Consider the following 57671-nt stretch of genomic DNA (forward strand, 5'->3'; position numbering starts at 1 on the left):
AGGGACGCAGCGGCAGCTGCGACGTGATCAACGTCGCCGTCAATAGCGATGCCGGCGGCTTGCAGGCGGCGATCGCGCAGTTGATGCCCGACGAACGGAACGTGCGCGTGACGAGCGCGGGCGGTGACCTGGTACTGGCCGGCCGTGTGTCGAACGCAGCGACCGCCCAGCAGGTGGTCGAGATCGCAAAGGCGTACGCCAAGCGCGGCAAGGTGGAAGGGCATGTACTGAACATGATGGCGGTCGATGCGCCGCAACAGGTCATGCTGGAAGTTAAGGTCGCGGAGGTCTCCAAGACCCTCATCAACCAGATGGGCTCGGCACTGAACCTCCAGGGCGGCTTCGGCAGCTGGACCGGCGGGATCGTGAGCAGTCTGCTGTCCGGCGCGGGGGCCGCCCTGTCGGCGGCCAAATCGAACCGGCTGCCGTTGAGCGCGACGCTGGACGCCCAGAAGACCGACAATCTCGTGAAGATTCTCGCGGAACCCAATCTGGTGACGCTCTCCGGACAGGAAGCCAGCTTCCTGTCCGGCGGAAAGATCTTCATCCCGGTGCCGCAGAGCAGTTCCAATGGCACCACCACGATCACGCTTCAGCAAGAAGAGTTCGGCGTGGCCCTGCGGTTCCTGCCGACGGTGCTCGACGGCGATCGTATCAACCTGAAGGTGGCGCCGGAAGTCTCCGAGCTGTCGCCGACCGGCGTGACGCTCACGTCCACGAACGTTAGCGGCGTGAACATCCTGCCGCTGATCACGACACGCCGTGCATCGACGACCGTGCAGATGCGTGACGGCGAGACGTTCGCCATCGGCGGTCTGCTGCAAAACAACGTGAGCGGCGCGCTCAAAGCGGTCCCGGGACTCGGGGAAGTGCCCGTGCTCGGCGCGTTGATGCGCAGCACGTCGTTCCAGAACGACCTGACCGAACTGGTGTTCATCATCACGCCGCATCTGGTGAAGCCGTTGCGCACGGCGACGGCCCCGCCGCTGCCGACGGACAGCTTCACGACGCCCAGCGCCCTTGACATCTACGCCACCGGCAATATGGAAGGACGTCGCAACGTGGCACCCGTCCAGGCACCGGCACCGGCGCAATCACCCACGCCGGACACCCCCGCCGCACCGCCGCCGCAACCGGGCGTACCGCCGTCGAGTTCGCAACAGACGCCCGTCACCCCGCCCGCCGACGGTGCACGTCCTTCGGTAGGCGCGGCGCCTGGCACGTCGTTGTCGAGTGCCCCAGCCGCGCCGGCGACGAACGGCGGGCGCCGCGATGTGAGCGTCGCGGCCGAGGCCGGCGCGACCCAGCGCACCGCATCGGTTGACATGCTGCAGCAGCTTTATATCCATTGAGAATCGTGATTCCGGGGAACCATCATGAAAACAGTCACCACGATGATGTTGCGCTGCGCCGCCTTCGGCGCGAGCGGTGCGGTTTGCCTGTCACTTGCCGGCTGCATGAGTTCGTCGCCGATCTGGGACGCGCATATGGGTGAGGCCGTGAGGAACGTCATGCACGCGCAGATCGTGCACCCCGGGCCGCCGACAGACGACGACACGCGCGGGACGGACGGACGTGCCGCAGTGGCCGCGATGAACAATTACGACAAGTCGCTGCGCACGCCAACGCCGACGGCCAGCCCGTTCGTCATCGGCGTGAGCAGTGGCGGCGCGGCCATGTCCCCCCCGTCTGGCGATACCGGTCAGTAACGCGGACATCGCGCACGGTCGCGCGACACTCAATCCCCATGACGCTCAAGCGAGGCATGCTCATCATGCGAACCCACCAGACTCGACACCGTGCCCGCGGCAGGATGCCGCGGCGCGAAGGCGGCGCCATCGCGATCGTCGTGGGGCTGATGCTGGCAGTCCTGATCGGTTTCGCCGGTCTCGCACTTGATCTCGGCAAGCTCTACGTCACGCGCAGCGAACTGCAAAACAGTGCCGATGCCTGTGCACTGTCGGCCGCCCGGGACCTGACCGGCGCAACACCGCTGTCGGTGTCCGAAGCGGCCGGCATCGCCGCAGGACATGTCAACAACGCGCTGTTCCAGTCGATTCCCGTGACGATGACGGTCGATAGCAGCGTGACGTACAGCACGACGGCGACCGGCAGTTATGTCGATAAGGGCAGCGTGACCGGGTCGGTGGCCAGTATCAAGTACGTTCAGTGCACCACCTCGATGACCGGCATTGCCAACTGGCTCATCGAGGTCCTCAATGTGCTGCCGGGTGTCAATATCGGTCCCAGTTCGGTGTCGGCGCGCGCCGTTGCGAGCACGACACCGGCACAGACGACATGCGCCATCCCCGTCTTTGTTTGCGATCCGTCGAAATTTTCGCCGGCGGCCACCTACAGCGTCGGCCAGTGGTTGATCGGCAAGGGTGACAGTAGCACCGGGACTTACGCGGGCGGCGATTTCGGTTGGGCGAACCTCACCGGCAGCGGAAACAGCGGCACGCCATCGCTTGCGGGCGAACTCACCGGGTCGGGGCAATGCGACCTGCCCGTAGTGGGTACCCAAGTCGGCACGGCAGGCAACAAGGCGTCGCTCGATACCGCCTACAACACGCGCTTCGGCATTTACCAGGGCGGGACACCGCCCAACGACGGCACGTCGGTCACGGACTTCACAGGCTTCGCCTATGACGCCACGACATGGACAGCGCAGGCGAACGCCTACAACGATTTCGTGACGCAGCGCAAAAACAACGTGGCGTATCAGGGCGATTCGGTTACCGGTCTGAAGACCAAAGGGACGGCCGCAGCGAAGTCGGTCTATCAGGCGGGTGCGGACCGGCGGTTGCCAATTGCGCCGATGGTCGACTGCTCGAACCCCGGGACAGGCAGCGGCGGTGCCATATTCCCCCTCACCGGCTGGGCCTGCGTACTGCTGCTGGATCCGATGCAGCAGGGTGGCGATATCGATTCGGTCCATCTCGAGTATCGCGGGAAGGCGGGCGACGTCGGCAGTCCGTGCGCGACACAAGGCACGCCGGGGTCGATCGGCGCCGTCGGGCCGCTGGTGCCGGTTCTCGTGCAATAGGAGACGACCATGACACGCCAACGTCATCGTCCGGGAAACCAGCGCGGGGTGGTCGCGGTGGAGTTCGGTCTCGTGCTGCCCGTGCTGCTTGTGCTGTTCGGCGGGATGGTCGAGCTGGGGCACGCCATCTACCAGTACGACGCCCTGACCAAATCGGTTCGCAACGCCACGCGCTATCTGTCCGAGTTTTCGCCGGAGGACCCGAACTACCCGCTCGCGGCGGCGAAGTGCCTGGCCGTCTACGGCAATACCGGCTGCACCGGAACACCCCTGATCGGCAATCTGACGACATCGAACGTGGTGGTCTGCGATCGCAGCAGTACCACCGCGCCCAGTTGCCAGGACCTGGTGTATGCGAATTACATGGTGTACGACGCCACCAACAATGGCAGCACCGGCACGTCGGTCGGCACCATCAACCTGGTATCGGTCAAGATCTCGGGATACCAGTACTCGCCGATCCAGGCGATTCTGAACTTCTCCGGGCTGACGTTCGGCGATATCAAGACCGTCATGAGGCAAGTGCTATGAAGCCCCCTCGCCTATCCCGCCGCCCCGGCGCGCAGCGCGGCGCCGCCGCGATCGAGTTCGCCCTCGTTTCCGCCTTGTTCATTACCTTGCTGATCGGCCTGATGGAGTTCGCGCGCATTCTCTTCTACTGGAATACCGCGTCGGAAGCGGCGCGCCTGGGGGCACGCGTGGCGGTCGTCTGCGATTTGGGCGCGAGCGCGGTCGAGACCAAGATGATCAGCCTGATGCCGCAACTCGCCACGGCGAATATCCAGGTGGCGTACACGCCGACGGGCTGCGATAGCAGCAGTTGCGCGCTTGTCACGGTCAGCTATACCGGACTGACCGTCAACACCTTTATCCCCTTTGTCCCGATTTCGGTCACGTTGCCGCCGTTCACCACGACATTGCCGCGCGAGAGCCTGAGCAGCGCAACCGGCGGGAACGTGTGCAGTTGAGCATCGCAAAAAAAAGATGAGGCCATCATGCTGAAAGTTTTGCTCGTTTCGCAAGCACCGGACCGATTGGCATTGATCGCCCGCCTCGCGCGCGACCGGCCCGAGTACGATTGCTCGACGCTGCTCGCCACGCCGGCCCAGTTGCTCACGTCAGTGCCCCGGTTGGGCGAACATGATGTCGCGGTGATCGACCTGCCGGGTATGCAACAGGGCGAACTGCACGACATCCAGATGCTGTGCCAGCAGATGCCGAAGCTGGTTTGCATCCTGGTGTCGGCCGAGACGTCGCCGGCCTTGCTGATTTCGGCAATGCGCGCCGGCGCCCGCGACGTGCTGCCGTGGCCGGTCGATCAACACGCGCTGGCGGATGCCCTCGCACGGGCCTCGTTGCAACACGGGCACGATGCGCCTCGCCCGTTGCGCGCCATCGCCTTCATGTCGTGCAAGGGCGGCGCCGGCACCAGTTTCGTGGCAGCCAACGCGTCCTATCAGTTTGCCGCGCAGACCGGCAGCCGCGTATTGCTGATCGATCTTGCCCAGGAGTTTGGCGACGCGGCCTTCCTGGTAAGCGACAAGGCGCCGCCGGCGACCTTGCCCGACGTTTGCGCCCAGGTCGATCGCATCGACGCCTCGTTCCTCGAAGCGTGCGTGACTCGGGTCGACGACGGCTTCGATGTCCTTGCCGGCGCCGGCGACCCGGTCGCCTCGGCCAGTGTGACGGAAGCCGCCCTCAAGCGCATTATCGCGGCGGCGGCGAGTCGTTACGACCTTGTCGTGTTCGACATCGGCCAGATCCTCAATCCTTTGTCGCTCTACGCATTGCGACGCAGCGATCACATTTACGTGGTCCTGCGGGCGAACATGCCGTTCCTGCGCGCGTGCCGTCGGCTGTTCGACTTGCTGCGCCGTCTCGGGATCGCCATGGACACGGTTCACTACGTGCTCAATCGGGCGGGTCGCCACGATGCCGTGGCGGCCAAGGAGGTGGCCGAGGTGATTGGCAAACCGGCGCTGGCAGTGTTGCCCGACGACAGCACGGTCGCGGACGCCGCCACCAGTCAAGGCGTGCCGGTGCTCAAGCTGTTCAGGCGCAGCGCCCTTGCCCGGGCGCTGGGCGGTCTGGCATCGATCATGGCGGACTCGCACACCAGCGCGGGCATCGTGCCGGCAAGCCACGCCTCGCTGATCGGCAAGCTCTTCCGCAAGGCGGCGCCCGGTCGGCCCACTCTCGTTTGATCATCGCAACTTTGCTTCACGGAGATCATCATGTCGCCAATCCTCGATGCACCGTCTTTGCTGAGTCCGGCCACGTCGTCGGAGCGTATGGCTGCACCGCTCCAGGTGGCTTCCGGCATCGGCCCACAATACGGTGAGCTCAAGCGCAAGATGCATGAGATGGTGCTGGCACGTGTCGAACTTGAAAAGCTCGCACGCCTGTCGGAGACGCAAGTCAAGTTCGAACTCGTGCAGTTGATCGATCGTGTCGTGGGCGAGCAGAACGTGCTCGTCAACGACGCGGAGCGCCGGCAGCTCGCCGGCGACATCTACGACGAAATGTTCGGTCTGGGGCCGCTCGAAGCCCTGCTGCGCGATCCGACCATTTCCGACATTCTCGTGAACACCCACAAGCGAACGTATGTCGAGCGCTTCGGCAAGCTCGAACCGACCGCCGTGACGTTCTACGACGACGCGCACCTGATGAAGATCATCGAGAAGATTGTCTCGCGCGTGGGGCGCCGCATCGACGAGTCGAGTCCGATGGTCGACGCCCGCCTGCCGGACGGCTCGCGCATCAACGCCATCATTCCCCCATCGGCAATTGACGGTCCGTTGCTGTCGATTCGCCGATTCGGCACCACGGCGTTGCAGTTGGCCGATCTCGTCCGGCTCGGCACGCTCACGGAGCCGATGGCCGAAGTGGTGTCGGCGCTGACGCACGCCAAGGTCAATCTGCTGATCTCCGGGGGTACGGGCAGCGGCAAGACTACGCTGCTCAACATTCTGTCGAGCTTCATCCCGGACAATGAGCGCATCGTGACCATCGAGGATGCTGCCGAACTGCAGTTGCACCAGCAGCATGTCCTGCGGCTCGAAACGCGTCCGCCGAACATCGAGGGCAAGGGAGAAATCACGCAGCGCACGCTGGTCCGCAACGCGTTGCGGATGCGGCCGGACCGCATCATTCTCGGCGAAGTGCGCGGCGCGGAAGCGCTCGACATGCTCAACGCCATGAATACCGGCCACGAAGGGTCGCTCGCCACGATTCACGCGAACACGCCGCGCGATGCCCTGACCCGCATGGAGAACATGATCAGTATGTCCGGCTTGCAGTTGCCGCCCAAGGCGATGCGTCAGCAGATCGCGTCGGCCATCACCGTGATCGTGCAGACGGCGCGCCTGACGGATGGACGTCGTCGGCTGGTCAGTCTGCAGGAAATCACCGGGATGGAGGGCGACATCATTTCCATGCAGGAGATCTTCATGTTCAAGCGTACCGGGGTCGGCCCCAACGGCGAGGTGAAAGGTTATTTCGCAGCAAGTGGGGTACGCCCGAAGTTCTCCGAGCGTCTCCAGGCATTCGGCGTCGCCTTGCCAGACGACATCTACGATCCGTCGCGCCGCATGGAAGTGTGACGACACCGGCGCGCGACGTCCAATGGCCGTCGCGCAGTGGGAGGAAACGATGAGTCCGTACTTCTATATCTTCGCGATTCTGCTCTTCGCGGCCGTGGTATTGGCCATCGAAGCCGTCTATCAATGGTGGAACAACCAGCACAGCGCGGCCGCCAAACGGATCGAGTCGCGGATTCGCTCGCTCTCGGCCGGCGGCCATGTCGACCGGGAGCACACGTCGATCCTGAAGTCACGGATGCTGAGCGAATCGCCGAGACTCGAACAGATCCTGATGCGCATGCCCCGCGTCCACAACCTGGATCTGTACATCATCCAGTCGGGACTGTCCTGGTCGGTGAGCCGTTTGTTGGTGTCCATGCTGCTACTGGCCGGCGGGGCTGTGATCCTGGTGCTGATCTTACCGGTGTCGTGGCGACTGGCGCTGATCGCGGGGCCGCTGGCGGGGTGCTTGCCAGTCCTGCACGTGATGCGTCGTCGCCGGCGTCGGCTTGCGCAGCTCGAACGCCAGTTGCCGGAAGCGGCCGACATGATCGCCCGGGCGTTGCGGGCGGGACATGCGTTCACCGGCGCGATCGAGATGGTCGGCGATGAGATGGCAGCCCCGATCGGTGGCGAGTTCCGCATCATGTTCGACGAAATCAACTACGGCGTCAGCCTCAACGACGCCCTGCTGAACCTCGCGACACGTGTGCCCGTCTCCGACCTGCGCTACTTCATCATCGCGGTGATGATCCAGCGCGAGAGCGGCGGCAACCTTGCCGAGATCATGGGCAACATCGCCGAACTCACGCGCGAGCGACTCAAGCTGTATGAGAAGGTGAAGGTGCTGTCGGCCGAGGGGCGTCTGTCCGCCAACATCCTGGAGGTGCTGCCGTTCGGCGCCGCCGGCATCATCATGGTGGTCAACCCGGCATTTCTTGAAATCCTCTGGCACGACCCGGCCGGCATCAAACTGGCCGTGGTGGCGCTGGTGCTGATGGCGTTGGGAATGGTGTGGATGCGAATGATCATTCGCATCCACGTGTGAACGGCAACCGCGGGGGAACTGTCATGCCACAGCTCAATCAAGGCCAAATGGTCCTGCTGGTGGGAGTCTTCGTGATCTCGTTCAGCATCGCGCTGGTTGCAGCGATCTGGTTCTGGCCTCAGAAAACGACGACGCGTACGCGCGTTGGGGCCCTGGGCGCTGGCGCGCCGGGCGATGTGCCCGGCGAGCAAAAGGGCGCACGGGAATGGATTGAACGCCTCGCCGAATGGTCGCAACCGATCTCGAAACTCTCGCTGCCCAAGCAGGGGTGGGAAAACTCCATGCTGCGGGTGCAGTTCATGAACGCCGGCTGGCGCGATGCGTCGGCCCCGGCGCTCTACTTCGCGGCCAAGACACTGCTCGCACTGGCGTTGCCGTTGATTGGCTATTACGTTGCGAGCACGCACTACGCGATGACCAACCGCACGCTCCTGCTGAGCATCCTGCTGTTGCTCGGCGCGATCGGCTACTACCTGCCGAACGGTATCCTGACGCGCCGGATCGCCTGGCGCCAACGTGTGATCTTCGAGGATTTTCCGGATGCCCTCGATCTGTTGACGGTGTGTGTCGAGGCGGGGTTGGGCCTGGATGCGGCACTGGCCCGTGTGGCGAAGGAAATCCACGTGCGCAGCAAGGTGCTCGCGCAAGAGTTCGACCTGATGTTGCTTGAACTCAGATCGGGTTATGCCAAGGAGCATGCCTTGCGCAATCTGAGCTTGCGAACGGGCGTCGAAGACATCGACGCGTTCGTGTCGATGCTGATCCAGGCCGAGCGCTTCGGGACGAGCATCGGGGCGTCGTTGCGCGTGTTGTCGGAGACCTTGCGCATGAAGCGGCGTCTGCGGGCCGAGGAGCAGGCCGCCAAGATCGCACTGAAGCTGCTGTTCCCGTTGATCTTCTTCATCTTTCCGACGTTGCTGCTGGTATTGCTTGGCCCGGCGTTCATCCAGATCTACCGGGTGCTGCTGCCGTCGCTTTCCGGCGCGATCAATTGACGGGGCGTGGCATGGCAACAGTGCGTCCTGCGCCGGAACGACATCGGCATCGCCTGACGGCACGACCCGGTGTCGTTTGCGTACTGGAGAAAAACTGAAGATGAACCGCACACGGGGTGCCGACCTGCCCCGCAGCGAGGACCTGAATCATGGACAGCAAAGATTACGTGGATCGCTCTCTGGAACGTGCCTTGTCCCAAGCAACGCCGCGCGCGCTGTCGCGCACCCAGTGGCGCGAAATGGCGGTGGAGGTATCGGTGCGCCTTTGTTGCGCACTGCTGTTGAGCATTTTTGCGTATGCGGCCATCCTGCAATGGCGCGTGGCCCCCGAGCGCCTGACGGTGCTGCTGCTGGCGCTCGCGTCGTCGCTGACCGTCGGTCTGTCGCTGTTTGCCCGCATTCCCGAGAAACGTGACTGGCGACCGTTGAGCATCGTCCTGTCGGTCGGCGGCACGTTCTACTTCCTGGCCATCGAGCTGGCGCCGGGGATCCGGCTCATCCCGGAACAGGTTGGCGCAAGCCTGTGTTGTGCCGGCATTCTGTGGCAATTGTTCGCCAAGGCGTCGTTGCGCCGGTCGTTCGGCATCCTGCCGGCGAACCGGGGCATCGTGACCCGCGGCGCCTATCGTCTTGTCCGGCATCCGATCTATCTGGGCTACTTCATCACGGACATCGGCTTTCTCTCGACCAACTTCGGTTGGCGGAACCTGCTCGTCTATGCAGGCTTGTTCGCCCTTCAGATTGGACGACTGCTTCGGGAAGAGCGGCTCTTGTCCCAAGACCCGGGATACCGGGGCTATCAGGCGATCGTGCGCTACCGCATCATTCCCGGCGTGTTCTGAGGCCACCTGTGTCGGCGCGGCGCATGTCGTCGGCGGATAACGCGCCATGTCCGAGCTGAAGTGTCGACGACATGACGAGCTTGGCGAACGCCTTCGCTGCGGCGGTTCTGTGCACTCGCTGCCGCTCCAGAATGGCAACGGTACGACGCGTGATCGGCTCCGGCAGATCAAGATGAGATAGTCCTATCGGCACATCTCCGCTGACTTGGGGGAGAACGGTTGCCATCCCCCCGAGCTGAACCACTTTCAGTACCGCACTGATCGAGTTGGCCTCGATCGCAATATTGGGCGTAATTTTGTGCGCTCGGAAATACGTGTCGGCATGCGTTCGAGCCGCAAACCCTTCCACAAGCATCACAAGCGGCACGGTCGCGAGTTGCTCTGGTGTGATCGCGACTCCCGCAGCCCGCCAGGGGTGTGTGGAGCTAACGATGAGCGTCGCCCGCTCTTCAAACAGAGGCGTTACCAGGATGTCGTCCGTTCGAACATCGGTGAATCCAACGCCAATGTCGCTTTCATCCGCGCACAACGCCGCCTCGATGGCGTCGAGCGACATCTCGGACATGTACACATGGACGTTCGGATAGCGCTCATGAAACGAATGCACCCACCTCGGCATCAGCGATTCCGAGAATGACGGCGTACACGCCACGCGAAGCACTCCGCGAGAGAGGTCCTCCACCTCCTGCAACGCTCGCCACCCGGCTTCCAGCTCGAACAGCGCCTTGCGCGCATGGGCGACATACGTTTCGCCGGCATCGGTGAGTCGTATCGACCGCCCCGTCCTGTCAAACAATGTCGTGCCGAGATAGTCCTCGAGCTGCTTGATCTGCTGCGATAGCCCGGGCTGGGAAACGCCTAACGCGTCTGCCGCACGTGTGAAGTTCTTGTGCTCTGCCACAGCGAGCAAATACCGTATCTGACGCGGAACCACGGCGCGGTTCTCCATAACTTGAACTTATCGGAACCATTGCAACCACGTCTTGGACACCATCGACGTGCAGATGCAGAATCATGGACTGCCAGCCCATCGAAGTCACTCGTGCGGCGAGGCGCTTATCCCTTTACACCATAACCATTGGAATAAGGCAAGTGCGATGTTCGACGAGGTCTTGGACGTCACCGTGCGTCGCTGGTCAGCGCGAATCCTCGAAGCACTCAATCTCCCCATTCAATGGTCGCTTCCGTCGGGAAAGGCATACGACCTGGGCGCCTTCTCCGTACCCAGGGTAGCGCTCCGGGGGAAACACTCAGACGCCCGGCAACATCTGCTGGATATCGGCGCGCTGGTGGTCCGTGCTGCCGAACGGTTCGGCATCAAGTGCATTGGCGTTACATCGCCGGCACTGGCGTTCGTGCCACTGGCAGTGGGAACGTCGGTGCCGCATTGTGGTTTAAAACATCGAAAGGTTATGTTGACTCAAAAGCAGATGCGGGCATGGCTCCAGGCGTTCCTGCCGAACGCCACAGGTCTGAGTCCGCGCGAACGCCTCCGGTCTGGCGTCGGGGCAGCAGTGGCGCTAACGATTGCGGGCCTGTCCCTGCATTGCTTCCCTGGATTCTCGAGCCGTTTCCCGTTGCTGATTGCCCCGATGGGCGCATCCTCGGTGCTTCTCTTCGCCGTTCCCGCCAGCCCGCTCGCGCAACCGTGGTCAGTGATCGGCGGCAACGTCATCGCGGCCATCGTCGGCGTCACATGCGGCATCGCCATCTCGAACGTGCCGATTGCCGGCGCCGTCGCCGTTTCCGTCGCCATTCTGGCGATGTTTGCGGCGCGATGCGTGCATCCTCCGGCCGGGGCCGTGGCGCTGACCGCCGTGTTCGGAGGGGCCGGCATACATGGCATGGGCTACGCCTTCGCCATCGCCCCCGTGGCAATGCAGTCGACGATGCTGGTGTCCCTGGCCATCGTCTATCACTCGCTTACCGGACATCGCTACCCTCATCGTGTTGTGAAGGTAGAGGCGACGGAACCGGCCGATGCTTCGATGACGACGGGAGGGGGCTTCACCCGCAAAGACCTCGAGGCGGTGCTGGCGCGCCGGAATGAGCTCATCGATGTCGACATTGACGATCTGGAGGTGCTGTTGCGAGAAACGCAGCTCGCCGCCTGCCGCCGCACATTCCAGAACCTGACGTGCGCGGACATCATGACGACATCGCCGTTGACGGTGCTCAAGGAGTCGGATTGCTCGGTGGCGCTCAAGCTGCTGGAGCGTCATGCCATCAAGGCGCTTCCGGTACGCGACGCCAATCACCAAATCGTCGGCATCGTGACGCGCTACGACATCCAACGGGCGTCTGGCACGGTGACCGGACCGCAAAGCATTGGCAACGCGCTCGGCTGGCTGCTACCCGGGAAGGACAACACCCGATCCGTCGGCTCGGTGATGACGACCCGGGTGTGCACCGCAAAGGGCTCCGATTCGATTCTAGACCTGCTGCCCACGTTCTCCACGACCGGGCATCACCATATTCCAGTGGTAGATGAAGGAAATCACGTCATCGGAATGATCACCGAGAGTGACTTGATTGCGGGACTTCATGCGGGAACGCAACTTCTCCAGCTTGAAGCCGCATAGGTCGCTCCGGCATTTTCCAGGAGGGCGCATGAATCTGAGAACCATCGAGACCTATCGATCCGTCCACATCGAGGCTGCGCTTGAGCACGAGCATCGCGGGTACGTCGCGTGGATTCGCTATCTGGACAGGCACAGGATCGTCGCGCACAGACAAGTGACTCCTCCGGTTGGGAAATGCTTTGCGGCAGTGGATGTTCTCGTCAAGCAGTTGCGGGCTGAGATTGACGAGATGATTCGACGCGGCGATGCCACTGAAGATCAAAGACGGGTTCACTGGGCGCCGAGACCGTCGCTGCGGATGCCGTAGGGCGAGCGGCAATCCGAGCGGGATCGTGCCGATGCTAGCCCGCGAAAGGCGCACCGCCGGGCCGTGTGCGCGTGCCAGGGGCAAGACGCGTCCAAGGCAAATCTGCGGGATCGGCCGTCATGGGACCCGGGGCCTTCGCCACCAGCACCGCCTCGGCAACGGGCTCGAAGTCCGCCCGGAAATGCACCGAACTCTTGTTCACGAGTATCCGCATCGCCTCCGGCTGGATTCCCGCCACGCGATACAGATTGCGGTCCAGCATCTGCGCCTTGCTGGAACTGATCGCAATCAACACGTCGTCGATGCGCAAGCACGCAACCGGACCCAGTTCGGCTTGCATACCGTTCATCATGGGGCCGTCATAGCGGCACCGGCCATCGGAGAGAAACATGACTTCGAACGTGCCGACGAAGGGTTGGTCGCCAGGCACGCCCGATTGCCCGCCCAGCGCTATCTCAAGCTGCGCACCCACGCCCGCGCGATGCGCCAACGCGGCAGCATCGGGATCAAATATCAGGCCGACCGCAGCCCGTTTCGCCCCATGACGAACGAGTGCGCGCAGCATCTCCATCGTGTTCGCGTCGCCGCCGGCGCCGGGGTTGTCCTGCGTATCGGCAATGACGACCGGACGACTCGCGCCTTCGGATAATCGCATCGCTTCGCGCACAGCGGCATCGGGTGACAAGAACGTGACGCTCCACGCGGACTCCTCAGCGATCATGCGTCGATACAGGGCGTCGACGGCGGCATTCGTCGCGTCGGCGGTATGTCCGTACGCCCAAATCACCGGGCCGCATTCAGGAAAATCAGCTGCCGGAAAACCCGGTGCGAACGATGCCGATACCACGTCACCCGCCTCGACCTCGCCGACGCGTTGGTACATCCCGCGCGATGGCTCCAGAAGCGTGCACATGCCGTTGATCGGAATGAGAAATGGCAATCGCCGCGACGCGCAATGCAGCACTTCCCCCGACATCAACCGTGCGAGCAAGGCGGCGGCGCGCGCGCCCGTCTCGGCCATATCCACGTGCGGATACGTGCGATAGGCGACGAGCGCATCCGCATTGTGCAACATGCGTTCAGTGACGTTCGCGTGCAGGTCGAGCGACGCGACGATGGGCACGTCCGGGCCGACGGCCTCGCGCACGCGCGCAAGCACCTCGCCCTCCCCGTCGTCGACATGTTCGGCAACCATTGCGCCATGCAGATCGAGATACACGGCATCGAATCTCTGCGCGCGCGCCGACGCCACAATTTCGCCCGTGATCCGTTCGAACGCATCGCGCGTCACGTGCGCCGACGGACTCGCCCCCGCCCAGATGACCGGCGAGAGCGCGTAGCCTGCCGCCTCTGCCGCTCGAATGAAGCCACCGGCAGGAATGTTGACGTCGCGCAGCGCAAGTACGTCGCTGCCGCGTGACATCAGCGGAAAGCCCTCGCCACGCTCGAAGTTCTCGTATGCGGCTTTCGACGGCGCAAAGGTATTGGTTTCATGCTGGAAACCTGCGATCAAAATGGTCGGGGGGGTACGGAACAAAATTAGACCTCTGGTGAGATTGTGGAACTGGAATCGGACGTCATTAGCGTCAGGCGGCGCGTGCCGGACGCATCGCGAGCAACGCGATCGCCCCGACGGCCAGCAGCGCAACCATCACGTACAGCCCGGCGTGCAGGCTACCCGTCGCGCCTTGTGCCCAGCCAATGATCGTCGGACTCAGGAAACCGCCCATCAGCCCGATGGTGTTGATGAGCGCGATGCCGCCCGATGCCGCGTCGCCCTTGAGGTATTCCGACGGCATCGCCCAGAACACGGTATAGGCGACCCACATCATCGCGGTGGAAATGGTCATGCAGGTCAGCGAGACAGCGAGGTCGCTGCTGAAGACGGTCGCGAGCGCCAGCGTCGCCGAACCGATGAGTGCGGGCACTGCGCTGTGAAAGCGACGCTCGCCGCGTCGGTCGGAACTGCGGCCGACGAGCAGCATCGCAACGGCTGCCGCGACGTAGGGAATCGCCGAGTAAAGGCCGATCTGCATGGTGTCTTTCACGCCAGCAGCCTTGATGATTGAAGGCAGCCAGAAGCTCACCGCGTAGATCCCGCAGATGAAGCAAAAGTATGGCAACGCAAGCCAATAGACGCGCGGATCCTTGGCGACTTGCGCGAACGAATGATGCGACCCGCCGCGGGCATCGAGTTCCGAGGCGAGCAGGCGCTTCTCTTCGGCGCTCAGCCAACGTGCATCGCCTGGACGGTCGTCGAGCACGAACAGCGCGAGCACGCCGAACACCACGCACGGCAGCCCCTCGATCAAGAACATCCACTGCCAGCCGCCGAGGCCGTGCGCGCCGGAGAACGACGTCATGATCCACGTCGACAGGGGGCCGCCGAACATGCCACCGATCGGACCGGCGAGCATGACGATTGCCATGACCTGCGCCATGCGCGCGCGTCCGTACCAATAGGTCAAATAGAAGATCATGCCGGGCGCGAAGCCTGCCTCGAAGACGCCGAGCAGGAATCTCATCGTGTAGAACATCGGCTCTGAACGCACGAACACCATCGACGCCGACGTCACGCCCCACAGCACCATGATCCGGCTAATGGTCTTGCGCGCGCCGACCTTCGGCAAGAGGAGATTGCTAGGGACTTCGAACAACACATAACCGAGGAAGAAAATACCCGCGCCGAGACCGTACACGGCGTCGGAGAAGCCCAGATCGCTTTGCATCTGAAGCTTGGCGAAACCAATATTCACTCGGTCAAGGTACGCGAACGTGTAGCAAAGCAGCAGAAATGGAAGCAGCCGCCAGTTCAGCTTGCGATAAAGCGCCGCGTGCCGTTCGGCGGGATACGTAGAAGGAATAGCGGACAAGAGCGTTCTCCGGTGTGCATAGGATGAAATCATCATTAACAGCCAAAAACCGAAGAGCAAGAGCAACCTAAGTCGGTTATCGTTGCTTATTGGGCAACACTCAACCGAGGACAGACACTATGCGCGAACTGAATCAGCGGCGATTGCGGTATTTTCACGAGGTGCTTACGCACGGCTCGATCCGCGCGGCAGCCGACAGCCTCAACACGGCGGCGTCGGTCATCGCGCGGCAAATCCGGCTGCTCGAGGACGAGATTGGGGTGCTGCTTTTCGAGCGCCGTGCGCGAGGTGTGCGGCCTACCGAAGCGGCAATGGACCTCCTCGAATACTGGCGTGGATGTCAGTCTCAACAAGAGCAATTCGAAGACCGGATTCAGGCGCTGCGCGGCTTGAAGCGCGGTAGTCTCCGGCTCGCGATCAGCGAAGGTTACATCGACGGCCTGATGGAAGAAGTACTCAACGACTTCTGCATGCAGTTCCCTGGACTCGACGTGATCGTCGATATCCTGCCGGTCAACAATGTGCTGGAAGAGGTCGCGCAGAGCCGCGCGCACATCGGTCTAGCCTATAACCCGCCGATGCATCCTGACATCGACTTCCGCGCGACGTCGTCGCAGCCGATCGTGCTGCTCGTCAATGCGAGACATCCCCTTGCGCTACGAGGCGGGACCGTAACCATCGAGGAAATGCTGCAATATCCTTTGGCGCTGATGCCGCCGGCATTCGGACTTGGGCAGGTGGTCGAAATGCTCGCTTACACGGAAAACGTCGACATCCGCCGGACGCTGACCACGAACTCGCTTCAGGTATTACGCCATTTCGTAACGCGCGGCGAAGGCGCGACGCTGATCGGCGCCTTTTCCGTGTACCGTGAAATCGATGCCGGTGAGCTCGTCGCACTGCCCATTGCGCACCCGCTCTTCGAAGCAGCGAAGGCACGGCTGCTCGTGAAATCGCGTCGCCCGCTTTCCGCGGCGGCGGAAGAGTTACTGAAGTGGATTCTGGAGAGGATGACGATGTTTTCGACAGGTCCTTGAGCCCGGCATCCAATGGCGCCACTCGCGCGCCCCTGAATTCAACGGATCCCGTCGCCAGCGTAGCGCGTCGCGCGTCAAATGTTTGTCGTCGGGCGACATTGCGCCCGCGAGGTCGAGGCTGCATTCAAGCGAGTCCCTTTGCGCGGGCGCCCTTCCCAACGCATTGACGTGGGGTCGGGAGGCGACGCGCCAGTTCGTGCGGATCGCCAGCCGTTCAATGCGCCCGTGGCCGCGCTACATTCGTCAGCGCGGCGAGAAAGCGCTCCGTCAGGTCCAATTGGCTTCCTGCGCGCGTCAAGCGCAGAATTTGCGAGGAGAACGTGTTTCGCTCAAGCGGAATAAAGACGGCCCGCTGGGATTGGGTGCGCGCCAAGGCTTGCGGCACCAGCGCGACCCCCATCTGAAATTCGACCATCGTCACAACCGTTTGCCACAGCCGTGCTTCGTGCCGTATCTGGGGACTGAACCCCGCCTCCACACAGGTGGCAATGATCTGGTCGTGATAATGCGGAGACACCGTGCGCGGGAACAGGATGAACGGTTCGTGCGAGAGTTGACGCAAATCGATGCGCCGCCGTTTCGCCAGCTTGTGATGGACAGGCAGGCAACAAAGCAGCGCCTCCGACATCCACACCTGCGTGGCGACCTCGGCCGGGAAGTGCCCCCAGTGCGCAAACCCCAGGTCGATCTGCAACTGCTGCAACGCTCGCACCTGCTCGGCCGTATTCATCTCCTTGAGCACGATCTCCACCGACGCATGTGCCGCTTCGAACTGCTGCACGGCCTCGGGTAGCCCGCGGTAGAGCATCGAATTGACGAAGCCGATGCGCAGGCGTCCCGCCAGCCCGTGCGCGGACTGCAGCGTGACCTTGGCCACGTCCTCCGCTTGCTGCAACAGCCGCCGCGCTTCACCCAACAGCACCTGTCCCGCATTGGTCAGCGCCACCGACTTGCTGCTCCGCTCGAGCAGCTTCACGCCGAGTTGTTCTTCGAAGCGGCGAATGTCGAAGCTCAGTGCGGGCTGAGAGATGAAGAGCCGGCGAGCCGCCCGGCCGAAGTGCAACTCCTCCGCGACTGCGACAAAGTATTTGAGCTGCCTCAGTTCCATGAAAGCGCCTCCGGATAACGATAAATAGATCTTATCGTACGTGCCATCAATTGTATTGGACGATTATCAGACTGAAACGTACGCTGGTCTCCAAGAAGGTACGGCGCTGAGGCGCCGCACGATAATTCAGGAGACAGTGAATGCACGAACTTCGGCAAGCGCCCGAGACGTCCAACATCCCCGATAGCCGCGGCATCAATTTCTTCCATAGCGACCCGTCGTTCGGCCCGCTGCTCAAGCGTTACCTGGGTGAGGCCGTGTTCAATGAGGTCAAGGACAGGCTCGTCGAATTGGGACAACGCGCGTCCGACGAACTCGACGCCTGGGCGACGAGCGCCGACCACAATCCCCCCACGCTTCGGCAGCGCACGCGTCGCGGCGAGGCCATCCAGCACATCGAGAAGCACCCGGATTACGTCGCGCTCGAACGCGTGGCGTACAGCGAACTCGGCCTCGCCTCGATGAGTCATCGCAGCGACGCGCCGCCGCCGCTCGTCAAGTACGCGCTCACCTTCCTGTTCGTCCAGGCCGAATTCGGCCTCTGCTGCCCGGTCAGCATGACCGATTCGCTCACTCGGACGTTGCGCAAGTTCGGGGCAAAGGTGCTTGTGGATCGGTACCTGCCGAGGCTCGCGTCGCAGGACTTCGACACCCTGTTCCAGGGTGCGATGTTCATGACGGAACAGGCGGCGGGCTCGGATACCGGACGCACCGTCACGCGCGCGACCCGCGGCGTCGACGCCCAGGGCAACGAGGTCTGGAAGCTGACCGGCGACAAGTGGTTCTGCTCGAACGCAGACGCCGACCTGGCCATGGTCCTCGCGCGTCCTGACGATGCGCCCGAGGGCATGAAGGGGCTTGCCCTGTTCCTGCTCCCGAAGGTGCTCGAAGATGGGACGCGCAACCGCTATCACATCGTTCGGTTGAAAGACAAACTCGGCAGCCGGTCGATGGCGAGCGGTGAGATCGTGCTCGACGGTGCCGAGGCCCACCTCATCGGCGAGGTGGGCCGCGGCTTCCAGCAGATGGCGGACATGATCAACATGTCGCGGCTGTCCAACGGCGTGCGGGCGGCGGGTCTGATGCGTCGCGCCCTCACCGAAGCGCTGCATGTGGCGAGACATCGATCGGCCTTCGGTCGCAAGCTCATCGAGATGCCGCTGATGCAGCGACAGTTACTGAAGATTATGCTGCCGGCGGAGCAGGCCCGATCGATGTTCATGCACATCGCAACGCTCCTGCCCCGCGCCGACCGCGGCGATGCGCTAGCGGCCAGATGCGTGCGCATCCTCACGCCGCTCGTGAAGCTGCGCGCATGCCGCGACGCGCGCCAGGCGACGGGCGATGCGATGGAAGTGCGTGGCGGCGTCGGCTATATCGAGGAGTGGGCCGACCCGCGACTCGTGCGCGACGCGCATCTGGGGTCCATCTGGGAGGGCACGAGCAACATCGTTGCGCTGGACGTTGCACGGGCAACGCGGCGGGAAGGCGCACTGGCCTCGCTCGGCCAGCACCTCCATGCGCTGCTCGACGATGCCGCATTGCCGCCGGAAACCGTCGCGTTGTTGCGTGCCGTGTTCGAGCGCGCCAGCGCCGCGCTCGACAGCGTGGCGGAATGCGGTCGCGACGAAAATGTGCGTGAAGCGGCGAGCGCCGTGTACAACGCGACCACGGCGGTGCTCATGGCGACGGAGGCGGCACATCTTGCCCCTGACTTCCGCAGGCTCGCCCTTGCCCACCTCATTCTCGAGCACAAGCTTCTGCCGCGCGACCCGCTCGCGCCGAAGGATGTCCGCGACGATGCGCCGCTGCTTCGTCAGTTGGTCGATGAGACGCCGGTTTCCCTCGAAGCCGCGATGTCGCTCATGCCCCAACGTGAAGGCGGTGCCCGGTGAGTGCCGCGCGTGTGACCGGCGCACTTCAGGGACTTCGCGTCATCGACCTGAGCCGGGTGCTGGGCGGCCCGTACTGCACGCAGGCACTTGCTGACCACGGCGCGCAGGTAATTAAGCTCGAACCCCCCGGAGGCGACGAAACGCGCGGCTGGGGGCCTCCCTTCGTCGGCGAGACGGCCTCGTACTTCGTGGGAGTCAACCGGAACAAACAAGGAATTTGTGTCGACCTGTCCCGCGAGGAAGGTCGCGAAGTGCTGTGGCAGCTTCTCGACGGCGCCGACGTGCTCGTGGAGAACTTCAAACCCGGCACGCTCGAGCGTTGGGGGATGGATTACGCGAAGCTCTCCGAGCGCTATCCACGCTTGATTCACTGCGCGATTTCCGGCTTTGGCCCGGACGGCGCGCTCGGCGGCCTGCCCGGCTACGACGCGGCCATCCAGGCGATGGCGGGGCTGATGAGCGTAAATGGCGAAAGCGACGGGCCCGCGCTGCGCATCGGTCTTCCGGTGGTGGACATGGTCACGGGGCTCAATGCACTGTCGGGGATTCTGCTGGCGCTCGCGGAACGCGAAAAGAGCGGTCGGGGTCAGTCCCTCGATATCGCGCTGTACGATTGCGCCGTCTCGCTGCTGCATCCGCATTTGCCCAACTACTTCGGCAACGGCCGCACGCCGCAACGCAGCGGCAATGCCCATCCGAACATCACGCCTTACGACAGCTACCGAACCGCGACCGAGCCCATCTTTCTCGCCGTCGGCAACGACCGGCAGTTTGCGAAGCTCGTGTCTCATCTGAACGCGCCGGAACTCGCCGAAGACGCGCGGTTCATGGACAACCGCAGTCGTTGCGAACATCGCCGCGAACTCAAGGAAATCCTCGAAGCGCTGCTGCAAGCCCATGCGTGCGAGCCGCTCGCGGCCGAGCTGATTCGGGGCGGCGTGCCGTGCGGGCCTGTGCAAACCGTGGATGCCGTCGCCCGGCACCCGCATACGCGCCACCGCGAACTGATCGTCGAAATCGGCGCGTATCGCGGCACCGGCACCCCGATCAAGCTCTCGCGAACCCCGGCCACGTATCGCACGCCGCCGCCCGCGCTCGGCAGCGATACCCGGACCGTGCTTGATACGCTTGGCATCGACGCGACGACACAGCAGCGTTTGTTCGACGCTGGTGTACTCAAGGGCTGAAGGCACTTACGCATACCCGAAACCCGCATTCGAAACAAGCCGGCGATCGAGACCGGCCATCCTCACCTGGAGACATTTCATGCAGAACCACGCTCAGGGCAGCCCGGCGCGTCAGCCGGGCCGTGCCGCCTTCGCCGCCTTCGTCGGCACGACCATCGAATGGTATGACTTCTATATCTATGCGATGGCGTCGGCGCTCATTTTCAACAAGCTCTTCTTCCCGCAAGGCGACCCGTTCTACGCCACATTGGCATCGTTCGGCACGTTTGCGGTCGGGTTCTTCGCCCGTCCGTTTGGCGGTCTGATATTCGGCCACCTCGGCGACCGGGTCGGCCGAAAGAAAGCCCTGGTGGCGACGCTTGCGATCATGGGCATCGGCACGGTCGGCATCGGTTTTCTGCCGACTTATGCTAGCGTCGGGGCGCTTGCGCCCACGCTCCTCGTCGTGCTGCGCATCGCCCAGGGCATTGCCATTGGCGGCGAATGGGGGGGCGCGGTGCTGATGGCAGGCGAGCACGCGCCGCAACGCAAGCGCACCTTCCTTGCGTCATTCGCTCAGCTCGGCAGCCCCGCCGGCCTGATTCTCGCGCTGCTCGCTTTCAAGACAGTGGGCCATCTGCCCCGCGAAACGCTGATGGGCTGGGGCTGGCGCCTGCCCTTCCTGGCGAGCGCGGTGCTGCTCGTCATTGGTGTCTTCATCCGCGCGAGCGTATCGGAGTCGCCGGCGTTCACGGCGGCCATCGAACGGGAAAAGCCGGCGCGCCTGCCCATCGTCGATGTGCTGCGCAACGCCTGGGGCACGGTGCTGCTTTGCCTCGGCGCAAACGTGATCGGCGTGGCGGGGGCATGGTTCGTCAACACGTTCATGCTCAGCTTCACGACGCAGACGCTTGGGTTGAACCGGGAGATGATCCTGGACTGCCTGTTCGTCGTGGCGTTCATTCACTTCTTCAACCAGCTCCTGTCCGGGTGGATCGCGCAACGCGTCGGCCCAGTCAAGTTTCTCGCGTGGGCTGCCGGGCTCGCGATGCTGTCGCCGTATCCGATGTTCGCCCTGGTGTCGACGGGTCGTCCTGTCGCCATCATCATCGGCATCGGGATTGCGGTGGTGTGCATGTCGGGTTCGTATGCCGTGATGGCCGGGCTCATGACCGACGCCTTTGACGTGCGCTATCGCTACTCCGCCATTTCGCTGTCGTACCAGTGCTGCGCAGCACTCGCCGGCGGCCTGACCCCGCTGATCGGCACCGTGCTGGCGCACGCGTGGCCGGGACAGTGGTGGCCGCTGGCACTGTTCTATAGTTCCCTTGCCGCCGTGTCGCTGGTCTGCCTGATCGGGCTGCAATGGAAGAAATCCAGCTATCGCGCATCGGCGCCGGTGGCGGTGCCGGAATAAGCGGTCGGCGGCCCCGGTCGGCAACGTCGGGGCGAGATCGGTCAGCGGTGCGGGTGGCGCGACGGCGCCACCCTGGCACAGTGCACTGAGCATCCTCGCCCTGTTCGAGCATCGCGAAACGCTTACGACTTGATATGCCGCTCAAGCAAATCAATATCTTCGCGCAGCAACTTCATCACCCCCGCGGCACTCTGCTCACTCAGTTGCCGCCCCGACTCCTGCTCGACTGAGCGCAATGCCATGTCGGCAATCTGCTCCGCGATCTCGTCAATCTTGCGCGGACCCGACGGCGTGAACCACCAGGCCGTCCAGTTGCACATGCCAATGATCGAGAAGGCGGCGACCTTCGCATCCATCACGCGAAACTGACCGCGTTCGATACCTGACTCGATCGCCTGCCGGAACTGTTCGAGCACCGCGCGACGCGACTGCTCGGCCAGCTTTCGCTGTTTGGGCGGCAAGTTGTCCTCATTACGCTCCACCACGCGAAATTGCAACGGATGCGTCAGGATCAGGTGTGCGTGCCGCAGCACCCGATGCCGCAACATCGCGGAGGGCTCCCGCAAATCCTCCGGTAACGCCTCAGACGCCAGTTCCCCGGCCGCCCGGGTGACCACCGTGGTCAGCACCTCGAGAATCGCTTCCTTGCTCTTAAAGTAGTAGTACAGCGCCGGACGGCTCACACCGACCACATCGGCAATGTCGTTGAAACTCGTCCCGTCGAACCCACGTTCGATGAACAGCCGCGTCGCGACTTCCAGAATGTTCTCCCGCAACGCGTCGCTTTTTGTCTGTGTTTTGCTCATAGCGACTTCCAGCCTCTCTTTTGACGCAGGTGTCAGAAACCCACAACGATAACCAAATTCTCCCGACGCGCAAAGCCTCGCAAGACACACGCTCCGATGTTTTTACACATCCGTCAAATTTCATCGAAATTGTTTACTCATTCGTAAAATAATGGACTAGTATGTAAAAAAAGGAGGTGTGGCGATGAGTCAACAGCAGCAAAGCCGTGGCGAAGCCCAGGGGGCGACGGCGGGGTTTCTCAATACAGACTGGAATCCGCGGGACCTGCCATTGGGAACGACGACACGCAATGTCGTCCTTCGCACCGCGGACGGCGCGGCCACGAGCGGTGCGCTCTACACCGCAGGTTCGCCCGATACCGTGGTGTGCATCATGCATCCACGCGAATTCATGGCGTGTCACTACCTGATCCCGGACATCGTGGAAGCAGGCTATGCGGCATGGACACAGGCGCCGCGCGCCGTCGGCAACGACATGCGACTCGAACATGAATTCGCGCTCCATGACGTCGCCGCCGGCATGCGGTTTCTGCGCGAATCGGGGTTTAAGCGCATCATCTTGCTGGGCAACTCAGGCGGTAGCGGTCTCTACGCCCTCTATGCGCAGCAATCCGGTCTGGCCCCGGAAGCGCGCATCGAGCGCACGCCCGGTGGACGGCCGACGAAGCTCGAGGCGCTCGACATGCCCGCTATCGACGGCATGGTTTTCGTCGCGCCCCACCCCGGGCAAGGCGCACTGCTGCAGACCTGCATCGATCCGTCGGTGACCGATGAACGCGATGCGTTGTCGGTCGACCCGACGCTCGATCCGTTTGATCCGGCCAATGGTTTCGTCCAACCGCAGCCCGGCGTAGACGCCGGCACGCCCCGCTACCATGCCGACTTCGTGACCCGCTACCGGGCTGCGCAAACCGCCCGTGTCGCGCGTCTCGACACGATCGCACGAGACCTGATTGCGGCGCGTCAAGGGGCGCGCGAGCGGCGCAAACGTGACGCAGACCACACCGATGCACGTCTTCGTCGCATGGCAGCACACACGCCGTTGATGACCGTCTGGCGAACCGATGCCGACCTGCGCTGCTTTGACCTGACGCTGGATCCGTCCGACCGCCGTTTTGGCTCCCTATGGGGGAGCGATCCGTTCACTTCGAACTACGGCTCGGCCGGCTTCGGCCGCGTCTGTTCCCCTGAGGCTTGGCTCTCGACGTGGTCAGGGCTGTCCTCGAACGCCTTGCTGTCGAAAACCGCGCCGGCCATCGTGCAACCCACGCTGCTCATCGAATACACGGGCGATCAAGCGTGCTTTCCCAGCGTCATCGCGGACATCTACGCCAGCCTCGGCACACGCCAAAAGTCTCACCGACGCGTACGCGGCGACCACCACGGCCGTGCCTTGGCCGATGGCGAAGTCGCGGGACGCTACGTCGCCGGCCGCCTGTTACAGGACTGGCTGCGTGAGACTTTCCCCCCAATGACACGCCACGCCCCCATTTGAACTATCGAACGCCGGGAGACCCGACATGAAGTTGAACGACATTCCCGCAGCCGATCTCGCCCTGCAGCTACATGGCGTGGATCACACGGCGCGGCCGACTTGGCGACTGCGGCAGACGGTCGAGTTTTATCGCGACATTCTCGGCCTGCCGCTGATCCATACGATCTCCGCGCGTGGCTGGGGACCTGCAACACACCCCGACTTCCTCCACTTCTTCTTCGATAGCGGTCACGGCAGCACGATCGCGTTCTTCTACTACCTCGGCAGCGAGGAACCGGCGTCTCTCGCCCAGCGCCCGGGCCGCGCACCGTTGCCCGACGACCACGTCTTCGACGCCACGCACACCGCATGGCTGGTCGACAGCCCGGAAGCGCTACGGGCATGGAAGATGCGGCTCGAAGCGCGAGGCGTGGAGGTCTCGTCCGAGACCGCGCACGAGGTCATTGAGTCGATCTACTTTCGCGATCCGAACGGCTACTTCATCGAGATCACCCGGAAGCTGCGCGCGCTCGAAGGCATCGATGCCCGCGACGCGTTGGCCACCCTCGAGGCCGCGATGGAAATCGAAGATGAGGCCCGGGCAGGCGGCGCGCCGTTCGCCTGTATCGACACCGTGTGGCAACGCAAGGCGCAGCACCTCGGCCAACGTCTGCATGGGGAGCGTCGGTCATGAGTCGCCAACCGTTGCAGATCTTCGTCCTCAACGTGCCCGAGTTCGCGGCCCTGACCGACGCGGCACGCCGATTACCGTCGTGCCGCGTCGAGGCCATCGGTGACTACACCGTGATTTCCAGCGATGTGGCGATTGTCTTCGAGCGACGCGCCCTGGGCCTCAAACCCGCCGTCTGGTACGGATTGTTCACCGGCGGCCTCAACGGCCGTATCGAAAGCTACGAACGCGACATCGTGCGGATCGCCCCGCGCGCATAACGTCGCGACAGGAACGTGCAGGAGACAACATGAGCGGTATCTATCAGCGTATCGACGGCGTGACGTACTGCCCGCCCGACCTGGCGCAACGCTATTTCGACTCGAACGCCTGGGTGGACACCACCCTCGGCGACGCCCTGCGAGCGACGGCTGCACGCGTGCCGGAGCGTCCCGCCTACCTCAGCGACGAGGCCGCGCTGAACTTCGCCGAACTCGACGCGCGCAGTGAGCGGCTTGGCGCAGCCCTCATCGAACTGGGCCTGCGCCCGGGCGACCGTGCCATCTTCCAGATGGGCACAACGGTAGACACGGTCATCGCGCTGATGGGGGCGTACAAGGCTGGCATCGTGCCGGTATGCGCCGTACCGCAATACCGCGAAGTGGAAATCGGCCAGTTGGTCTCGCAATCGGAAGCGCGCGGCTACTTCGTGCAAGCCGATTTCTCAGCCTTCGATCTCGTCGGGTTCGCCCGACAGATGATGGCCCGGCACGCGTCGCTCGAGCATCTGCTCGTGGCGCGTGGCTCACATGGCCACGACACCGACAGCCATGCGATCAACACATTGATCGACGCCATGTCACTTGATCGCGCACGCGCGGTGCTGGCCGACATCCGCATCGGCAGCGAAGACGTGCTGAGCTTCCAGCTCTCGGGGGGGACGACCGGCGTGCCGAAGATCATCCCGCGCTTTCATGCGGAGTACATCGGTCACTCGCTCACATGGATGCGCCACATCGGCATGACCGAACACAGCCGCATGATCTGGTCGCTGCCATTGATGCATAACGCCGGCCAGCTCTATGTTCTCGCCTCAACCGTGGCGACCGGCATGACGACGGTGCTCATGCCGCGCGTGGACATCGCCCGCATGCTGACGCTGATCGAGAAGCATCGTGTCACGCACGGCCTCTCCATCGGGCCCGTCGCGCCCCAAATGATCGCGTACAAGGACGTCGGCAAACACGATCTGTCGTCGCTGCAACTCTTCGGCACGATGAGCCGCGCCGACTCACTGGAAGCCCACCTCGGCGTGCCATGCTTCAACCTCTATGGCACGACCGAAGGGCTGCTCATGGGCGCCGGCGCCCATCTGCCAGTCGCGCTGCGTCACCACACGCAAGGCCTGTCGGGGTGCGCGGACGACGACATTCGCGTGCTGTTTCCGGGCACGGATACGCCCGCCCACGAAGGCAGCGCCGGTGAGCTTTGCTTCCGTGGACCGTCGAGCTTGCGCGGCTATTACAAGGCCCCCGAAGCGACGGCGCAGACGCTGACACCGGACGGCTTCGTGCGCACCGGCGACATGGTGACGGAAAAGATCATCGACGGCGTACGCTGCTTCGCCTTCGAAGGGCGTTTGCGCGACAACATCAATCGCGGCGGCGAAAAGATCGGCTGCGAGGAAGTCGAGGCCTTCGTCAGTCATCATCCGGCCGTCGCCGACGCCAAGCTGGTCGCCATGCCTGATCCCGTCTACGGCGAACGCGGTTGCGTCTATCTCATCCTGCGTCCCGGGCATCTCGCGCCGTCCGTCACCGAGCTCGCCGAGTTTCTCGCCGGTCACGGATTGGCGAAGTTCAAGTGCCCGGAGCGCATCGAGACGGTCGACGAATTTCCCGTGACGCGTGTCGGCAAGGTCGACAAGGCCTCGCTGCGGACTGCCATCGCCGCTCGCCTCGCGGCGGAGGCCACCGCTTCCGGCACAGCCCTGCCCCCAAAGGAGAACGCATGATCAGCACCGAATACGTGGTGAGCGATCGGCCCTTCGTGGTGCGTCGTCAGGTGCGATGGGGCGAGTGCGACCCGGCTGGCGTCGTCTACACGGCGACCTTTTCCGACTATGTCATCTGCGTCGCGGAGCTGTTCTACGGATCGCTCTTTGGCGGCACACCTCAGGCCGTCAAGAACCGTCACGGATTCGGCACTCCCACCCGTGCGCTGGAATTCGACTTCCGCCGCTCGCTCTGGCCTGACGATGTCTTCGACGTCACCGTGGAAGTCGCCGAGATCCGCACCCGAACCTTCACCTTGCTGATGAGCGCGCGCAAAGCCGACGACGACATCGCCTTCAGTGCACGACTCACGCCGATCTGCATCCAGCGCGGCGCGCGCGAGTCGATCGAGATGCCGCCGGTGCTTCGCGCGGCGCTCGAACAATATCGCGCCCGTTGCGAACACGCCGCAGCCCCCTCACTCGCCGGAGAAATCACACCATGACACGCCCCCCATTCCGTATCGGTCAGATCGTGCCCAGCTCCAACACCACGATGGAGACCGAGATTCCCGCCATGCTGCGCTCGCGTGAACCAATCCTGCCCGAGCGCTTCACGTTTCACTCAAGCCGCATGCGCATGCATCGCGTGGTGAAGGAGGAACTCGAGGCCATGAACGCCGAGGGACTGCGCTGTGCCGCCGAGCTCGCCGATGCACGCGTGGATGTCATGAGCACCGCCTGCCTCGTCGCCATCATGGCGATGGGGCCGGGCTACCACCGTCAGGTCGAGGAGGACCTGCGCCGTGTCGCGCGCGAGAACCATTGCGACGCCGCCGTCATGACGTCGGCCGGTGCACTCGTTGCGGGACTGAAGACGCTGGGCGCGCGAAAGATCGCGCTGATGGCCCCATACATGAAGCCGCTGACGCAAGCCGTGGTCGAGTACATCGAGCATGAGGGGATCGAAGTGCTCGACGCCCTGTCGTTCGAAATTCCCGACAACCTCGAGGTCGGACGCCGCGATCCCATGCAGTTGCTCGACGACGTCAAGCGCCTCAATACGGCCAATGCCGATGTCGTGGTGCTGTCCGCCTGCGTGCAGATGCCGTCGCTGCCTGCGATCCAGATCGCGCAGGACCGACTCGGCCTGCCCGTGACGTCGACCGCCGTGAGCACAGTGCGCCAGATGCTCGATCACCTCGGCCTGGCCCCGGTGGTGCCAGAGGCCGGCGCATTGCTGGCCGCGCCGAGCGCGCAGCCACTGACCCGCATTGCCTGACTTTCTCGCCAGTCCAAGATCAAGGAGCCCATCATGAGAATCGCCGTCATCGGTGGCGGGCCTGCTGGCCTGTACTTTTCGCTGTTGATGAAGCAGCGCCACCCACAAGATGAGATCGTCGTCCACGAGCGCAACGCCGCCGATGCCACCTACGGTTGGGGCGTCGTCTTCTCCGACATCGCCCTCGCTTTCCTGCAGGAGGCGGACGACGCGTTCTTTCGCAAGTTCACGGCGCACCATACGCGCTGCGATTACATGGAAATCGTCCATCAGGGTGTGCCGGTTCGCCTGAGCAACAACCATTTCTCGCGCACCTCCCGAATCGACATGCTGCGTGTGTTGCAGCAGGCGTGCGTCGACGCCGGCGTCGACGTTCGCTACCGGAGCCACATCACCGATCCGGCCCAGTTGCCGCATGCCGACGTCATCGTCGCCGCGGACGGCGTGAACAGCGAAGTGCGCACACACATGGCAGAACACTTCATGCCGAGCTTCGACGAGCGACGCAACAAGTTCGCCTGGTACGGCACGTCGCAACGGTTCCACCCGGTGTCGCTGATCTTCCGCCAGACGCCGCACGGCGTATTCATGGCCCATGCGTATCAATACAGCCCCGATCGCTCCACGTTCCTCGTGGAAGTCGATCCCGAAACGTGGCAGCGTTGCGGCCTCGATACGGCAACCGAGGACGAGAGCCGCGTGTTCTGTGAGCAAGTATTCGCCGACGACCTGCAAGATCATGCGCTGCTGACCAACCGATCCAACTGGTTTCAGGCGCGGGTGGTGAGCAATGCGCGCTGGTCGCACGGCAAGGTAGTGCTGCTTGGCGATGCCCTGCGCAGTGTGCACTTCTCATTGGGATCGGGCACGCGCATGGCCATGCAGGACGCGATCGCCCTGTCCGAAGCGTTATCTGCCCATCGGCAGGACATTCCCGCCGCGTTCGCATCGTTCGAGCAAAGCCGCCGAAGTGCCTCGGACCGCTTCCAGGACGCGGCGCGACGGAGCCTCGACTGGTACGAATCCGTCGACCAGCGGATGCCCCTCGACCCCGTGAGCTTCGCCTACGACTACATGCTCCGCACGGGCCGCGTCACGCACGACGACCTGCGCGAACGAGATCCGGCATTCATCGCACAAGTGGAGGCCAGTGCCGCCACGTCGTTGCGCGGACATGCCGCATAGCCCTAACGACCATCCCTATAAAAGGCGACAACGCCACATCCGGACAGGAGACACTTTCATGGACAAGCACGACACCCGGCACACGTCAGTCGACGTACGGGACTTCATCAACGCGACCCCGGTGTCGCGCTTCCAGATCATGATCAGCGTGTTGTGCTTCCTGATCGTGGCACTGGATGGCTTCGACATCGCGATCATCGGCTTCATCGCCCCTCACATCCGCGCCGAATGGCAATTATCGATGGTCTCGCTCGGCCCCCTGTTCAGCGCCGGATTGCTCGGGCTGATGGTAGGCGCATTCTGTAGCGGGCCGATGGCGGACCGTATCGGTCGCCGCCGTGTCTTGATCCTGTCCGTCGCATGGTTCGGCGCGACAAGCGCGGGGGCTGCGTTCGCACCGAATGTCGAGTGGCTGATCGCGCTTCGCTTTCTGACCGGGCTCGGTTTGGGCGGTGCCATGCCCAACGCGATCACGCTGACGTCGGAGTTCAGTCCCGAGCGGCGCCGCGGCACCTTGCTTACGCTGATGTTCTGCGGCTTCTCGCTGGGTTCGGCGTTGGGCGGAGTCGTCACGGCCTATCTCGTGGCGGGTGTCGGCTGGCGCGGCCTGCTTGCCCTTGGCGGCCTGCTACCGCTGGCGCTGGTACCGGTGCTCGGGTTCACGTTGCCGGAATCGGTGCGCTTCCTCGCCATCCGGGGCGGCACGCAAACGCAGATTGCGGCGATTCTGGCACGCGTCGCGCCAGGACGTGTCGTTGTCGGTCAGCAGTACACCGCCGTCGACGATCGCCTGCCGTCTTCGCCCGTGGCACAACTGTTCCATCGCGACTACCGGCGTGGCACGCTGCTGCTCTGGCTGGCGTTCTTCATGAGTTTGCTGTTGTTGTACCTGCTCATCAACTGGCTGCCGATTCTGGCCCAGCGCAGCGGATTGACGCTGAAGCAGGCATCGATGTTCGCGGGCCTGTTGCAGGGCGGCGGCGTGCTGGGGGCCATTGTGCTCGGTGTGCTGATCGACCGGTTCCATCCCTACAAGGTGGTCGCTGCAACCTATGTGATGGGGGCGCTCGCGTTGGCCTCGCTGGCTTTCGCGGACGGCGCGCTGTGGCTCGCCCTGGGCATCTTCGTGACGGGATTCTGCGTGAGCGGGTCGCAGGTCTGCGCGAACGTGATTGCTTCCGCGTACTACCCGACATCCAATCGGGCGACCGGTGTGGCATGGGCGCTCGGCATCGGCCGGATCGGTGCGGTGGCGGGTTCATTCGGCGGGGCGATTCTGCTCGCGGCTGGCTGGAGCAACGGCGGGCTGTTCATGATTCTCGCGATTCCGGCCATGCTGGCGGCTTTGGGGATTCTGCTCGCTGGCACGAAGCACGGGCGGGCGATGGAGCGTCAAGCCGGCGGCACACCGGCAGCGACGTCGCTTTCGAAGATTTGATGTGACCAGACTGGCCTGCCGTAACAGCGGATTTCCTGAGTTATCGGCAGGCCGGCGTCCGGGTGTCAGCAATCGATCTCCGTGCCCGTGAAATGCTGACCTGGCATCAATCGTAAGCCCGCGCGTCCTCCACCAGCCTCCCGTCTGTCGGTAGTGCCCCCGCAGCGACAAAATCGACCTCGCCACGCAGTCGCGTCACTTCCCTCAACGTCTCCTGCACGCGCGCGGCGAGCCCCTCGGGCGGTGTTGCGTTCGTCTCGCAAATCAGCCGCATCCGGTCATCGCCAACCCGCCCCTCGACACGCAGACGCAGCCGAACCAACTCGGGATAGCGCTTGCCGATCTCGCCGATCTGCCCGGGATGGACGAACATCCCGCGCACCTTGACTGTCTGGTCGGCGCGTCCGAGCCAGCCTCTGAGCCGCATATTGGTGCGCCCGCAAGGACTGATCCCCGCCTCCACCGCCGACAAGTCCCCCGTCGCAAAGCGAATCAGTGGATAGTCCGGGTTGAAGTTCGTCACCACGACCTCGCCGATCTCGCCAAGTGGCACCGGTTTCGTCCCCCCCGGCTCCACCAGTTCGACCAGCACGTTCTCGTCGACGATCAACCCCGCCTGTGCGTCGCTCTCGAACGCGATCAGGCCCAGATCGGCCGTGCCGTACAGCTGCCGCGCCGTAATGCCGCGCGCCTTGAACCAATCGCGTAACGATGGCGGCAATGCCTCGCCCGAAAGCGTTGCCCGACGGATGCAGCCGATATCCGCCCGCGCCGCTTCGCTCTTCTCGATCAGAATCTTCAGAAACGACGGCGTCCCGGCATACGCCACGGGCCGCAGATGACGAATTGCGTCGAGCTGCATCTCGGTCTGGCCGACGCCGGCCGGAAACACGCAGCATCCGAGCCGGGCAGCGCCCGTCTCGATCATCATCCCGGCTGGCGTGAAGTGATACGAGTACGTGTTGTAGACCAGATCGCCCGGGCGCAGGCCCGCCGCAAACATGGCCCGTGCAAAGCGCCACCAGTCGCTGCCGCGTCCGTCCGGCTCGTAGATCGGGCCGGGCGACTGGTACACGTGCGCCAACCCTCCGAGGGGTGTCACGTTCATCCCCCCCAGCGGCGGGTGGCGCACCTGATACGCAGACAGATCCGACTTGCGCGTCACGGGCAGACTGGCCAGCGCATCACGCGAGCCGATATCCTTCGCATCGACCTCCGCGAGCACCTGCGCAAAATACGGCGCACGCGTTTGCGCATGCGACACGTGCGTCGGCAACGCGGCCAGCAAGGCCTTCTCGCGAACCTCCGGCGCACGGGTTTCCAACGTGTCGAAGTAATCGTTCATAGTGACGGAAATACGTTGAGAATTAACGGTCAGCCAGTCATTCAGGCACGCAAGCGCTCAAATGCTCAAGCAATCCAGCGCTTGCGCCGTCGATAGCTCTTGACGTTGCGGAAGCTCCCCGCGCTGTTGTCCCCATCCTTGGCAATCCCCAGGTAGAACTCCTTGACGTCCTCGTTATCGCGCAGGGATGCCGCGTCTCCGTCCATCACCACACGCCCGTTTTCCAGGATGTAGCCGTAGTCCGCATAACGCAGCGCCACCATCGTGTTCTGTTCCGCCAGCAGAAAGCTAACGTTTTCGCGCTGATTCAAGTCGCGCACGATCGCAAAGATTTCATCGACGATCTGCGGTGCAAGCCCCATCGACGGCTCATCGAGCAGCACCATCGACGGCTGCGCCATCATCGCGCGGCCGATCGCACACATCTGCTGCTCGCCCCCCGAGGTGTAGCCGGCCTGCGATTTGCGTCGTGTCTTCAGCCGCGGAAAATAGGCGTAGATGCGTTCCAGCGCGTGTTGTTGTGCGCTACGCGACGCGTGGCGTACGTAGCCCCCCGTCAGCAGGTTCTCTTCAATGGTCAGGTGCGCGAAGCAATGCCGCCCCTCCATCACCTGGATCACGCCCCGCTTGACGAGACCGTTCGGGGTGAGCTTCTCGACGCGCTCGCCGCGATAGTCGATCGTGCCTTTCGTCACCTCGCCGCGCTCGGCCTGCAGCAGGTTCGAAATCGCCTTGAGCGTTGTACTCTTGCCGGCCCCATTGGCCCCGAGCAACGCAACGATCCTGCCTTCGGGCACCGTCAGCGACACGCCCTTGAGCACAAGAATGACGTGGTCGTAGATGACTTCGATATTGTTGACGCTCAAACTCGCTTCCATGCATGACTCCAGGATCGATGCGGCCGTGGGTCGTCGGCCGCCGTCCGCACCGTGCTACGCCGGGCGGACGACGGCGTCGATCACATCTTGTAGCAGGCGGGTGTCATCCCCTTTTCTTTCGCATACTGCTTGGCCGACGCTTCAAACAACGGGTGAATCAGACGTCGGTTGCCCTCGATCCAGTCGGACACCATCACCCACTTGGCCCCATCCCATTGCTGGATGCGCACCTTGCCGGAGCCCTCGTGATCCTCGCAACTCGTCTTGATGTCGGGCAGCAGCCCCGTGGCGCCCAGGGCCTTCAGGCGAGCCGCGTCGATATTCAGGTTCTCGAGCGCCCAACGCACCTGCACCGGCGTCATGACCTTGCCCTTGCCGAACTTGCTCTGGGCGGTATTGAGCGCCTCGACCGTGGCAACCGCTGCGGAAACGCCGCGGTTGTAGAGCACGGAGCCGATCTTCGCCGAATTTTGCAGATTGCCCTTGCCCGCGCCATACACCACCTTCTCGATGTCGGCGATCAGCGGCACCTGCTTGCCCGCGACGTTCCAGGTGGCGCTCATGTATCCCTTGGCGGCCGGGCCAGCCGGAATCGTGTCTTCCTCTGAACCGGCCCACCAGCTACCGACGATCCTGTCACGTGGATAGCCGACCTTCTGCGCCGCCTTGAGCGCCGTCTGGTTCATCACACCCCAGCCCCAGAACACAACGTAGTCCGGGTTCTCCTGCCGGATTCGCAGCCATTGCGCGCCCTGCTCGTTGCCCGGATGCGCGACCGGAATCTCGATCAGGTTGAACTTGTGGATCTTCGATTCGGCCTGCAGGGCGACAATCGGCTCCTTGCCATACGCCGAGTCGTGATACAGGTAGACGATCTTCTTCCCGTCCAGCGAGCCATGGTTCTTGTCGGCCAGGAACTTGATAATGGCCGACGCTTGCATCTGGTACGTCGTGACCAGCGGGAACGCCCACGGGAACACCGAGCCGTCCACCGCATCGGTACGGCCATAGCCCATCATCACCAGCGGCACCTGGTCGGTCGCCGTCTTGTCGATCAGTGCGTACGAGATGCCCGTCGCCATCACGTGGTACGCCGTGCCCTTGGTGACCGGGTTCTTGCCCTTGAGGCGCTCATAGCACTCCACGCCCTTGGCATTGTTGTACTCGGTCTCGCACTCCTCCCATGTCAGCTTGACGCCGTTCACGCCGCCGTTCTTGAGATTCACGTATTGCAGATAGTCGATAAAACCACCGTAGAACGACTGTCCGTTGGCACCATACGGGCCGACGCGATAGTCGGCGAGCGCGATGAACTGATCGTTCGACTGTGCGAACGCGGCCCCGGTGGCACCCATGCCGAGCACGAGTGCCATGCCCAACGATGCCGTCAACTGTTTCGTGTTCATGTTGTGTCTCCGTCTGTGGTTTTATCTATCGCAAAAATTGCTCCGGCAGTGCACAACGTTTCGTGCACGCCGTGTCGAACCTCAATGCGGGAAGGGCCAGATGCGCAGCTTCTCCTTGGTAATCTGCCAAAGCCGCGCCAGCCCGTGCGGTTCGGTAATCAGGAAGAAAATGATGAGACCGCCGAACACCATCAACTGGATGTGCGAGACGGTGGCGTTGGTGAACGGTAAATGCAGGAACGTGGCGATCGCGGGCAACGCGCTATCGAGCAGGATCGGCAGCAGCAGGATGAATGCCGCGCCCAGGAAGCTGCCGAGAATGCTCCCGACGCCACCGATGATGATCATGAACAGAATACGAAAGGACAGATCGAGCGAAAAGCCGTCCGGCTCCACGGAACCGAGGTAACAGTAGGCATATAGCGCGCCGGCCACACCGCAATAGAAGGAACTGACCGCGAAGGCGAGCAGTTTGACGCGCATCAGCGGAATGCCGATCACCTCGGCAGCGACATCCATGTCGCGCACCGCCATCCAGGCGCGACCGATGTGCGAGCGCACCAGGTTCTTCGCCACGAGCGCCATCAGCGTGACGACACCAAGCACGAACAGGTATTTGCGCACCGGCGTGTCGACGTCGACACCGAGCATCGAAATCTTCTGCGCCGTGATGACCCCGGAAGAACTGTGGTTCGAGAGCCATGCAAACTTCGTCAGTACCCAGAGCACGAAGAACTGCGCGGCCAGCGTGGCGACGGCCAGGTAGAAGCCCTTGATGCGCAGCGACGGCAGACCGAACGCCACGCCCACGAGCGCGGCACAAACGCCGCCCAGCGCGAACGAGGCGAGAATCGGCATGCCCTCGATGCGCAACTGGAAGTTGTACGCGCCGTACGCGCCGATCGCCATGAACGCCGCCGTCCCAAGCGACAACTGCCCGGCATAGCCCGTGAGGAGGTTGAGCCCCAAGGCGGCGAGCGAGAACACGAGAAACGGCACGAGAATTGCCGTGAGCCAATATTCGGAGGCGATCCACGGCAGCACACCGAACGCGATGGCGAGCACGGCACACACGGCAAACCGGTCCTGCCGGATCGGGAAAATCTGGCTGTCGGCTTCGTAAGATGTCTTGAACTGCCCAGCTTCGCGATAGAACATGGTTGGCCTCTGCGAGAAATGCTTGTGCGATCGTGTCGCGTAGAAGATCGTCGATCTCAGACCCGATCGATATGCCGCTCGCCGAACAAGCCTTCGGGGCGAACCAACAGGAACAGCAGCGCGAAGACATACGGGAACCAGCCCTCGATGCCCCCGAAATTCCCGCCGAACTGACTTTCCAGCAGTTGCGGGACGTAGATCTCCGCGAGTTTTTCTGCCGCGCCGATGATCAGTCCCCCGACAATCGCCCCCGGGATCGACGTGAAACCGCCGAGAATCAGTACGGGCAGCGCTTTGAGCGCCGTCATCGTCAGCGCGAACTGGACACCGTTGCGCGATCCCCAGAGCATGCCGGCCACCAACGCCACGAACCCGGAGACGCCCCACACCACCACCCAGATACGTTGCAGCGGAATACCCAGCGAGAGCGCCGCCTGATGATCGTCGGCCACGGCGCGCAGTGCCCGGCCGATACTGGTTGCCCTGAAGAACAACGCGAGCAGCGCCACCAGCACGGCGGCAATGCCTGCCGCCGCCAGATCGAAACGGCTCACGAGTATCCCGGTCGCGTCCATGATCGACGCGATGGGTTCATCGACGATGCCCAACGAGAGCGGTCGCACCTCATTGCCCCACAATAGCGGCGCGAGCCCTTCAAGAAAGAACGAGAGCCCGATCGTTGCCATGAACAAGGTGATGGGCGACTGATTCACCAGCTTTCGCAACACGAAGCGCTCCGTCGCCGCGCCCACCAACACCATGACGCCAAAGGCGCCGATGGCCGCCAGCCACAACGGCAAGCCCCGTTCCATCAGGCCGACCACCGACAATGCCGCGAAATACACCATCGCACCCTGCGCGAAGTTGAATACACCCGATGCCTTGAAGATCAACACGAAGCCGAGTGCGACGAGCGAATACATCACCCCCGAGAGCAACCCGCCGATCAGGATTTCCAGAAAGAACTGCATTGATGTCTCCCAGTGGCCAATGCGTCGCCGGCCTTCGTCAACCGCCTACCCGTCATGCGGCAGCAGGCATCCCATGCGTCTCGCCCAGATAGGCCCGAATGACTTCCGGGTCCGCTCTGACTTCGGCGGGCGTGCCGTCACCGATCTTCTTGCCGTAATCGAGCACCACGACCCGGTCGGAGATATCCATCACAACGCCCATGTCGTGTTCGATCAACACAATCGTCGTGCCGAACTCTTCGTTGACTTCCAGGATGAAGCGGCACATGTCGCGCTTTTCCTCAAGATTCATGCCCGCCATCGGCTCGTCGAGCAACAGCAGCGTCGGCTCGGCGGCCAACGCACGCGCCAGCTCGACGCGCTTCTGCAGGCCGTAAGGCAGTCGTCCGACAGGCGTCTTGCGGATGTGCTGAATTTCGAGGAAGTCGATGATCTCCTCGACCTTGGCGCGATTCGCCATTTCCTCCTGGCGCGCACGCCCCCACCAGATCGCACTGGCGAGCAGGCCCGAGCGCATCCGGGTGTTGCGGCCCGTCATGATGTTATCGAGCACCGTCATGCCCTTGAACAACGCAATGTTCTGGAACGTGCGCGCCACGCCCTGACGCGCTGCCGATGTCGGATGCATACGCTGTCTCAACTGGCCGCGGAAGACGATGGCCCCCTGCTGCGGGTGATACACACCATTGATCACGTTGAGCATCGAACTCTTGCCCGCTCCATTCGGGCCGATGATGGCGCGGATCTCATGTTCCCGAACGTCGAATGAGATATCCGTCAACGCCTTCACGCCACCGAACGTCAGGCTGATGTGCTGCAAATCGAGGAGGACGTCTGCGGTGCTTCGGTTGTCGCTCATGCCTTCTCCTGCCGGTTGCCTGGGGTGATGCCTAGGATTTTTGCCGTTGCCGATGTCAGGCAGCGCAGCGCAGCGTCACAGGCGCGGGGTCGTCGGCCGGGGCGCGCGCTCCGATCACGCGCGCCGGGTGTATCTCGAGCGTGGCACTCACACTGCCCTCGCGCCCGTCCTCGAACTTCAGGCGCGTTTCGATGAACTGTGTCTGCTTGCCCGAATAGAACGCGTCGACCAACACCGCGTACTTCTGCGCAATGAACGCGCGGCGCACCTTGCGCGTTCGCGTCAGTTCGTCGTCGTCAGGGTCCAGCTCCTTGTGCAGGATCACGAAGCGCTGAATCTGAGCCGCCTCGAATGCACGCTCCCTGGCCAGATCGGCATTCACGGAATCCACGCAGCCCAGAATCAATTCGGCGACGCGCGCGTGCGTGGCGAGATCGATGTACCCCGCATAGGAAAGGTTCTGCCGCTCCGCCCAATTGCCCACGGCATCCATGTCGATATTGATGAAGGCGCACACGCTGTCACGTCCGTCGCCGAAGGCCACTGCTTCCTTGATGTACGAGAAGAACTTGAGCTTGTTTTCGATGTACTTCGGCGCGAACAGCGACCCAGAGGCGAGTTTTCCGACGTCCGTGGCGCGGTCGATGATGCGCAGATGACCGTCGGCATCGATGATGCCGGCGTCGCCCGTGCGGAAATAGCCTGCCTCGTCGATGGCTTCGCGCGTGGCATCCGGCCGCTTGTAGTACGCCTTGAGCAATCCCACCCCGCGCACCAGCACTTCCCCGTTGTCGGCGATCTTGATTTCCATCCCGGGCGCGACCGGCCCCACGCTGTCGAATCGAACCTCGCGATCGGGTTGCAGGCAGACGTACGCGCACGTCTCCGTCTGCCCGTAGAACTGCTTCAGATTGATACCAATCGCGCGATAGAAGCGGAACAGATCCGGGCCGATGGCCTCGCCAGCGGTGTATGCCGTGCGAATCCGGCTCATGCCGAGCGTATTGCGCAGCGGACCGTACACGCAAAGGTTCCCGAGCGCGTACTGCAGCCGGTCGAGCCACGACACCGGACGCCGGTCGAGCACTGCCGCGCCGCACCGGTTCGCCACGTCCATGAAATGCGCGAACATCTTGCGCTTGAGGCGATTCGCGTCCTCCATGCGGATCATCACTTGCGTCAGCACATTCTCGTACACGCGCGGCGGCGCAAAGTAATAGGTGGGACCGATCTCGCGCATGTCCGTGGCGATCGTGTCGGGTGACTCCGGGCAGTTGACGGTAAAACCCGCTACCAGTGCCTGCGCGTAAGAAAACAAATGGTCGCCGACCCAAGCCATCGGCAGGTACGACAACACCTCGTCGCCCGGGCCGAGCTTGTCGAACGCGCTGCCGTGAGCGGCCGCGCCAATCAGGCCGGCATGCGAATGGCAAACGCCCTTGGGCTTGCCGGTGGTGCCGGAGGTATACAGGATCGTAGCCGTGTCGTCGGGATCGCCACTGGCCACGGCGTCGTCGAAGTAGCGCGGATGCCTGGCGTCAAATTCGCGCCCTCGCTCGATGACCGACGCGTACGACTGCAGCCCCGCGGCGTCATAGCTTCGCAGGCCGCGCGAGTCCTCGTAGACGATGTTCGACAGGCGCGCCACCGTTGTGCGCAACGCCAGCAGTTTGTCGACCTGCTCCTGATCTTCGACGATGGCGAAATCGATTTCGGCGTCTTCCAGCACGTGAACCATTTCCGCCGCCACGGCGTCCTGATACAGCGGCACGGCCACGCCGCCAAGGGCTTGCGCCGCCGTCATCGCCCAGTACAGGCGCACGCGATTATTGCCGACGATGGCGAGGTTGTCGCCTCGTTTGAATCCGGCAGCGGCCAACGCACATGCCAGCATCCGGACTTCATGCGCGGCTTCCTGCCAGGTCCAGCATTGCCATATCCCCAGATCTTTTTCCCGATACGCCGTGCTGGCGCCGCGCGTCGCCGCATGCGCCAGCAACAAACGCGGAAAGGTGGTGCGCTCCTGCATGCCTGTCTCCTGTGTCTCGCCACGATTCGACGGTTGTCGAGGAGGTGTGGCGTGGCTCGGTCGGCGCGCGTGCGTGTGGCACGCTCTCTACCGCTAGCAACGTCTCTTAACGACGTTCTTTTGGGTGGCGCTGCGTCATTCGTGATGGCTTGCGATCGTCTGCACGATGGAACGGCGACGACTATCCCTGGCAACAGGCAGCTTCTATACTTGGACTTCGGCGTCGTGTAAGAATCACCGTGAAAGCTTGTCTCGCCGTTGTCAGGCAAGGCGAAGATACCTCATGGATCACGACGGATTTGTCACCCGGATGACAATCAAGGGAAAGTCCCTATATGTCGCTCGAAACCCTGTTGCAGCGCAGCGTATGGGCGCAAGGATTGACGCCATCGCAACGCGAACGCGTGGCGGCGGAAATTCAGGTTCGGCCGGTCGAGAACGGTGGCTATGTGTGTCGCAAGGGGGATCCCTCGCAGGCGTGGTTCGGCGTCATCGAGGGGCTTGTGAAGATTGCGACGGCGTCTGCCAGCGGGAAATCCGTCACGTTCACGGGCGTGCCGGCAGGCGCGTGGTTCGGGGAAGGGTCGGTGCTCAAGCGCGAGAATCGCAAGTACGACGTGATGGCGCTAAGGGATTCCGTACTCGCTCACATGCCGATTGCCACATTCAACTGGTTGCTCGATACGAGCATTCCGTTCAATCGCTTTCTCACGCTACAGCTCAACGAGCGTCTCGGCCAGTTTATTGCGGCCGTCGAGCACGAGCGGCTGCTCGACACGGATGCACGCGTCGCCCGTTCCCTGTCGTCAATGTTCAACCCGAACCTGTATCCGTCCGATGACCCCACGGTGCAGATCTCGCAGGAAGAGTTGAGCTATCTCGCTGGCGTGTCGCGACAGCGCGTCAATCTCGCGCTCAAGGTACTGGAACAGGCCGGGCTGGTGAAGGTCGACTACGGCGTGCTGACGATTCTCGATCTCGAGGGCATGCGCGAGTTCGGGATGTAGCGTCGACTGCGGGGTGAACAGGCGCGTCGCGCCCCTGGTGGTCGAAGCGCATCCTACGCATTGGCGGCGAGCCGCCGGGCCGTGCCCACGGCATTCGCGGGCACGGCGCTCGAATGGCTTGGCACGCTACCACGGCGCGTACTGCTCGAAGATCGTCTGGCGCTCAAAGGCGATCAGCACGGCGCGTTTGTGCGGAAAATCGAACTCGCGCAGCCGCGCCGCCCCTTGTCCCTGCATGTACGCGATCCAGCGATCATGGTCGATGCGCGGCTCTCCCACTATGCGCTGGGTGCGCGGATCGTCGAGAAAGAGGTAATGCACGATCGAACGCAGCCACGCTTCGGTGCGTCCCGGCGAGCGAAACCGCGTGGAGCCCACGAGCAGATGGAAGCCGCGATCGTAGTCGGCCGCATCGCAAAACGGCGCAATGCGATCCTCCTTCGCCCAGTACACCTCGAAATAGGCGAACGGCTCGTCGTCGAAGCAGCCGAACAGCGTCACCGCATGCGGATCGGCCTGCATTTTCGCCAGATAGTCGGCATGTGCCTCGATCGTTCCCGTCTGCTCCCAGAAGTGCGCCACGCTGTCGAGATTCATCCATTCGTGGAAGCGCTCGAGGTCGCCCGACTGGTCGATCGACCGCAGACTGAAGCTCGTCCCAAGCCTGGCGATGTGCCGGCGATACACCTCCCCCACCGGTTTCGGCGCCCGCAGCGGATGCCGTTTGCCATCGCTTACCCGGTACTGCTGCGCCATGCCTGCCGACGACGGGCCCCGCAGCCACATTGCTGGATGCTGCCAGAAGGTTTGACGCGAGACATGCAGCCCCCGGGCACCTTCCGTCTCCATGAGCGCCTCGCCCACGCCGTCACGCACCGCCGCCACCCGCCACGCGGCGAAGTCGCTGCCAGCCAACGCGTCGGGCCACACGATAGTCGCCCGGCCGCAGGCCTTGTGCCGGCAGAAAACCGCCGCCAACAACGGCAGCAGTGCCTGTACCGGCAGGCCCGCGTCGTGCCGCGTGCGCGCCTGCAACGTCATCGCGGCGTCCTGTTCGGTCACGTGGAAGATGGCGACGGCCCTGCCATCGCACCACAGGGTCAGGTCTTGCTCCGCACGCGCGACGGCGTCGTCTGGACCGCAGGCGTAATAGCGGCGTCCGTCGCCCGAGCTCAGCGCATAAAGCGCGTCGTGCGCGGCGGCCCACGGCCGTGTGTCCACGAGAGATGGTTCGATATGAGCGGGCGTTGCAATTGACACGATTCGATCTCCTCACAAGCAAGCCGCACGCCGACGAGGCGCCCGGCAAATTCAAATCCCGGCCTCCGCCGCAGCGCGCATGGCACGCGCCATCGACGCAAAGGCGGCCTCCATGCGCCCCGTCATCCGGTCGAGCGACACGGGGCCGCCAAAGCCCCACGACGGCGGCAGGAACGCCACGCGCCCGTCACGTACGGCGGGTAGTGCCTGCCACACGGGCAATTGATATGCTGGCGCGGCGGCGTCATCGACAACGATCAGCGACCACGCGCGATGGCGTGCCAAATCCCCCAGGGACAGGTTGACCATCGACTGACGCGAATCGAGCCACCCCAACGCGTTGCGCGCGCCAAGATGCCCGACGAGCGCGCCGATCATGTCCTTGTTATCGTAGGCCCAGAAGTTGCCGCCGCCGGCATTCGCGTTGAGCAGCGCGACCGGCGCGTCGCGAAAGCCGTCGCGCAACGCCTGCGCGCGCGCGACGGCAATGCGCGCCTCGCTCTGGCGAGCGATCTGCGCGGCCGCCGCCGAGCGCCCCGTCATGTCGCCGATCGCGCGGAAGATCGCCAGCATCCGGTCGAGCGCATCGCCCTCGCCTGCCATCGGCTGCACGTTGAAGACGACGGTCGGTGCGATGCGCGCCAAGGCGTCGAACAAGCGCGCGTGCCGATACGCGTAGGCCACGATCAGGTCGGGCTGCAGCGCGGCAATGGCCTCAAGATTCGGCTGCTCGCGGGTGCCCACCGAACTGTCGGCGCGTAATCGCTCGGCCCGATATTTGACCCATTGCGCATACGCACGGGGGTCTGCGACACCCAGAGGCGTCACGTCGAGCGCCAGGAGCGATTCGGTGAACAGAAATTCGAGCGACACGACGCGGCGCGCGTTCGTCGGCAACCCGGGCGACGCCCGGTTGACGAGGCCGCGATAGCCTTGTGCATGCGCGCCGAGCGAGACCGTTCCCGTGGCGAGCGCTGTAGCGGCCGCGAGCGCCTTCAGACTAAGGCGCCTGCCCGACGAGATGAGCGTGCACGCCCGAGCGACGCGCACCGCGGCGAGAGGATCAGCCGGCATGTGCATGCGACCTCGAAAAAGTGCGAGAGAGCAACCAGAGGAAGAGCGGCGTGCCCACAGCGGCCGTCACGATACCGAGCGGCAGATCCATCGGTGCGAACAACGTGCGCCCGAAAAAATCCGCCAGCCCCAGCAGCAGCGCGCCCGCCAGCGCGGCCGTCAACAACCGCGCGCGGGTGCCAGCGAGCGGCAGTGCGCGCAGCGCGTTGGGCACGATGAGGCCGACATACGCAACGGGACCTACCGTCGCCACCGCGGCTGCCGCCATGGCACCGGCGAGCACGAGCAACCCCAACCGCGCGCGCGCGACCGGCACCCCGAGGGCTTCGGCCGTTTCGTCGCCGAGGCTGAGCAAGTCCAGCCAGCGAGCCGCACGGACGGCCAGCGGAAAACAGATGACGAGCCACGGCAGCAGCGCTCGCACGCCCTGCCACGACTGTCCGTAGCTGCTGCCGACGAGCCACACGAGCGCCTGCGTCGCATGCACGTGGAACTGCAATACCAGCAGATTGGCCAGTGCCGCCAGCACCCCGGCCATGGCCATACCTGTCAGGATCACGCGCATCGGCGCAAGCCCCCAGCGGGCGTTCACACCGAGCACGACGGCCAGCACCGCGGCGCTGGCGGCCCACGCCGCCGGCATCGACCATCGCGCCGCGGCATCCGGCCACACCAGGTGCAGCGCGAGCACGGCCAGCCCTGCCGCCTGATTGACGCCCAGCAGCTCGGGCCCCGCAAGCGGATTGCGACAGGCGCCCTGTAACAACACCCCGCTTCCCGCGAGCAGCGCCCCGGCGCCCATCGCGATCAGGCTGCGCGGCATGCGCAGATCGACAAGCTGGCCGGCGGCAGTGTGTGCGTCGAACACATCCCGCCAATGCCACGGCGCAGGCCACGGCAGTACGCCGATCGCCAGCGTGAGCCCGGCCACGGAGAGCAATGCGACGGCCATCGTTGCCACGGCGACGACCATCGGCCGGCGACTTGGCGATCGCGGGAAAGCCGACGCTGGCGCAGTCATCTCGGCAGTACTCGCCGGTAGTCCGAAGCGCAGCAACAGCAGAAGGACGGGTGCGCCAATCACGGCACTCATGACGCCCACCGGGAGCGCACCGAACGTCACCAGCGCGCGCGCCAAGCCATCGGTCACGATGAGCATCGCCGCGCCCCACAACGCGGCGAGCAGAATGAGCCACGCCGGACGGTGCACCCCCATCAGGCGCACGAGGTTCGGCGCCGCGAGCCCCACGAAGCCGACCGGCCCCGCGAGCGCAATGGCAATGGCCGAGAGCGCCGCCGCGAGCAGAATCGCTCCCACCCGCACCGCCCCCACCCGTTGCCCGAGTGCGGCGGCCTGCGCCTCGCTGAAACGCGCGAGGCCAAGCGGATGCAGCAGCGCCCACAGCCCGAGTCCGGCCGGCAACAGCAGCCAGGTCGCCTCGTCGGCCCCACGCTTGCCGAATTGCTGCAACGATCCGGTGCTCCATTGCACCACGCCCACGGCCGCTCGCGTGTACAGCGTCAGCATCACCATGCATAACGACGAAAGGGCAAGCGCATTCGCGGCGCCCGCGAGCGTCAGCCGCAGCGGCGTCGTTCGTATCCCTCCTGCCAGCGCGAACGTGAAGAGCGCAGCGAGCATACCGCCCGCCAGCATCATCGGCATCACAGCCAGACCGGGGACGAGCAGGGCGACGATCAATCCCAGTTGTGCGCCGGCCGACACACCGAGTAATTCGCCCGACGCCAGCGGGTTTTGCGTGAGCGTTTGCAGCAATGCCCCGGCCAGCCCCAGACATGCGCCCGCCGCGAGCCCGGCGCGGATCTGCGGCAACCATGCGTCGGCGAACAGCAGCCATGCTAGCGAGGCGTCGCCCCCCAGCCGCCCCTGCACCGCCAGCACCAGGGTCTGGATGCCGGGCCACGCGTGGCTGGCCGCCGCGTGCGCGGCGATGGCCATCGCGAGCGCCAGCCAGCCCCCCCAGAGCGCGCGCGTGCGCAACCCATATTGACGTGGCGCCGCGTGCGCCGGCACCGATAACTCGCGCGGAAGGTTCAACGGGCGGAGAGCGCGCATGCGATCAGCCCCCCAGCACAGGCAGGCACATCGGCAAGCCCTGAAAATCGATGCGCTGCATCGGCGTGGCGAACACGTCCATGAGACGGCCCGGGTCCATTGTTTCGTCCGGCGTGCCCGAGAAGACCAGCGTACCACTGCGCATGAGCAGCATGGCGTCGGAGAAGGCGGCCGCCTGGTTGAGGTCGTGAAGCACCCACACGACGGTCATACCGGTCTCGCGATTGAGTTCCCGTATCCGGCCGAGGATGTCGATCTGGTGGCGCACATCCAGGTACGTCGTGGGCTCGTCGAGCAGCAGGACGTTACCCTCCTGTGCCAGCGCCATGGCGATGAAGGCGCGCTGACGCTCGCCGCCCGAGAGTGCCGCGACGTCGCGCGTGCATAGCGCTTCGAGTTCCATCAAGTGCAGCGCGCGCTCGATGGCGAGATTGTCACGCTCGCCGAGGCGTCCGCCAATGCCCGTGTGGCTATATCGCCCACAGGCGACCAGTTCGGCCACTGTCATGCCGAAGGGCATGCCGGGGGTCTGGGCCAGTAGTGCAATACGACGCGCGCGTTCGCGCGCACGCAGGGTATCGAGCGGTGTGTCGTCCAGCCAGACCCGGCCCGAGGCCGGCTTGAGCAGCCCGCCCAACGTGCGCAGCAAGGTGCTCTTGCCACAGCCATTCGGGCCGCACAGCGCACTGATACGCCCTGCGGCGAACGTGACGTCCACATGATTGAGCACGTGGCGCGCACCGACCGAGACGTTCAATCCTCGCGCGCGTAACGTGGCGCCAACAGGAGAGGTCAGAGATTCATTCATGGTGGATGCCGGGCCGGACGGTCAGCCAGGCGCGGAGCACGGGATGCGATGCGTCCCGGTATGCCCCGGCCGCTCAGCCCCGCGTCATCGAGAGCGCCCAGCGCCCCGCATAGGCCGCCTAAACTCCAGAAGTGGTGGTTCGTCCATCAGAAGACGTATCACTACCCGGCATATTTACCCATGTCATCGCCACGTCCGCTTTCTCCCCCCTCAAGGCCCTCACGCCCATCCTGTCCATCCGCCCCCCGAACCGCGTCCTTCCCCGTCCCCCCCCATCGCCCACCGCGCCCACCAACGCATGCAGGCAATCGGCGCTCCCGCTTCGGTGTCGCGGCCTTGGGGCTTCTCCTTGCGGCATGCGCCCGATCGCCATCGGCCGATATCGCGGCTTCCGCCGCCTCCGCGCCGTTCACCGCATCGGTCGCCGCCCGGCACTACACGGCGGACATCCGCCGCACCATCGACGGCACGGCCCACATTCGCGCCGACGACTGGGGGGGCCTGGGCTTCGGCTTCGGCTATGCGCAGGGGCAAGACAACCTGTGCACGCTGGCTGAGAGCATCGTGACGTTTCGCGGCGAACGCTCGCTCGCGTTCGGCGCGAAGGGCCGCGTCGCGCAGCGCACAACGTTCGGCCAGCCGACGAACCTCGACGCCGATGTCTTCTTCCGCCTGATGTTCGACGACGGCACCCTCGCCCGATACCGCGCCGCCCAGTCGCCGCGCGGCCGCGCGTTGGCGCAGGGGTTCGCCGCCGGGATCAATCGCTACCTGAAAGACGTGCGCCACCTCTCCGACGCACGCGAGCATGCCGCGTGCCGCAATGCCGACTGGCTGCGACATCTCGCAGCCGTGACCGAGGACGACGTCTACCGTCGACTCTATGCGGCAACGCTCGCAGCGGGATCCGCTACGCAAGTGGCCGCCATCGCCAACGCCCAGCCGCCCGCCGTCAGCCTCGCCTCGGCCCCGCCGCCGGATTCGCCCACGCAAAAGATCGCGCTGTCACCCTCGGCAATGACATTGCTCAACGACCCCGCGCTCGGTAGCAACGCCATCGCGTTCGGCGCCGAGCTCAGCGCCAATGGACAACCGATTCTCTACGGCAGCCCGCACTGGTACTGGGAGGGCGCCGACCGGCTCTACCCCGCGCACCTGACGATTCCCGGCAAGCTCGACGCCTCGGGCGTCGGTCTACTGGGTACGCCCTTCGTCATGATCGGCTTCACGCAGAACGTGGCCTGGACGCACACGGTCTCGGCCGCGCGGCGCTTCGGCCTCATGGCGCTCACGCTCGACCCGGCCGACCCGACGCGCTATCGCGTCGATGCGCGCATCGAAGCGATGCAACGCGTGCAAATCGCCGTACCGGTGCGCGACGCGCAAGGTCATCGGTCAAGCCTATCGTTCACACGCTACCGCACTGGCGACGGGCCGCTCGTCAACCTGTCCGCGATGTCGCCCGCGCTGGGCTGGTCGCGACAGCACGCATTCGTGCTTCGCGATGCCAATGCCGGCAATTTCGGACTACTGGAGCACTACCTGCACCTTGCCCAGGCCAAATCGCTCGACGCATTCGTCGCGAGCGCGCGGGCCGATGCGGCGAATCCGTGGGTCAATACCCTGGCCATCGGCAGGCACGACCCACGTGCGTGGTTCGGCGACATCGGTCCGGTGCCCGGCGTGCCCGACGCCCTCGCCAAAGCCTGCACCGCGATGCCAGCGGGCGAAGCTTTCGCCCGACTCGCACCGGGACTGCCCGTGCTCGACGGCAGCCGCAGTGCCTGCGCCTGGCAGACCGAGCCCGACAGCCCCCTGCCCGGTACCCTTGGACGCCACGCCATGCCGGACATCATGAGTCGTACCGTCGTATCCAATATGAACGACAGCGCATGGCTTGCCGCGCCAGACGCGCCGTTGCGCCACCTGAGCGCCGTGCTTGGCCGACGTGACGCGCCGCTCTCGCTGCGCAGCCGCGCGGGCCTGCAACGCATCGCCGCTCTGCGCGCCGCCGGTCCCGTCACGCCGGGCGCGCTGCGCGACGCCGTGCTCCACGCCCAGCCGCTCTCCGCAGACCTCACCCGACAGACGCTGCTCGCGAGGGTGTGCCCGTCGACCAACGGTCCGATCGACGTGCGGATCTCCCGCGATGGCCTGAACGGCAAGGCCTTCGAACCGGCGCGCAACGTCGACATCGCGCCGGCCTGCCGCGTGCTCGCCGCGTGGGATGGCACGGGCGAGCGTCGCGCGCGAGGGGCCAACCTGTGGGACGCCGTCTGGATCCGTCTGGCAGGCGTTGATGCGACGGGACAGCGGGCACTGGCGCCCCCGTTTGACGCGTCGCAAGCGGCAACGTCGCCCGCCGGTTTGGCCGCTGACCGGGCAACGCTTGCGCAGGCGCTCGGCGCGGCCGTATTGGAGATGCAAAGCATGGGACTGGCGCTCGACAGCCGCCGCGACGAGGCCCTCTTCGCGACCCGGGGCGGGCGCCGCATCGGACTGTCAGGTGGCTGCGACATCGCCGGCTATTTCTCGATCGCTTGCGCCGATGCACGCATGGGGCCGGGCCGCTACGCGATGGACACCACGCCGCGCGGCGACACGTATCTGCAGGTCGTGTCGTTCCCGGGCGCGCCGGCGCAAGCGGTGGACGCGACCACCCTCGACGCCTCGGGCCCCGCCGACGATCCGGATGATCCGCGCAACGGCGAAGCGCTGCAAGCCTGGGCAGACAAGCGCTGGCAGCGCGCGGCGTTCAGTGAAGCGGATGTCGCCGCCGCCACGGTCAGCGCACTGCATCTGTCCCAATAGGCGCGCCCCCGTAAACATTTGAAGACTTGGTTCGTCCACTACTCGATAGGTGCGGGCGCCCGGGGACACGAGTGCGCCCGTCGCCTCGGTTTCCGATAAAAACTCAGGAGTCTTAGATGAACCACTACGGGAGCGTTTCTGGCCGGGAAGCCAGCCGCCGGCGATCGACCCATCGTCCTCGTCATCGCCACATCGCCATCGCGGCGAGCCTTGCCCTCGCGCCGCTGGCATTCTCGAGCAGCGCCTACGCGCAGACGTCGGACGCGTCGAGCGACGTGACGCTCGCGCCTACGCAAGTGAGCGCGCAGCGCGATCAGGAGGACGGTGCAGGGCCGGTCGACGGCATCGTTGCCAAACGCAGCACCGCCGGTACGAAGACCGATACACCGCTCCTCGAGACGCCGCAATCGGTCTCCGTGATCCCGAAGGAGATGATCCGCGACCTGGGCGCCCAGAGCGTCAGCCAGGCCATGCGGTACAGCGCGGGGGTGTTGCCCGACAACGCAGGCTTCGAGACCCGCTTCGACTGGATCAACATCCGCGGCTTTTCGGCGTCCACGCTGGGCATGTACATGGACGGCACACGTCTGCAATCGGTGACCGAGTTCCAGCTCGACCCCTATGGACTCGAGCGCATCGAGATCCTGCGCGGCCCGGCATCGGTGCTCTATGGCCAGAACACGCCCGGCGGCCTGATCAACATGGTCACGAAAAAGCCGCTCGAAACGCCGTTGCATGAGGTCCAGCTCTCCCTTGGCTCGTTCAAGAACAAACAGGCCGCGTTCGACTTCAGCGGCCCACTCGACGAAGACCGCAAGGTGCTCTATCGCGTCGTCGGCTTGGTCCGCGACAGCAACACGCAGGTAGACCACACCCCGAATGACCGCATCTACATCGCACCGTCGCTGACCTGGAAAGCGACTGACAAGACCACGATCACTTTCCAGGGGAGCTACCAGCGCGACAAGGTCGGCTTCGGCCAGTTCCTGCCCGCCTCTGGCACCGTGCTCTACAATCCGAACGGCCAGATCCCGGTCGGCCGATTCGTGGGCGACCCGGACACCGACAACATCAAGCGCGAGCAGGTCTTCGCGGGCTACCAGATCGAGCACCGCTTCAACGATCAGGTCACGTTCAAGCAATCTGCACGCTATTCATATCTCGACTATAAGGTCGACACCGATGGTTACGGGCTGGGCTATACGTCGGGTAGCACAACGACGATCAACCGGCTGCCCTTCGCGGATTACCGCCAGACCGATGTGGTCACCATCGATAACCAGTTGCAGACGAAGTTCAAGACCGGCCCGTTCTCGCACGTTGCGCTGTTCGGCTTCGACTATTACTACTATAACGAGCATCGCAGCATGCGCCAGGGCGTGGCCAGCGCGGCGAACCAGCTCAATCTCTACTCGCCAAGCTACAGTTCGGCGGTCTTCGGCCTGACGCGCCAGGCCGCAGATACCGATTCGCGCTATACGCAGGGCGGCCTCTACTTCCAGGACCAGATCAAGTATAAGAAGTGGCTGCTCACGCTTGGCGCGCGTCAAGACTGGGCCGCGCAGAACGTATACAACCGCCTGACCCAGCGCTCGTCGAACCAGTCGGATTCGCAGGCGACCTTTCGCACCGGTCTGACCTACCTGTTCGACACTGGGATCGCGCCGTACTTCAGCTACTCCGAGTCGTTCCAGCCGAACGTCGGCACCGATCGTTTCGGCAACCAGTTCAAGCCGTCGAAGGGAAAACAGTACGAGATCGGCGTGAAGTACCAGCCCGTTGGTTACAACAGCTTCATCACACTGTCGCTGTTCGACATCCACATGACGAACGTGCTGACCACCGACCCGGTCAATACCGCCTACTCGGTGACGACCGGCGAGCAGCACTCGAAGGGTTTCGAAATCGAGGCGGTCGGCGAACTCACTGACAATCTGAAGGTGATCAGCTCGTTCACGAACACCAATATCGTCAATTCGAAGACCAACGACGCCACGCTGCTCAACAAGGTGCCACCGCAGCAGCCGCGCACCGCCGCCTCGCTGTGGGCCGACTACACGTTCCACACCGGCATGCTCAAGGGCTTCGGCTTCAACGGCGGTGTCCGCTACGTGGGGCCGACTTATATCGAATCGACCAACACGGCCGGACAGGCACCGTCGCGCACGCTGGTCGACCTCGGTCTGCACTACCAGTTCAACAAGCACTGGCGCTTCCAGCTCGACGGCAGCAACATCTTCGACAAGATCTACGTCGTGTGCGTGACGACGTCGCAATGCGCCTATGGCGCCCGCCGCACGATCCTGGGAACCGCAAAGTACTCCTGGTAACGCACGGCGAAGCCCCCTTCGGCCTCACCGGCCGCCGGTGAGCAAGGTAACAAAGGGGTGGCCCTGCGCGGGGCTGCCCCTTCTTGCTTGCGTGCCCGGCCTATAGGCCGTCAGCAGGTGGCCCGCATGGGACAGACACCGCGGCTCGTTCCTCGGCACGCCACGCATCCACGTGCCTGAGCGAACGTGCCACATCGTCAATCCACGCCTTGGCGCGCGGCAACTGCATGTGGCTCGACGACACCGTGCTCTCATACACTGGCGCAGTCCCCAGCGCATGCGCCAGCCGGTCCCGATCCTCTTGCGCGCGACGCTCGACCCACCAGGCATGCACCGGTCCCGCCATCGGACGCAAACGGTGCGCGTCCGCCAGCGCCCGCAGGTGCGCCGTCACACGGAACAGATGCCCAAGCTCGTCGCGGCCGAGCGACGCGTAGTCGCCTGTATCGGTTGTCGCCGCTTCGCCCTGGGCCGGGATCGACAACGCGGCGTCGACCGCCGCAGCCAGCCCCCCTTCGTCCAACGCCTTGCCCGCATGCGGCGCGAGCAACGCACGCAACTGCGCGGCGTCCACCTGCGGCAGGATCGTCACGAGATAGTCGAGCAAGTCCGCCGTCCAGTCGCGCCTCGACACCGCGGGCGGTGTCCCCAGCGCGGGCGGCACGAACGTGTCTGCCAGGCCGAGAAATGCGACTTCGTCGCCAGCGGCCCACAGTCGCTGCGCCATCGCCAGGGCAACGGCGCCCCCCAGCGACCAGCCGAGCAGGTAATACGGTCCGTTCGGCTGCGAGGCGCGCACCGCATCCACGTAGCAGGCCGCCATGTCTTCGAGCGACGTGTCGCGCCATGCGGGATCAAGCACCATGCGCGACTGGATACCGATCACCGGGCGCTCGCCCATCAGCGCCTGCGCCAGTGGCCGATAGTCGAAGACCGTGCCGACGGCCGGATGCACGCAGAAGAGTGCCGGCACGGATGCCTTGACCGCGTTCAGGCTTGCCAGCACGCCGCCGCGCAGTGGCGTTGGCGCGCCAGACGTTGCGACACCTGCCGCCAGACGCGCAACCGTGCTGTGTTGCATCAGGTCACGCAGCGTGACCCTGAGCGCAGGCGTGCCACGTTTGAGCCGCGCGATCACCTGCAATGCGAGAATCGAATCGCCGCCGATCTCGAAAAAATTGGCGTCGCGGCTCACGCGATCGAGCTTCAGCACGCCACACCAGACTTGCGCGATGTGAGATTCGAGCGCCGAGCACACCGCCGATGCCTCAGGCACGGACGCCGGCGACGATGCAGTCGCCGCCGCCTCCAGCAGCGCGCGGCGATCGACCTTGCCATTGGCCGTCAGTGGCAGCGCATTCAAGCGTACGAGACGCGCAGGCACCCATGCGGCGGGCAACGACGCCTGCAACGCCTCGCTCGCGGCGGTCTGCGCCAGCTCACCCGCGTAATAGCCGAGTAGTTGCGATTGGCCGCGCGCGTCGTGCTCGACCAGCACGACAGCGTCGCGCACGCCCTCCAACGCCCGCAGTGCGTACGCGACTTCGCCCGGTTCGACCCGGTAGCCACGAATCTTCACCTGGTCGTCGGCGCGTCCGAGATATGTGATCTGTCCGTCGGCGCGTCGTTTCACCCGATCGCCCGTGCGATACATGCGTGCGCCCGCACGCCACGGGTCCGGCACGAACCGCTCCGCAGTCTTGCCCGGCTCCCCGAGGTACCCTCGCGCGAGCGCGACGCCGCCGATATACAGTTCGCCCCCCACGCTCGGCGGCACCAGGTTGAGATCGGCATCGAGTACGTATGCGCTGACATTCGGCAAGGGGGTACCGACGGGAAGCGGCTCCGGCGCGCTCGAGTCGCGCGCGTCCCACTCGGGTGCGCGGTGAGTGAGCACCCCCACCGTCGTCTCGGTCGGTCCGTAATGATTGAGCAGGCGGAGTCCCGGGCGGTGGGTGCGCAACAGCGCCAGCAACGCCGTGTCGGCCGCCTCGCCGCCAACGACCAGCCAGTCATGTGGCAACACGTCGGGGCCGGCCGCCAACAGCAAGCCCTTGAGATGACCCGGGACAATCTTCATCACCCCGATCCGGCGCGCGCGCATCCAGTCAGCGAAGCGGCCCGCATCGAAGGCATCCTCCTGCGGCAAGAGATGCAAGGGCCTGCCCATCGCCAAGGCGCCGAACAATACCGTGTGTCCGAGGTCCGCCGCCACGGTCGAGACCATCGCCATGCCGGCGTCGTCCGGCAAATCATGCCAGTGAGAGATCACGCCCTGGACATAATTGTGCAATGCCCCACGGCCGACGACCACGCCTTTGGGCTGCCCGGTCGACCCGGACGTGTAGATCACATACGCCGCCTGCGCCGGATGCACCCGGCGATGCGCGAAGCGAACGTCGTCACCCGCCATGACATCGGTGACCGAGAGCGTGCGGCAACCATCGACACCATGCAGCGCGGCCATCGACGTCGACGCCGACGCCGAGTCGACGATCACGGCCCGCGCGCCGCTTGCTGCGACCAGCTGCGCCAGACGTGCCGCCGGCTGCGACGGATCCAGCGGAACATATGCGGCCCCCAGTTTCCACACGCCGAGCATTGCGGCGACCCATGCCGCGCTGCGCGGAAGGACCAGCGCAACACGATCCTCCACCCCGATGCCGGATTCCGCCAACGTTTGCGCAATGCGATTTGCGCGAGCGTCGAGCGTGCGGCGCGACCACGCGCCGTCTTCCGCGTCGACGGCAAGCGCATCTCCACGCTCGCCCACGCGTGCAGCCCACGCATCGAGCCAGTCGTCCACCGCCCATGTCCGGCACTCGCCGTCGGTCGCCAGCACCTGCTCGGGTTCCAGCGATAGGCTACCCAGCAAGACATGTGGCGCGTGCGCAAGTTGCCCAAGCAGATGCCGGAAAGCCCGGGCAAGCGGCTCGATCGTCGTGTCATCGACGAGATCCGTGGCATATGTCAAGGCAATCTGCAGTGTGTCGCCACGCTCCACAGTATCGAGCGAGAGATCAAAATGTGAACGCTGCCCGGCAACCGCCATCGGTTCGACGCGCAATCCCGCCATCGCCGGGATCACGTCACGCGCGATTTCGTGATTGAACTTCGCCTGGAACAGCGCGTTGACCGCAGCATCGCGCGCGGGTTGCAGCGCCTCGACAACCTTGTCGAACGGCACCTGCGCGTGTGCCTGCGCATCGATGGCCTGCGACTTCATCGTGGCCACCAGTGCGTCGAACGTCTGCCTGGGGTCGACGCCTACACGCATGACCTGCGTGTTCACGAAGAACCCGATGAGCGGCTCGGTCTCGAGCTTCGCCCGACCGGCCACCGGCACGCCGACATTGACGACACGAACCCCCGCGATGCGACCGAGCCACACCCCGTAAGCCGCCAGCAACACGGTATAGAGCGTGGTGTCGTGTCCGCGGGCCAGCGCGCGCAATCGCGCCGTGAGCGCGCTGTCGGCCTGCATGACGTAGGTGGCGCCGCGTCCGCTGGGCACCGCCGGGCGTACGCGGTCGGCCGGCAACGGTAACACTGGGTGGTCATCACCCAGCAGGCGTTGCCAGTAGGTCAGTTGTCGGGGCAGCTCCCCCGCTTCGAGCCAAGCGCGCTGCCAGATGGCGTAATCCGCATATTGAATCGGCAGCTCGGGCAACGGGTCGACGTGAGCGCCCCCGGCGGCGAAGTGCGTATAGGCGCGCGTGCATTCATCGACCAGACGCGCCATCGACCAGGCGTCCGCCACGATGTGATGCAGCGTGATGAGCAGCACATGCGCTTCGTCGGTCAGACGGATCAGCCTCACGCGTATCAATGGCGCGGCATCGAGCGCGAAGGGCCGCACAGCCTCCTCCTGGGCACACGCCTGCACACGCGCCTCCTGCGCGGATGCATCGCCCGCATCGCGCCGCCAATCCTCCAGGGCGACGGCAAACGGCACCTCGGTGTGCACGCGTTGATACGCACCGTTCGGCCCCTCGTGAAAACTGGTGCGAAGCGCCTCATGGCGCGCAATGACAGTAGCGAACGCCTGCGTCAGCGCGTCGACGGCGAGCGTACCGTGCAAGCGCACCGCAGCCGGAATGTTGTACGCCCCCGTGCCCGGTGAGAGCTGCTCGACGACCCACAGGCGTTGCTGCGCGTACGATAGCGGCACGTCCGTACCGTCACGCAGCCTGCCGGGAATCGGCAAGCCGCCCAGATCAATGCCCTGAGCGCGTGCGCGCGACTGGAAAACCGTGCGTTTGTCGCTCGGCAAGGCGAGGAAGCGGCGCATCAACGCCAAGTCATCAGGCTTGGCAGCAAGGGGGAAATTGGCGAGAGACATCACAACATCCTTCTATCAATCATGCACAAATCATATGCAACGGGACCCGCCCTGCCCGTGCCAGCCACTGGCAGGACAAGTCCGTCGCGCGAGCCCGTCGCGCTCAGGCAGCGTCGGCTTCGAGATCGCCCAGCAGGCCGTCAAGCACACCACGCGCGTGGGCGTCGGGCGCCGCAGGTGCCGCCGCCCACGCCGCGCAGAAGTCCGCCAGCACCGGCGTCTCGAACAGTTGCCGCAACGCGACGGGCCGCCCCGACGACGCTTGCAGCCGCGCCACCATCTGTGTGGCGAGCAGCGAATGGCCGCCCAACGCAAAAAAGTTGTCGTGACGCCCCACGCGCTCCACCCCGAGCACGTCTCTCCATATCTGCGCCACCTCCGCCTCCATGCCCGGCTCGGGAGGCGCAAAGCAGGCAGCCGCACCCTGCGGCGCGGGCAATGCGCGACGGTCGAGCTTGCCGTTTGGCGTGAGCGGCAATGCGCCGAGCCGCAGCCACTGCCCAGGCATCATGAACGCCGGAACGCGTGTTGCAAGGTGCTCGCGCAGGCGGCCCCAAAGGCCGTCGTCGTGATCCGTGTGGGCCACCACGTAGGCCACCAACTGGTCGCCCGCGCCGTCATCGCGCACCAGCACGGCGGCGTCGTCCACATCGGCATGGGTGAGCAACTGCGCCTCGATCTCGCCAGGCTCGATGCGAAACCCGCGCAGCTTGAGCTGCTGATCACCGCGTCCCAGATAGTCGAGCGTGCCGTCCGGCAGACGCCTCACGCGATCTCCCGTTCGATACATGCGCGTGCCGGCCGCGCCCCACGGGTCGGGCACGAAACGCTCGGCGCTCAACGCCGGGCGCCCCAGATAGCCGCGCGCCAGTCCGGCACCGCTGACGTAAAGATCGCCCGGCACACCCATTGGCACTTCCGACAGCGACGCATCGAGCACGCGCCAGCCAACGTCCGGCAGCGCCTCGCCGATGGGCGACTGCCCGATACCACCATCGGGCGTAACGACGCCGTAGCTTGCGTAGACGGTCGTCTCGGTCGGTCCGTACATATTGACGATGCGCGTCTGCGCGCCGAAGCGTGCCCACCAGGGCGCCAGCCGCCGGGGCGTCAGCGCTTCGCCGGCGAGCACGATATGACGCAAAGACGTGAGGGACGTGGGGGATGTGGGGGACACTTCGGACGGCAAAGCGGCGAGCATCTGGTAGAACGCGGACGGCGTCTGGCACAGCACCGTCACGCGTTGCGCATCGATCAACCGCCACAGCGCCTGCGGCTCGCGGCTCGTGTAGTACGGCACCACGACGAGGCGTCCGCCATGCGCCAGCGCACCGAAGATCTCCCAGACCGACACATCGAACGCATACGAATGGAACATCGTCCACACGTCTTGCGGCCCGAATCCGAACCAGGCATCGGTCGAACGCAGCAGCCGGGTCAATTGCCGATGCGCGACCTGCACCCCCTTCGGCCGCCCCGTCGAGCCCGACGTGTAGATCACGTAGGCGAGTTGATCTTCGTGGACGGTCACATCCGGCGCCGTCGTTGGCAACGCCATATCGTCCACGAGCGCATCGACGCTCACGCTGGCGGGCGGCAGCCACACGGCGGCGCCAAGCGCCGTCTCGGTCATGACGACGGCAATCCCTGCGTCTTTCACGACATACCCGAGGCGCTCGTCCGGATAGGCAGGATCGAGTGGCACATAGGCCGCACCGGCCTTGATCACACCAAGGATGGCGACGATCAGCGATACGCCGCGCGTCATCGCGATACCAACGCGGTCCTCGCACGACACGCCCCGGCGCAACAGACCATGCGCCACACGGTTCGCCTGTGCATCGAGTTCGGCATAGGTCAGCGAGCGCTCGCCATCCGTGACGGCAATGGCGTCAGGCTGCGTGAGGGCAAACGCCGCTATCGTGCGATCAACGCGCTCCGCCCCCTCGAACGCCGTGCGCGGGCCGCGCTGCGCAGGCCACGACGACTCGGTCTCGTGCAACACGACGTCGGCTACGCGAAGTGCCACTGGTGCCTCTGGCACGCACACCTGCCCGAGCACATCATGAAGTTGCGCGCACAGCCGCTCGACGGCCGCATCGTCGAAGTGCTGGCGGTCGTAGCTCATGCGCACATCGATGGTCTCGCCCGAAGCAATGCTGATGGTGAGCGGGTAATGCGTCGTCTCTACGTTCACGATGCCACCAAAACGCAGCGCCTGCGCGCCTTGCGCACGCAACACCCGATCCACCGGATAGTTCTCGAACACGATCAGCGAGTCGAACAACGCCTGGCCGGGCCAGCCCAACCAGCGCTGAATATCATAGAGCGGCGTGCTCTCGGCGTCGCGCAGCGCGAGGTTGTCTTCCTGAAGGCGATGCAGCCAGTCGTCGAGTCGCATTGAGGGCAACGGCCCCTGCACCACCGGCAGTGTATTGATGAACAGGCCCAGCATGCGCTCCGCGCCCGGCAACTCGGCGGGCCGTCCGGAGACCGTCACCCCGAAGCAGACATCCCTTCGCCCTGTATAGCGCTGCAACAGCAGCGTCCATGCGCCTTGGATCAACGTAT

43 protein-coding genes and 1 pseudogene (2 of these 44 running past the window's edge) are annotated in these 57671 nt (G+C 64.4%); 26 read left to right on the top strand and 18 right to left on the bottom strand.

Translation table 11 applies throughout. From position 1 onward, the window contains the following. The 10 genes from PTE31013_RS10970 to PTE31013_RS11015 all read left to right on the top strand — a co-directional run. Positions 1-1352 carry the 3' portion of a type II and III secretion system protein family protein gene (locus tag PTE31013_RS10970; protein ID WP_150612835.1) on the top strand. The gene continues 424 nt to the left of window position 1, outside the view, so only the last 1352 of its 1776 coding nucleotides appear in the window; its start codon lies beyond the left edge, outside the window; the stop codon is at positions 1350-1352. Positions 1353-1376: 24 nt separating this feature from the next. Beyond that, positions 1377-1709, top strand: a complete 333-nt coding sequence (locus PTE31013_RS10975) for a hypothetical protein (RefSeq protein ID WP_246174279.1) — start codon at positions 1377-1379, stop codon at positions 1707-1709. 104 nt (positions 1710-1813) lie between these two features. After that, positions 1814-3046: a pilus assembly protein TadG-related protein gene (locus PTE31013_RS10980; protein ID WP_150613040.1), complete on the top strand. Its 1233-nt coding sequence runs from the start codon at positions 1814-1816 to the stop codon at positions 3044-3046. Positions 3047-3055: 9 nt separating this feature from the next. Next, a complete protein-coding gene (locus PTE31013_RS10985) occupies positions 3056-3577 on the top strand; it encodes a TadE/TadG family type IV pilus assembly protein (RefSeq protein ID WP_150612836.1) in 522 nt (173 codons plus the stop codon). Beyond that, complete coding sequence (locus PTE31013_RS10990) at positions 3574-4014, top strand: TadE/TadG family type IV pilus assembly protein (RefSeq protein ID WP_150612837.1); 441 nt, start codon at positions 3574-3576, stop codon at positions 4012-4014. Before PTE31013_RS10985 ends, PTE31013_RS10990 begins: the two co-directional genes overlap by 4 nt. 27 nt (positions 4015-4041) lie before the next feature. Continuing rightward, complete coding sequence (locus PTE31013_RS10995; RefSeq protein ID WP_150612838.1) at positions 4042-5250, top strand: CpaE/TadZ family protein; 1209 nt, start codon at positions 4042-4044, stop codon at positions 5248-5250. Between the two features lie 87 nt (positions 5251-5337). Then, complete coding sequence (locus PTE31013_RS11000) at positions 5338-6648, top strand: TadA family conjugal transfer-associated ATPase (protein ID WP_246174314.1); 1311 nt, start codon at positions 5338-5340, stop codon at positions 6646-6648. A gap of 49 nt (positions 6649-6697) precedes the next feature. Then, positions 6698-7675 (top strand): type II secretion system F family protein, encoded by a 978-nt coding sequence (locus PTE31013_RS11005; RefSeq protein ID WP_150613041.1) that lies wholly within the window; start codon positions 6698-6700, stop codon positions 7673-7675. Positions 7676-7698: 23 nt separating this feature from the next. Then, positions 7699-8670: a type II secretion system F family protein gene (locus PTE31013_RS11010; protein ID WP_150612840.1), complete on the top strand. Its 972-nt coding sequence runs from the start codon at positions 7699-7701 to the stop codon at positions 8668-8670. A gap of 149 nt (positions 8671-8819) precedes the next feature. After that, positions 8820-9512, top strand: a complete 693-nt coding sequence (locus tag PTE31013_RS11015) for a methyltransferase family protein (RefSeq protein ID WP_246174280.1) — start codon at positions 8820-8822, stop codon at positions 9510-9512. Here PTE31013_RS11015 and cynR read toward each other — a convergent pair. Then, positions 9493-10461, bottom strand: coding sequence for a transcriptional regulator CynR (gene cynR, locus PTE31013_RS11020; RefSeq protein WP_246174281.1), 969 nt, complete (start codon positions 10459-10461; stop codon positions 9493-9495). The two genes, PTE31013_RS11015 and cynR, sit on opposite strands and share 20 nt — an antisense overlap. 463 nt (positions 10462-10924) lie before the next feature. Here cynR and PTE31013_RS11025 point away from each other — a divergent pair, with 463 nt between their 5' ends. Continuing rightward, positions 10925-12094, top strand: a complete 1170-nt coding sequence (locus PTE31013_RS11025; protein WP_150613044.1) for an HPP family protein — start codon at positions 10925-10927, stop codon at positions 12092-12094. Between the two features lie 28 nt (positions 12095-12122). Beyond that, positions 12123-12401, top strand: coding sequence for a hypothetical protein (locus PTE31013_RS11030; protein ID WP_150612841.1), 279 nt, complete (start codon positions 12123-12125; stop codon positions 12399-12401). Between the two features lie 34 nt (positions 12402-12435). Here the strand turns inward: PTE31013_RS11030 and PTE31013_RS11035 are convergent, their stop codons facing one another. Together PTE31013_RS11035 and PTE31013_RS11040 are read right to left on the bottom strand one after the other, a co-directional pair. Beyond that, positions 12436-13938 (bottom strand): M81 family metallopeptidase, encoded by a 1503-nt coding sequence (locus PTE31013_RS11035; protein ID WP_246174282.1) that lies wholly within the window; start codon positions 13936-13938, stop codon positions 12436-12438. 49 nt (positions 13939-13987) lie between these two features. Beyond that, complete coding sequence (locus tag PTE31013_RS11040) at positions 13988-15274, bottom strand: MFS transporter (protein WP_150612842.1); 1287 nt, start codon at positions 15272-15274, stop codon at positions 13988-13990. Positions 15275-15393: 119 nt separating this feature from the next. Here PTE31013_RS11040 and PTE31013_RS11045 point away from each other — a divergent pair, with 119 nt between their 5' ends. Further along, positions 15394-16311: a LysR family transcriptional regulator gene (locus PTE31013_RS11045; protein ID WP_150612843.1), complete on the top strand. Its 918-nt coding sequence runs from the start codon at positions 15394-15396 to the stop codon at positions 16309-16311. A 214-nt stretch (positions 16312-16525) separates the two neighbouring features. On the opposite strand, the gene PTE31013_RS11050 is transcribed toward PTE31013_RS11045, so the two are convergent. After that, complete coding sequence (locus PTE31013_RS11050; protein WP_150612844.1) at positions 16526-17419, bottom strand: LysR family transcriptional regulator; 894 nt, start codon at positions 17417-17419, stop codon at positions 16526-16528. Positions 17420-17559: 140 nt separating this feature from the next. On the opposite strand from PTE31013_RS11050, the gene PTE31013_RS11055 reads away from it, so the two are divergent. The 3 genes from PTE31013_RS11055 (at position 17560) to PTE31013_RS11065 (ending at position 21897) form a co-directional block, all read left to right on the top strand. Continuing rightward, entirely contained in the window at positions 17560-19314 is a 1755-nt protein-coding gene (locus tag PTE31013_RS11055; protein ID WP_150612845.1) for an acyl-CoA dehydrogenase family protein, read from the top strand. Next, the gene (locus PTE31013_RS11060; protein ID WP_150612846.1) at positions 19311-20501 is read left to right on the top strand and encodes a CaiB/BaiF CoA transferase family protein; all 1191 of its coding nucleotides are present in this window, start codon (positions 19311-19313) and stop codon (positions 20499-20501) included. The genes PTE31013_RS11055 and PTE31013_RS11060 overlap by 4 nt, the downstream gene beginning before the upstream one ends. Before the next feature lie 79 nt (positions 20502-20580). Continuing rightward, a complete protein-coding gene (locus tag PTE31013_RS11065; protein ID WP_150612847.1) occupies positions 20581-21897 on the top strand; it encodes an MFS transporter in 1317 nt (438 codons plus the stop codon). A 122-nt stretch (positions 21898-22019) separates the two neighbouring features. Here the strand turns inward: PTE31013_RS11065 and PTE31013_RS11070 are convergent, their stop codons facing one another. Next, positions 22020-22703 (bottom strand): TetR/AcrR family transcriptional regulator, encoded by a 684-nt coding sequence (locus PTE31013_RS11070; protein WP_150612848.1) that lies wholly within the window; start codon positions 22701-22703, stop codon positions 22020-22022. A 184-nt stretch (positions 22704-22887) separates the two neighbouring features. Between PTE31013_RS11070 and PTE31013_RS11075 the strand changes: the two genes are divergently transcribed. The 7 genes and pseudogenes from PTE31013_RS11075 to PTE31013_RS11105 all read left to right on the top strand — a co-directional run bounded on the left by PTE31013_RS11075 (position 22888) and on the right by PTE31013_RS11105 (position 30745). Further along, positions 22888-24198, top strand: coding sequence for an alpha/beta fold hydrolase (locus tag PTE31013_RS11075; protein ID WP_150612849.1), 1311 nt, complete (start codon positions 22888-22890; stop codon positions 24196-24198). Positions 24199-24223: 25 nt separating this feature from the next. Continuing rightward, positions 24224-25128, top strand: a pseudogene (locus PTE31013_RS11080) (VOC family protein). Positions 25129-25157: 29 nt separating this feature from the next. Then, complete coding sequence (locus PTE31013_RS11085; RefSeq protein ID WP_150612850.1) at positions 25158-26861, top strand: AMP-binding protein; 1704 nt, start codon at positions 25158-25160, stop codon at positions 26859-26861. Next, a complete protein-coding gene (locus tag PTE31013_RS11090; RefSeq protein WP_150612851.1) occupies positions 26858-27346 on the top strand; it encodes an acyl-CoA thioesterase in 489 nt (162 codons plus the stop codon). Before PTE31013_RS11085 ends, PTE31013_RS11090 begins: the two co-directional genes overlap by 4 nt. Then, on the top strand, positions 27343-28122 hold the full coding sequence (locus PTE31013_RS11095) for a maleate cis-trans isomerase family protein (RefSeq protein WP_150612852.1): 780 nt from the start codon (positions 27343-27345) through the stop codon (positions 28120-28122). The genes PTE31013_RS11090 and PTE31013_RS11095 overlap by 4 nt, the downstream gene beginning before the upstream one ends. Positions 28123-28155: 33 nt before the next feature. Then, entirely contained in the window at positions 28156-29307 is a 1152-nt protein-coding gene (locus PTE31013_RS11100; protein ID WP_150612853.1) for an FAD-dependent monooxygenase, read from the top strand. Between the two features lie 58 nt (positions 29308-29365). Continuing rightward, positions 29366-30745 (top strand): MFS transporter, encoded by a 1380-nt coding sequence (locus tag PTE31013_RS11105; RefSeq protein ID WP_150612854.1) that lies wholly within the window; start codon positions 29366-29368, stop codon positions 30743-30745. 106 nt (positions 30746-30851) lie between these two features. Here PTE31013_RS11105 and PTE31013_RS11110 read toward each other — a convergent pair whose 3' ends face one another. From PTE31013_RS11110 to PTE31013_RS11140, 7 genes are all read right to left on the bottom strand, one after another. Continuing rightward, complete coding sequence (locus PTE31013_RS11110) at positions 30852-32090, bottom strand: phenylacetate--CoA ligase family protein (RefSeq protein WP_150612855.1); 1239 nt, start codon at positions 32088-32090, stop codon at positions 30852-30854. Positions 32091-32155: 65 nt separating this feature from the next. Further along, positions 32156-32968, bottom strand: a complete 813-nt coding sequence (locus PTE31013_RS11115; protein ID WP_150612856.1) for an ABC transporter ATP-binding protein — start codon at positions 32966-32968, stop codon at positions 32156-32158. A gap of 80 nt (positions 32969-33048) precedes the next feature. Next, on the bottom strand, positions 33049-34341 hold the full coding sequence (locus tag PTE31013_RS11120) for an ABC transporter substrate-binding protein (protein ID WP_246174316.1): 1293 nt from the start codon (positions 34339-34341) through the stop codon (positions 33049-33051). A gap of 114 nt (positions 34342-34455) precedes the next feature. After that, complete coding sequence (locus PTE31013_RS11125) at positions 34456-35532, bottom strand: branched-chain amino acid ABC transporter permease (protein ID WP_150612858.1); 1077 nt, start codon at positions 35530-35532, stop codon at positions 34456-34458. Positions 35533-35588: 56 nt separating this feature from the next. Beyond that, positions 35589-36503 (bottom strand): branched-chain amino acid ABC transporter permease, encoded by a 915-nt coding sequence (locus tag PTE31013_RS11130; RefSeq protein ID WP_150612859.1) that lies wholly within the window; start codon positions 36501-36503, stop codon positions 35589-35591. Positions 36504-36555: 52 nt separating this feature from the next. Further along, the gene (locus tag PTE31013_RS11135) at positions 36556-37362 is read right to left on the bottom strand and encodes an ABC transporter ATP-binding protein (protein ID WP_150612860.1); all 807 of its coding nucleotides are present in this window, start codon (positions 37360-37362) and stop codon (positions 36556-36558) included. A gap of 55 nt (positions 37363-37417) precedes the next feature. Continuing rightward, positions 37418-39391, bottom strand: a complete 1974-nt coding sequence (locus PTE31013_RS11140) for an AMP-dependent synthetase/ligase (RefSeq protein WP_150612861.1) — start codon at positions 39389-39391, stop codon at positions 37418-37420. A gap of 335 nt (positions 39392-39726) precedes the next feature. Between PTE31013_RS11140 and panV the strand changes: the two genes are divergently transcribed. Beyond that, positions 39727-40398: a pandorabactin biosynthesis transcriptional regulator PanV gene (gene panV, locus PTE31013_RS11145; protein ID WP_150612862.1), complete on the top strand. Its 672-nt coding sequence runs from the start codon at positions 39727-39729 to the stop codon at positions 40396-40398. A gap of 126 nt (positions 40399-40524) precedes the next feature. Here the strand turns inward: panV and PTE31013_RS11150 are convergent, their stop codons facing one another. Genes PTE31013_RS11150 through PTE31013_RS11165 form a run of 4 tightly spaced genes read right to left on the bottom strand, consistent with a single transcriptional unit; the run spans position 40525 to position 45617 of the window. Then, positions 40525-41658, bottom strand: a complete 1134-nt coding sequence (locus tag PTE31013_RS11150; protein WP_217426225.1) for a GNAT family N-acetyltransferase — start codon at positions 41656-41658, stop codon at positions 40525-40527. A 51-nt stretch (positions 41659-41709) separates the two neighbouring features. After that, complete coding sequence (locus PTE31013_RS11155) at positions 41710-42732, bottom strand: ABC transporter substrate-binding protein (protein ID WP_174978518.1); 1023 nt, start codon at positions 42730-42732, stop codon at positions 41710-41712. Beyond that, entirely contained in the window at positions 42722-44809 is a 2088-nt protein-coding gene (locus PTE31013_RS11160; protein WP_150612864.1) for an iron ABC transporter permease, read from the bottom strand. Before PTE31013_RS11160 ends, PTE31013_RS11155 begins: the two co-directional genes overlap by 11 nt. A gap of 4 nt (positions 44810-44813) precedes the next feature. After that, positions 44814-45617 carry an ABC transporter ATP-binding protein gene (locus PTE31013_RS11165; RefSeq protein WP_150612865.1) on the bottom strand — a complete coding sequence of 268 codons (804 nt, stop codon included), beginning with the start codon at positions 45615-45617 and terminating at the stop codon, positions 44814-44816. A 180-nt stretch (positions 45618-45797) separates the two neighbouring features. Between PTE31013_RS11165 and PTE31013_RS11170 the strand changes: the two genes are divergently transcribed. After that, entirely contained in the window at positions 45798-48428 is a 2631-nt protein-coding gene (locus PTE31013_RS11170) for a penicillin acylase family protein (protein WP_484555853.1), read from the top strand. Between the two features lie 116 nt (positions 48429-48544). Beyond that, complete coding sequence (locus PTE31013_RS11175) at positions 48545-50758, top strand: TonB-dependent siderophore receptor (RefSeq protein ID WP_150612867.1); 2214 nt, start codon at positions 48545-48547, stop codon at positions 50756-50758. 100 nt (positions 50759-50858) lie between these two features. Here the strand turns inward: PTE31013_RS11175 and PTE31013_RS11180 are convergent, their stop codons facing one another. Next, positions 50859-55100: an amino acid adenylation domain-containing protein gene (locus PTE31013_RS11180; protein WP_150612868.1), complete on the bottom strand. Its 4242-nt coding sequence runs from the start codon at positions 55098-55100 to the stop codon at positions 50859-50861. A 103-nt stretch (positions 55101-55203) separates the two neighbouring features. Then, positions 55204-57671, bottom strand: the end of a protein-coding gene (locus PTE31013_RS11185; protein ID WP_150612869.1) for a non-ribosomal peptide synthetase. It continues 5476 nt past the right edge of the window; 2468 of the gene's 7944 nt are visible here — the last part of the coding sequence; its start codon lies beyond the right edge, outside the window; its stop codon occupies positions 55204-55206.

Source organism: Pandoraea terrigena, assembly GCF_902459705.1.
In the GTDB taxonomy this organism is placed as follows: Bacteria; Pseudomonadota; Gammaproteobacteria; order Burkholderiales; family Burkholderiaceae; genus Pandoraea; species Pandoraea terrigena.

Excerpts from the sequence above, each read along its gene's own strand:
- PTE31013_RS10995 (WP_150612838.1), top strand. The coding sequence starts at position 4,042 with ATGCTGAAAGTTTTGCTCGTTTCGCAAGCACCGGACCGATTGGCATTG.
- PTE31013_RS11015 (WP_246174280.1), top strand. The coding sequence starts at position 8,820 with ATGGACAGCAAAGATTACGTGGATCGCTCTCTGGAACGTGCCTTGTCC.
- PTE31013_RS11085 (WP_150612850.1), top strand. The coding sequence starts at position 25,158 with ATGAGCGGTATCTATCAGCGTATCGACGGCGTGACGTACTGCCCGCCC.
- PTE31013_RS11170 (WP_484555853.1), top strand. The coding sequence starts at position 45,798 with ATGTCATCGCCACGTCCGCTTTCTCCCCCCTCAAGGCCCTCACGCCCA.
- PTE31013_RS11125 (WP_150612858.1), bottom strand. The coding sequence starts at position 35,532 with ATGTTCTATCGCGAAGCTGGGCAGTTCAAGACATCTTACGAAGCCGAC.
- PTE31013_RS11155 (WP_174978518.1), bottom strand. The coding sequence starts at position 42,732 with ATGCCGGCTGATCCTCTCGCCGCGGTGCGCGTCGCTCGGGCGTGCACG.
- PTE31013_RS11120 (WP_246174316.1), bottom strand. The coding sequence starts at position 34,341 with ATGGCACTCGTGCTCGGCATGGGTGCCACCGGGGCCGCGTTCGCACAG.
- PTE31013_RS11130 (WP_150612859.1), bottom strand. The coding sequence starts at position 36,503 with ATGCAGTTCTTTCTGGAAATCCTGATCGGCGGGTTGCTCTCGGGGGTG.
- PTE31013_RS10975 (WP_246174279.1), top strand. The coding sequence starts at position 1,377 with ATGAAAACAGTCACCACGATGATGTTGCGCTGCGCCGCCTTCGGCGCG.
- PTE31013_RS11050 (WP_150612844.1), bottom strand. The coding sequence starts at position 17,419 with ATGGAACTGAGGCAGCTCAAATACTTTGTCGCAGTCGCGGAGGAGTTG.
- PTE31013_RS11105 (WP_150612854.1), top strand. The coding sequence starts at position 29,366 with ATGGACAAGCACGACACCCGGCACACGTCAGTCGACGTACGGGACTTC.
- PTE31013_RS11095 (WP_150612852.1), top strand. The coding sequence starts at position 27,343 with ATGACACGCCCCCCATTCCGTATCGGTCAGATCGTGCCCAGCTCCAAC.
- PTE31013_RS11115 (WP_150612856.1), bottom strand. The coding sequence starts at position 32,968 with ATGGAAGCGAGTTTGAGCGTCAACAATATCGAAGTCATCTACGACCAC.
- panV (WP_150612862.1), top strand. The coding sequence starts at position 39,727 with ATGTCGCTCGAAACCCTGTTGCAGCGCAGCGTATGGGCGCAAGGATTG.
- PTE31013_RS11010 (WP_150612840.1), top strand. The coding sequence starts at position 7,699 with ATGCCACAGCTCAATCAAGGCCAAATGGTCCTGCTGGTGGGAGTCTTC.
- PTE31013_RS11005 (WP_150613041.1), top strand. The coding sequence starts at position 6,698 with ATGAGTCCGTACTTCTATATCTTCGCGATTCTGCTCTTCGCGGCCGTG.
- PTE31013_RS11090 (WP_150612851.1), top strand. The coding sequence starts at position 26,858 with ATGATCAGCACCGAATACGTGGTGAGCGATCGGCCCTTCGTGGTGCGT.
- cynR (WP_246174281.1), bottom strand. The coding sequence starts at position 10,461 with ATGGAGAACCGCGCCGTGGTTCCGCGTCAGATACGGTATTTGCTCGCT.
- PTE31013_RS11065 (WP_150612847.1), top strand. The coding sequence starts at position 20,581 with ATGCAGAACCACGCTCAGGGCAGCCCGGCGCGTCAGCCGGGCCGTGCC.
- PTE31013_RS11045 (WP_150612843.1), top strand. The coding sequence starts at position 15,394 with ATGCGCGAACTGAATCAGCGGCGATTGCGGTATTTTCACGAGGTGCTT.
- PTE31013_RS11000 (WP_246174314.1), top strand. The coding sequence starts at position 5,338 with ATGGCTGCACCGCTCCAGGTGGCTTCCGGCATCGGCCCACAATACGGT.
- PTE31013_RS11100 (WP_150612853.1), top strand. The coding sequence starts at position 28,156 with ATGAGAATCGCCGTCATCGGTGGCGGGCCTGCTGGCCTGTACTTTTCG.
- PTE31013_RS11075 (WP_150612849.1), top strand. The coding sequence starts at position 22,888 with ATGAGTCAACAGCAGCAAAGCCGTGGCGAAGCCCAGGGGGCGACGGCG.
- PTE31013_RS10985 (WP_150612836.1), top strand. The coding sequence starts at position 3,056 with ATGACACGCCAACGTCATCGTCCGGGAAACCAGCGCGGGGTGGTCGCG.
- PTE31013_RS11110 (WP_150612855.1), bottom strand. The coding sequence starts at position 32,090 with ATGAACGATTACTTCGACACGTTGGAAACCCGTGCGCCGGAGGTTCGC.
- PTE31013_RS11055 (WP_150612845.1), top strand. The coding sequence starts at position 17,560 with ATGCACGAACTTCGGCAAGCGCCCGAGACGTCCAACATCCCCGATAGC.
- PTE31013_RS11135 (WP_150612860.1), bottom strand. The coding sequence starts at position 37,362 with ATGAGCGACAACCGAAGCACCGCAGACGTCCTCCTCGATTTGCAGCAC.
- PTE31013_RS11025 (WP_150613044.1), top strand. The coding sequence starts at position 10,925 with ATGTTGACTCAAAAGCAGATGCGGGCATGGCTCCAGGCGTTCCTGCCG.
- PTE31013_RS11070 (WP_150612848.1), bottom strand. The coding sequence starts at position 22,703 with ATGAGCAAAACACAGACAAAAAGCGACGCGTTGCGGGAGAACATTCTG.
- PTE31013_RS11175 (WP_150612867.1), top strand. The coding sequence starts at position 48,545 with ATGAACCACTACGGGAGCGTTTCTGGCCGGGAAGCCAGCCGCCGGCGA.
- PTE31013_RS10980 (WP_150613040.1), top strand. The coding sequence starts at position 1,814 with ATGCCGCGGCGCGAAGGCGGCGCCATCGCGATCGTCGTGGGGCTGATG.
- PTE31013_RS11030 (WP_150612841.1), top strand. The coding sequence starts at position 12,123 with ATGAATCTGAGAACCATCGAGACCTATCGATCCGTCCACATCGAGGCT.
- PTE31013_RS10990 (WP_150612837.1), top strand. The coding sequence starts at position 3,574 with ATGAAGCCCCCTCGCCTATCCCGCCGCCCCGGCGCGCAGCGCGGCGCC.
- PTE31013_RS11140 (WP_150612861.1), bottom strand. The coding sequence starts at position 39,391 with ATGCAGGAGCGCACCACCTTTCCGCGTTTGTTGCTGGCGCATGCGGCG.
- PTE31013_RS11180 (WP_150612868.1), bottom strand. The coding sequence starts at position 55,100 with ATGTCTCTCGCCAATTTCCCCCTTGCTGCCAAGCCTGATGACTTGGCG.
- PTE31013_RS11165 (WP_150612865.1), bottom strand. The coding sequence starts at position 45,617 with ATGAATGAATCTCTGACCTCTCCTGTTGGCGCCACGTTACGCGCGCGA.
- PTE31013_RS11160 (WP_150612864.1), bottom strand. The coding sequence starts at position 44,809 with ATGCGCGCTCTCCGCCCGTTGAACCTTCCGCGCGAGTTATCGGTGCCG.